This is a genomic window from Paractinoplanes abujensis (genome assembly GCF_014204895.1).
Taxonomy (GTDB): domain Bacteria; phylum Actinomycetota; class Actinomycetes; order Mycobacteriales; family Micromonosporaceae; genus Actinoplanes; species Actinoplanes abujensis.
Genome location: NZ_JACHMF010000001.1, coordinates 6,647,370 through 6,704,747, shown reverse-complemented (window position 1 = coordinate 6,704,747; position 57,378 = coordinate 6,647,370). Strand labels below are relative to the sequence as shown.

Below are 57,378 nucleotides of genomic sequence, written 5' to 3'. Positions count from 1 at the left end.
AGCAGCAGCCAGAGCAGCAACCCGAGCAGCAGTCCGCCGAGCAGCAGCACGGTAGGGAGCGGCACCACGCCGACCTTCGGATCGTCCAACTCGGGCAGTCCGAGCGCCCGCAGCACGTAGCCGAAGATCAGCCAGCCCAGCCCGAACACGGCGGCGGCCAGGAAGAGCCAGTGCAGCGCCCCCACGACCCGCCACCACAGCGGCGCCTTGGCCACGCCCAGGTCGGTCGTGCCGATCGCCCGGTCGAGCGCGTCGGACAGGTCGGCCGCCCGCGAGCGGGCCGCGTTGGTCAGCGCGGGCTTCCAGACCTCGGGCAGTGGCGCCGCGGCCCGGTCGGAGACCGCGCGGACGGCCAGGCTGACCGCGGACCGCTGGGCCGCGTCGGCCTCGGGCAGCGAGGTGCGCGGCACGAGCTCGGTGGAGGTGACACGCGGCTCCGCGTCGGCCGGCGTCTCGGCGGGCCGGTCGGCCAGGTGCAGCCGGCGCAGCGGGTCGGGGCGCAGCCGGCGCAGGCCCCGGGTCAGGGGCCAGCCGGTGGCGGCGGCCGCCCGATGCCGGTAGGCGGCCGCGGTGGCGTCGGCCACCGCGCCCACCCCGGCCGAGACGGCGAGCGCGTCGGTCAGCTGGCGGACGGTGGCCCGGTCGACCTCGTCCTCGGCCGCGGGCGGGCCGATCATGGCGGTCAGCGGCTCGCTCACCGTCTCGAGGTCGCCCGCGACCCGGCGCAGCGCGGCCTGCCGTTCGGCCACCGTGGTCTCGAGCGAGCCGCGCAATTCGCCCAGCATGCCCGGCTGCTTGGCCGAGGTGGCCAGCACCGGGGCCTCGCCCAGACCGTCGTCGGTGAGCAGGCGCTTGAGGTCGGTCAGCACCAGCTCGGTGTCCGGTGCGGACAGCCGGTCGGCCTGGTTGAGCACGACGACGGTGACCGCGGCGTGCGACCGGAACTGGGAAAGGTAGGCCTGGTGCAGGATGCGGTCGCCGTACTTCTGCGGGTCGACCACCCAGACGATCAGGTCGACCAGGCCCAGCAGGCGGTCGACCTCGAGGCGGTGGCCGCGCTCGACCGAGTCGAAGTCGGGCAGATCGAGCAGCACGAGCCCGCGCAGGGCGGCCTCGTCCTCACCGTCGAGGGCGCTTTCGCGGATGAACCGGTGCCGCGGCAGCACACCCACCCAGTCGAGCAGCTGGTTGGCCGGCTCGAGCGGGCCCCAGACGCACGCGTGCGCGACGCCGGTGGTCGGCCGGCGCACGCCGACCGGCGACAGTTTGAGCCGGGCCAACGCGTTGAACAGGCTCGACTTGCCGCTGCCGGTGCTGCCGGCGAGCGCGACGACGGTGTGGTCGCGCGACAGCGCCAGCCGGTTGCCGGCCCGCTCGACCAGCGTGTGTGCGGCCACCAGGTCGCTGTCCGGGAGGTGCGGGTCGACCAGGCGCAGGAATCGGCTCAGGGCTTCGAGCCGCTGCACCAACCGCTCGGAGTCGATCCGATCGTCCCGCACTTTTTCCACCAGGCTCATGCCCCCGCCTTCGCTTCGCTGCGGCAGAGGCGTGAGCCGGGCACTGAGCTTGATGATTCGCTCGCAAGCTCGCTCATGCGCTCCCCGTCAACGCCAGTTCTCCCCGGGCAGTCTCCACGTCGGCCGCGGCCTGGCGCAGCCGGGCCCCTGGTTCCGCGTCGAGGCCGACCGCGGCCAGCCGGTCGGTGAACCGCGCGGCCTCCTCGTCGAAGAGTTTGCCCGCGCGCAGCAGCAGGTCCTCGCGGGCCTGGGTGGCGAGCGTACGGATGGCCTGGTCGCCGAAGATCGCCTCGAGCACCTTCTGCGCCGCGACCGCGCTGCCCGCGCCCGCTGCGACCTCGAGCCCGGTCGGGATGAAGGCGGTCGAGGTGAACACGGCGATCATCACGGCCAGCCCGGCCCCGTTGACCGCGTATGCCGCCCCGCGCGCGACGACCCGCTTCTCGGCGCCTTCGGCCCGCACCAGGCCGAGCACCCACTGCTGCCAGTCGCGCACCAGCCGGTCGGCCCGTTCGGGCAGGTCGGCCGCGGGCCGCTGCAGCCCCGGGTCGAGCAGGGCGGCGCCGGCCGGGTGGGCCTGCCACCCCGAGTAGGCCTGCTCGGCCGCGTCCGCCGCGATGCCCCGCAGCAGCGTGACCAGCTGGGACTCCAGCGCCATCTGCAGGTTGCGCCCGGGGGCTGGACGCCCGGTGAGCGCGGCCACGAATCGGTCGCGGAGCTGGCCGACCTTGCTCTCCAGGGTCTTGAGGAACTCGCCGGTGCCGACGAACTCCTGCCACCGGGCCAGCACCTCGCCGCGCAGCAGCCGGCCGTCCTGCAGGCCGTTGCCCAGGGTTTGCCGGCCGGTGCGATAGGCCGCCGTGACCCGGTCGCCGAGCGCCTTGGCCGCCCGGGCCTGCTCGTCGGCCGCGTCGGCCAGGCCCGCGACGGCCGGGCCGAGCGAGATGAGCGCGCCGTCCAGTGTCTGGCGCACCACTGCCGAGCGGGCGGTGGCGTCGGCCGCGAGCCGGCCGAACCAGTCGTGCAGCGGGCGGATCACGTCCTCGCCGATCAGGCCCTGACCGTCGAGCCGGGTCTCGGGCAGCACGAACAGCGGCGCGGCGCCCAGCTCGCGGACGTTGAGCATGTCTTGCAGATGGGTGGCGATCTCGGGGGCGGCCTCGGCCGGCACCCGGTCGAGCACCAGGGCGATCACCGTGCCGCGCAGACGGGCGGTGGTCAGCAGCTCCCACGGCACGGCGTCGGCGTAGCGGGCGGCGGTCGTGACGAACAGCCACAGGTCGGCCGCCGCGAGCAGCTGCGCGGCCAGCTTGCGGTTGCGGTCGACCACCGAGTCGATGTCGGGCGCGTCGAGGAACGCCAGCCCGGCGCCGAGCGCCGGGGCCGAGACGAGCTGCAGCGCGTTGGCGTCGTTGCTGGGTTCGCGGGTGCGCACCAGCCCGGGCAGCAGCCGGCCCTGCTGGAACCAGGGCAGATCGGCCGGGTTGCTGACCAGCACCGGCGAGCGGGTCGTGGGGCGCAGCACGCCGGCACTGCTGACGGGAGCCCGCACCAGGCTGTTGACCAGCGTCGACTTGCCGGCGCCGGTGGAACCGCCGATCACGACCAGCAGCGGCGCGTCGAGCCGGGCCAGGCGGGGCAGCAGGTAGTCGTCGAGCTGGGTGGTCAGTGCCGTGCCGATCCGCTGGGCCTCCTCGGCCGAGGGCATGACCAGCGGATACGCCGTGCCGGCGATCGCCGCGCGCAGGGCGCTGAGGGCGTCGGCGAGCCGGGTGATCGCGGGCGGCGCCTCGGCGATGCGCGCGTCGGCCTCGCCGAGGTCAGTGGGCCGCTGCTCCTCGGGTTTCTCATGTGGCTGACGGGGCACAGTGGCTTCAGTACCCTCAGAGGGGCTCGCCGAATCGGCGGACACGACGCTGACCTGCGCTTTTTCCGGCGCGGAGGTGGCCTCGGCGGCCGTGGCGGGGTCTTGCGTGGCAGCGGGTGCGGCGGACAGGGCCGACGGACCGACCGCGTCACCGTGCGTCGTCACGGGTAAAGAGTGCCCGATCTATGCATGCGGGACAACAGCGGCCGGTATGCCGTGACCGGACAGGTATCTACCGAACTGCTGGTGCGCTGTGAGATGCCTGGCAGTTGCGTCAGGGAGACTCAACTTCGACTTGACGACGAGCATGCCCGTGGCATCATTGAGTCCGTTGCACTCAACCTTGTCTGAGCAACCCGGAATTGAGGAACCACCATGGCACGTGCGGTCGGCATCGACCTCGGCACCACGAACTCCTGCGTCAGCGTTCTGGAAGGAGGCGAGCCCACCGTTATCGCCAATGCGGAGGGCTCCCGGACGACCCCGTCCATCGTCGCCTTCGCCCGCAACGGCGAGGTGCTCGTCGGCGAGGTCGCGAAGCGCCAGGCGGTGACCAACCCGGACCGGACGATCCGCTCGGTCAAGCGGGAGGTCGGCACCAACTGGTCGATCGACATCGACAGCAAGAAGTACACCCCGCAGGAGATCTCGGCGCGGGTCCTGATGAAGCTGAAGCGCGACTCCGAGGCCTACCTCGGTGAGACGGTCACGGACGCGGTCATCACCGTCCCGGCCTACTTCAACGACGCCCAGCGCCAGGCCACCAAGGAGGCGGGCGAGATCGCCGGCCTCAACGTCCTGCGGATCGTCAACGAGCCCACCGCCGCCGCCCTGGCGTACGGGCTCGACAAGGGCTCCAAGGAGCAGACCGTCCTGGTCTTCGACCTCGGCGGCGGCACCTTCGACGTCTCGCTGCTCGAGCTGGGCGACGGCGTCATCGAGGTCAAGTCGACCTCGGGTGACAACCACCTCGGTGGCGACGACTGGGACCAGCGGATCATCGACCACCTGATCAAGACCTTCCGCGGCGAGCACGGCATCGACCTCGGGGCCGACAAGATGGCCCTGCAGCGTCTGCGTGAGGCCGCCGAGAAGGCGAAGATCGAGCTCTCCGCGGCCACCACCACCAGCATCAACCTGCCGTACATCACGGCCGGCCCGGACGGCCCGCTGCACCTCGACATGTCGCTCAGCCGCGCCGAGTTCCAGCGCATGACGCAGGATCTGCTCGACCGCTGCAAGGGCCCGTTCGAGTCCGCGATCAAGGACGCCGACGTCAAGCTGTCCGACGTCGACCACGTCATCCTGGTCGGTGGCTCGACCCGTATGCCGGCCGTGGCCGACCTGGTCAAGAGCATGATCGGCCGCGAGCCCAACAAGGGCGTCAACCCGGACGAGGTCGTCGCCGTCGGCGCCGCCCTGCAGGCCGGTGTGCTCAAGGGTGAGGTCAAGGACGTCCTGCTGCTCGATGTCACCCCGCTCTCGCTGGGCATCGAGACCAAGGGCGGCATCATGCACAAGCTGGTGGAGCGCAACACCACCATCCCGGCGCACCGCTCCGAGGTCTACACGACCGCCGAGGACAACCAGCCCTCCGTGCTGATCCAGGTCTTCCAGGGCGAGCGCGAGATGGCCGCGTACAACAAGAAGCTCGGCACCTTCGAGCTCAGCGGCATCGCGCCGGCGCCCCGCGGCGTCCCGCAGATCGAGGTCTCCTTCGACATCGACGCGAACGGCATCGTGCACGTGTCCGCCAAGGACCTGGGCACGGGCAAGGAGCAGAAGATGACGATCACCGGCGGCTCCGCGCTGCCGAAGGAAGACATCGAGCGCATGATGCGCGACGCGCAGGACCACGCGGACGACGACAAGAAGCGCAAGGACGACGCCGAGGCCCGCAACCTGGCCGAGCAGCTGCAGTGGCAGACCGAGAAGTTCCTGGCCGAGAGCGGCGACAAGCTGCCCGAGGAGAGCAAGACCAAGATCGGCGAGGCCCTGGGTGAGCTGCGGGGCGCGCTCGGTGGCACCGACATCGAGAAGATCAAGTCGGCCCACGAGCGGCTGTCGCAGGTTTCGCAGGAGGCCGGTTCCCTGCTGTACTCGCAGGGTGACGCTCCGCAGGCAGGCCCCGGCGCCGACGGCCCGCAGGGTGCGCCCGGCGGTGCCACCACCGGTGGCCCGAGCGCCGCGGGTGCCCCCGGTGCCGCCAACGCCGGCCCGTCCGCGGGCGGCGCCGACGACGTCGTCGACGCCGAGATCGTGGAGGACGACAAGAAGTGACCGCCACGGACGACGAGAACGACGGTCAGGCGACCGAGCGGGTCGTCATCCGGGACCGTCGCAAGATCGATGCGAAGGCCGAGCCCGAGGCCCCCGCGGCCAAGGGCAAGGCCACGGTCGGTGCACACCGCGCCGCCGAGCCCGAGGACGAGGCACCCGTGACCGCTGAAGAAGCTGAGCCCGAGGAGGCCAAGCCGGCCCTCGGCGCCGAACTCGAGGCGCTGCGGACCGAGCTCGAGGAGCGCACCCACGACCTGCAACGGGTCACCGCCGAGTACGCCAACTACCGCAAGCGGGTCGACCGCGACCGGGGCGCGGCGGCCGAGCAGACCACCGGTGCGGTGCTGACCTCGCTGCTGCCGGTGCTGGACGACATCGACCGGGCGCGCGAGCACGGCGACCTGGTCGGCCCGTTCGCCTCGGTGGCCGAGTCGCTGACCACGGTCACCGGCAAGCTCGGCCTGGTGGCCTTCGGCGAGAAGGGCGACCCGTTCGACCCCAACCGCCACGAGGCGGTCGCTCACCAGACGTCTGCGGACGTCACCGAGCCGACCTGCGTCGAGGTCATGCGGCGCGGTTACAACCTGGGCGAGCGGCTGCTGCGACCCGCGCTGGTCGCGGTGGCCGACCCCGAGTGATCTCACATGTTCGTCCCGCCTGCCGCGCCGCGGCAGGCGGGACCTGCCGCAGGAGGGGGGAGGCGGGATGAGCTCGAAGGACTGGCTCGAAAAGGACTTCTATGCCGTTCTCGGCGTGCCCAAGTCCGCTCCGACCGACGAGATCAAGAAGGCGTACCGGAAGCTCGCCCGCGATCTGCACCCGGACCGCAACCCGGGCAACAAGGAGGCGGAGGAGAAGTTCAAGGCCGCCTCCGAGGCGTACGACGTGCTCTCGGACGACAAGAAGCGCAAAGAGTACGACGAGATGCGCTCGCTGTTCGGCTCGGGCGCATTCCGCCGCGGCGCCCGGTCCGGCGCCGGCGGGGCCCAGTTCGACCCGTCCGACCTGTTCGGCGGGTTCAGCGGCGCGGGCGCGCAGGGTGGCGCGGCCGGTGACCGGCGCTTCGGCGGCGCGGGCTTCTCGGACATATTCTCCTCGATATTTTCGGGCGGCGGTCCTGGAGGCGGCGCCGCACGCCGTGGCGGTCCCCGCCGCGGCCGGGATGTCGAGACCGAGGTGACGCTGGACTTCGCGCAGGCCGTGCGGGGCACCACCCTGCCGCTCACGCTGCGCTCGGCCGGCGAGTGCGAGACCTGCCACGGCAACGGGGCCAAGCCCGGCACCTCGCCGCGCACCTGTCCGCAGTGCGCCGGCAGTGGCCTGATCTCCCGTAATCAGGGGTCGTTCAGCTTCTCCGAGCCGTGCCGGGACTGCCAGGGCGCGGGCACGATCGTCGACCAGAAGTGCCCGGAGTGCCGGGGCACGGGCGGGGTCACCAAGAACCGCACGATCAACGTCCGGTTCCCGGCCGGCGTCGCCGACGGTCAGCGCATCCGGCTCAGCGGCCGGGGTGAGCCGGGCGACCGGGGCGGTCCCGCGGGCGACCTCTACGTGCAGGTGGGCGTGCGACCGGACGAATTGTTCGGCCGGACGGGCGACGATCTGACCCTGGTCGTGCCGATCACCATCGCCGAGGCGGTGCTCGGCGCTGATCTGCGAGTGCCGACGTTGGACGGCCCGGTCACCCTGCGGGTGCCGCCGGGCACGCCGAGCGGCCGCAAACTGCGGGCGCGCGGCAAGGGAATCACGCGCAAGGACGGACCACCCGGAGACCTGATCGTCACGGTCGACGTGCAGGTGCCGGGAGGAGTCACGGGGGAGGCCCGGGACGCGCTGGAGCGGTTCGCCAAGCTGACCCCACCCGCCGGGCGGGAGCGGCTCGAGGCTCGGGTGCGCCGGAACAGTTAGGTCGGCGACTAGGAGGTGGATTATGCATGAGGAGATCAGCATCTCGGTCGAGCAGACCTCCGACGCGAAGGTCCTGATCATCTCGGTCGCGGCTCGCCTGGCCGGGATGCACCCGCAAACCCTCCGGCAGTACGACCGGCTCGGGCTGGTGCAGCCGGGCCGGGCCGGTGGCGGTGGACGCCGGTACAGCGAGCGCGACGTCGCGCTGCTGCGTGAGGTGCAGAAGCTCAGCCAGGAAGAAGGCGTCAACCTGGCCGGGATCAAGCGCATCATCGGCCTCGAGCAGCTGGTGGGCGACCTCCAGCAGCGGCTGGCCGAGCTCGAGCAGGAGTTGTCCGAGGCGTACACCCGGATCGCCCAGCTCGAGAGCCCGTACGCCGGGCGCGACCTGGTGCGTCAGGAACGTCCCTCGACCGCCCTGGTCGTGTGGCGTCCCCGACGAGCTGCTGACAGGTGAACGAAAAACGGCCCCGCTCAGCGGGGCCGTTTTCGTCTAGCGCCGGTTGAACAAACCCAGCCGGCGTTGATGCCGCACCAGACCGCCCTCGATCCAGTCGGAGTAGTCGAAGATCTCGGGGCGGCTCATCAGGACGCGGCAGTTGTGCGCCCAGATCGACATCGGCTCGTCGCCGACCTCCTCGGCCCGCTCGACGAACTTCTTCAGCCGCCGTTTGCGCTGGCCGGAGGCATTCTGCCGGACCCCGTCGGCGGCGTAGATATACATGCAGTGCTGCGCGAAGCGGCGGGCCGGGCACTGCCTGTCCATGGCCAGCTCGAACAGTGTCGGCGCGAGGACGTCACCGGAGATCAGCAGGTCCCAGTCCGGAGGCATGCTGCTTAAGGGCACGGCTTCCGGGTGGTAGGCCCACGCCTGCAGCTCCTCCGGCCGGGGATCGACCGGATTCGCGAAACCAAAGAAAGTCGACTCACGCACTGCCACGTCGCCGCCCGAGAAAAATCTGATGACTGTCAGTTGTCGGGAGGGAACGGTAGCGCGAAGTTGATGTCTTGCGAAAGTGTCAAGGGCTCACAATTAGATACTTGCTAGTAACTTAATGCAGCCTGAGCGTCAATCCTCCGCCGTACGGGGTTGCACCGCAGGCCGCGACGGCTGCCGCCACCTGCGGATGAAGGTCTTGAACCACTCGTAATCGGGCAGCCGGGCCAGCATCGGACCGGACACCACAGTGATCAACACGTACGCCGTCGCCAGCGGGGCGAGCCCAGGTTCGACCCCCGAGGCGACGGCCAGTCCGGCGATGACGATCGAGAACTCGCCGCGCGGCATGAGGGACAACCCGGCGCGCAACCGGCCCGGCAGGGCGATGCCCACCCGCTTGGCGGCCAGGTAACCGGTCAGCACCTTGGTCAGCATCGTGATCGCGGCCAGACCCAGCGCCGGCAGCAGCACCGGAGGCATGGCGGCGGGATCCGTGGACAGGCCGAAGAAGACGAAGAAGACCGCGGCGAACAGGTCGCGCAGCGGCGACAGCATCTCGGTCGCGTGGTGGGCCACCGGACCCGAGATCGCGATGCCGACCAGGAACGCGCCGACGGCCGCGGAGACGTTCAGCTCTTCGGCCACCCCGGCCACGAACAGGGTCAGGCCGAACACTCCGAGCAGCAGCGCCTCGGCGTCGCGGGCCGAGATCAGGGCGCTGATCTGGCGGCCGTACCGGATCGCGACGACCAGCACGGCGAGCACGGTGACGACCGCGACGCCCAGCGACTTGAGACCGCCGATCAGCCCCACGCCGGCCAGCACGGCGGTGACCAGGGGCAGGTAGAACGCCATGGCCAGGTCCTCGATGACCAGCACCGAGAGGATCACCGGCGTCTCCCGGTTGCCGAGCCGGCCCAGGTCGCCCAGCACCTTGGCGATCACGCCCGAGGAGGACACCCAGGTGATGCCGGCCAGCACCAGCGCGGCCCGCCAGTCCCAGCCCATCAGGAACGCGAACGCGGCGCCGGGCAGCGCGTTGAAGACGGCGTCGATCACTCCGGCCGGGGCCGCGGCGCGCAGGTTGCCGACAAGCTCGCCGGCCGAGTATTCCAGGCCGAGCATGACCAGCAGCAGGATGACGCCGATGGAGGCGCCGATCTCGATGAACTCCTCGCTGGCCGACAGCGGCACCAGGCCGCCGTGGCCGAACGCCAGCCCGGCCAGCAGATAGAGCGGGATGGGGGAGAGCCCGAAGCGGCGGCCCAGACGCCCGAGCATGCCGAGCGCGAAGAGCAGCGCGCCGACCTCGATGAGGAGGATCGTCGTCCCGTGCACCGGAGGTGACCGCGGCCTAGTCGTCGGTGTCGCCGGCCAGGATGGCAGAGACGCCGTCCAGGCCCGACCGGGTGCCGACCGCGACCACGACGTCGTTCGCCTCGAAGACGAAGTCGGGGCCGGGTGAAGCGACCACCTCACGGTCGCGCATCACGGCCACGATCGAGGCGCCGGTGCGCGTACGGGTGCGGGTGTCGCCCAGTTTGCGGCCCACGAACGGCGAGCCCGCGGGCAACGCGATCTGCTCGGTGAGCAGCCCGGACGCCTGCTGCCGGAGCCCGGCCAGCTGCCCCAGCATGAGCGAGGCGCCGAGCACGTCGGCCAGGGCCTCGGCCTCGTCGTCGGTCAGCGGGATCGAGGCCAGGCACGAGTCGGGGTCGTCCACGTCGTAGAGGACCAGGTCGCGACGGCCGTTGCGGTGCGAGACGACGCCGACCGTACGCCCCGACGAGGTCACCAGGTCGTGGCGAACGCCGATTCCCGGCAGCGGAGTCTGTTCCACCCGTACACGCACGATCACCACGGTAGCCCAGTGAGCTAACCCCTTCCGGGCACTAAGGCATCCTGTGGCACTCCGGGAACGTTCCGGCGGTCGCGGGTGGCCAGGATGAGCAGCAGGCCGAGCACGCACAGGGCGAGATTGATGCCGTACGCGAGCCGGAAGCCGAACTGCTGGGCCAGCCCGAACGCGGGCGCGGCGATGATCTGGCCGAGCGGAAAGGTGTTGGCGATCATCGTGGTGGCCCGTCCCGGATGGGCCGGCATCAGGTCCTGCATGTACGAGATGGGCAGCCCGCTGACCGCCGCGATGAAGGCCGCGTTGAGCAGCTGGGCCGCCGCCAGCACCCAGACCGAGCCGGCCGCGGTCGCGATGGCCTGATACGCGATGCCGAACGCCACACCGAGCAGGATCAGCCGGCGCAGCGGCACCCGGGTCGAGAGCCAGCCGAACCCGAGCATCAGCGGGATCTCGAGCGCGGCGCACAGCCCCAGGATCAGGCCGGCGTCGCGCACCGAGCCGTGCAGGTCCTCGCCGGCGAACAGGGGCATCGCCTGGACACCCAGCGTCATCGCGGTCTGCGTAACGGTGACCCCCGCGACCAGCAGAAAGATCGTCCAGCGTCCGGCCTCGGGTCCGGCCGGTGCGGCGTCCTCGCGGCGCTCGGCCGGGCGGCCCACCTCGGGCAGGTAACGCCAGACGATCAGCGCGGTGACCAGATACATCAGCGCGGCCAGCCCGTACGTGTAGACGAAGCCGCGCTCGGCCAGCAGCAGGGCGGCCAGCGGCGGGCCGGCGACCCAGGCGACCGAGAACAGGGTGCGCAGCGCGCTGATCCCCATGGCCGCGCGCTTGGGGTCGCCCTGCTCGAGCACCTGCCGGGCGTACGCGAAGCTCTGCGGGAAGAGGGTGCCGGCCAGCGCGGTCAGCGTGACCGTGACCGCGAGCAGCAGCCAGTAGTCGCGGACGAACGCGGTGGCCGCGGCACCGGCCAGCCCGGCCACGGCGGCGATGATGAGCAGCGGGCGCCGGATCGGGCGGCGATCGGACAGCCGGCCCACCAGCCACGCCACGACAACCCCGGAAAGTGGCGCGACCAGCAGAAACACCGTGGTCTGAACGGGGCCGGCGTGGATCTCGTCGCTGAGGAAGAGCGCGAGGTAGGGCCCGACGAACGAGACCGAGATGCCGACCGCCGCGAAGACGAGCGCGAGCGGCATCAGGCGCCGCGACATGCTGCCGTGCGCCGCGGGTGGAACGGCCATGATTCGCTACGTTACGGCGTTTTCCATGGTCATCGTGGCCGTGCGTGGCGACCGTCACGGCCGGTTCCCACCCATGCGTTGTCGCTGTGGCGCCGCGGGCATAGAGTTGAGTTGAGTACGCTCAAGTCTTCCGACCAGGGGAGCAGATGAACGCCGAACGCTTGACCACCAAGAGCCGCGACGTGATCACGGGGGCGGTCGCCGACGCCGGTCGGCGCGGTCACGCCACCGTCGAGCCGTGGCACATGTTGCTGTCGTTGCTGGACACGGGCGGCTCCACGGCGCCGGCCCTGCTGCGGGCGGTGGGGGCCAACCCCGCCGACGTACGGCGGGTCGCGCTGCGCGCCGTCGAGCAGATCCCGTCCGCGCGGGGTTCCAGCACGGCGGAGCCCAGCCTGTCCCGCGAATTCGTGAACGCCATCGGTGAGGCCGAGCTGATCGCCCAGCCGCTGCGCGACGAATACATCTCGACCGAGCACCTGCTGGCCGGCCTGGCCCGCGTGGGCGGCGCCGTCGGTCAGGCGCTCAAAGACGTCGGCGCCACCGAGGAAGCCCTGGTCGCCGCATTCCCGCAGGTGCGTGGGGGTGAGCGGCGGGTGACCAACGCCGACCCCGAGCAGACCTACAAGGCGCTCGAGAAATACAGCGTCGACCTCACGGCCCTGGCCCGCGAGGGCAAGATCGACCCGGTCATCGGCCGCGACGCCGAGATCCGCCGCGTCGTGCAGGTGCTCTCCCGCCGTACGAAGAACAACCCCGTGCTGATCGGTGAGCCCGGTGTCGGCAAGACCGCCATCGTCGAGGGCCTGGCCCAGCGCATCGTGGCCGGCGACGTGCCCGAGACCCTGCGCGACAAGAAGCTGGTCTCGCTCGACCTGGGCGCGATGGTGGCCGGCGCGCAGTATCGCGGCCAGTTCGAGGAGCGGCTCAAGAGCGTTTTGGAGGAGATCCGCAACTCCAACGGCCAGGTCGTCACCTTCCTCGACGAACTGCACACGGTCGTCGGCGCGGGCAAGGGCGAAGGCTCGATGGATGCGGGCAACATGCTCAAGCCGATGCTGGCCCGCGGTGAGCTGCGCATGGTCGGCGCGACCACCCTCGACGAATACCGCGAGCACATCGAGAAGGACCCCGCGCTCGAGCGGCGTTTCCAGCCCGTGGTGGTCGGCGAGCCGACGGTGGAGGACACCATCGGCATCCTGCGCGGGCTCAAGGGCCGTTACGAGGCCCACCACCGGGTGCAGATCACCGACGCCGCCCTGGTTGCGGCGGCCTCGCTGTCCGACCGCTACATCAGCGACCGGTTCCTGCCCGACAAGGCGATCGACCTGATCGACGAGGCCGCGTCCCGTCTCCGCATGGAGATCGACTCCCGGCCGGTCGAGCTCGACCAGCTGCAGCGCCAGGTCGACCGGATGCGCGTCGAGAAGCTGGCGCTGGAGAAGGAGACCGATCCGGCCTCCCGCGACCGGCTCGCCCGCATCGAGTTCGACCTGGCCAACCGTGAGGAGGAGCTGACCGCGCTGAACGCCCGGTGGGAGCGCGAGCGCGGCGGCCTCAACCGGGTCGGCGAGCTCAAGAAGCAGCTCGACGAGACCCGCGCCGAGCTCGATCGGGCCCAGCGCGACACCGAGTGGGAAAAGGCCTCCCGCCTGCAGTATCAGGTCATCCCGGCGCTCGAACGCGAGATCGAGAGCGCGGCCGCGGCCGACGAGGAGGCCTCGCAGGAGCCGCCGATGGTCAAGGAGGAGGTCGGCGCGGACGACATCGCTGAGGTGATCTCGTCGTGGACCGGCATCCCGGCCGGCCGGATGATGGAGGGCGAGACCGCCAAGCTGCTGCGCATGGAGGAATCGCTGCGCGAGAAGGTCGTCGGCCAGGCCGAGGCGGTGGCCGCGGTGGCCGGCGCGGTGCGGCGGGCCCGGGCCGGCATCGCCGACCCCGACCGCCCGACCGGCAGCTTCCTGTTCCTCGGCCCCACCGGTGTCGGCAAGACCGAGCTGGCCAAGGCGCTGGCCGGGTTCCTCTTCGACGACGAACGGGCCATGGTCCGCATCGACATGAGCGAGTACGGCGAGAAGCACTCGGTGGCCCGGCTCGTGGGCGCCCCGCCCGGATACGTCGGCTACGAGGAAGGCGGGCAGCTGACCGAGGCGGTGCGGCGGCGGCCGTACAGCGTGGTGCTGCTCGACGAGGTGGAGAAGGCCCACCCCGACGTCTTCGACGTGCTGCTGCAGGTGCTCGACGACGGGCGGCTGACCGACGGGCAGGGCCGCACGGTCGACTTCCGTAACGCGATCCTGGTGCTGACGTCGAACCTGGGCTCGCAGACGGCCGACATCACGATGGGCGAGGAGGAGCGCCGGGACGAGGTGCTTGCCGTCGTACGGGGGCATTTCAAGCCCGAGTTCCTCAACCGGCTCGACGACATCGTGGTGTTCCACGCGCTCACCCGCGGTGACCTCGCCGCGATCGTCGACATTCAGCTCGGGCGGCTGCGGACCAGACTGGCCGACCGCCGGCTGACCCTCGACGTGAGCTCGGCCGCGATCGACTGGCTGGGCGAGCACGGGTACGACCCGATCTACGGCGCCCGGCCGCTGCGCCGGCTCGTGCAGTCGACGATCGGGGACGCGCTGGCCAAGGCGCTGCTGGCGGGCGAGATCAGGGACGGCGACACCGTGGTGGTCGACCTGGGCGACACCAAGGACGGGCTGCGCGTCTCGCGCGGCTGAGCTCACCCCGTACGGGAAAAGGCCCCGGGGTTTGATCTTTCGATCAGCCCCGGGGCCCCTCGCGTCTTCAGTTGTGTGGATTAATTTGTGGCCGGCCTCTGCCGGTAGGCCTGCGTCATCAGGACGTCGGTGACGACCTGCTCTCCCTCGTCGGACCAGATGCGGATGCCGTCGCGGTGGAGCTGATATCGGACGTCTGTGAATCGGGTCCTCGTGTCGTCATGGTGAACGACGGTCAGAGTGTCGGCGTGGGGCATGGGACTCACCGGTCCTTAACAGGTCTGGGGCCGCCGCGGAGTGGTCACGCGGCCGGCGTAACGGAACTTTCGCCCGGCTCGAACGGTCTGCCTCGGCCCTCACAGTGGGCGGGCGACTCGTGAATCGGACAGGTGGCATCGCGGAAGAGCTTCGCTGCCGCGTCGGTGCCACGGATGGAAGTGTAGGGACCATCTTCGACCCGTGTCGCCCCCTGAACGAGCGACCTATTTACGGATATATCGGGCATCGTCGTCCGATGCTGCCACAGACCGCCCGGATTCGCGGCCCGGTCGCACGATTGGCGGCCGCCCGATACCGTGAATGGATCAACATTTGGGGGCCATTGTGAACCCGAGCTACCCACCGGCGGGGCCGCGGACGCGCCCCACGGTCGTGACCGTGGCGACCTACCTGCTGTACCTGGTGGCCGCGATCCAAGTGATCAACGCGATATTGACCTTCGCCATCTCGAGCAGCATCTCCGACGCCGTCCGTGACGTCTACGCGGGCACGGAGGCCGAGGGCTTCGAGGGGTTCGTGAGCGGCGTCTTCATCGGCGGCGCGGTGATCAACCTCCTGCTCGGCGCCGGGTTCGCCGTGCTCGGCTTCTTCGACTCCCGCGGCAAGAACGCGTCGCGCATCGTCACCTGGGTGATCGGCGGCATCTCACTCTGCTGCCTGGGAGCCAACCTGGGCGGCACCGCGCTGGTGGGCGGCATGGACGCCGGCACCACAACCGGCGGGCCCTCCCAGGACGAGGTGCAGCGGCGGCTCGACGAGGCCATGCCGTCCTGGTACACGCCGAGCACGACGACGCTGGCGGCCATCGGGCTGCTGGCCATCCTGGCCGTCGTGATCCTGCTGGCGTTGCCCGCGTCCAACGACTTCTTCCGCAAGCCCGCGGCCGCGGCCGGGTGGGACCCGTCGGTGCCCTATCCGTCGTATCCGGGACCCGGTTATCCGCAGGGGCAGCCCGGCTATCCCGCCGCCCCGCAACAGCCGGGGCAGCCTGGTCCCGGCTACGGCGCCCCCGGCTACGGCGCTCCTGGCCATGGGGCCCCTGGTCCGGGTTACGGCGCTCCTGGTCCGGGTTACGGCGCTTCCGGTCCGGGTTACGGCGCCGGGACGCAGGGGCAGCCCGGACAGCCCGCGCCGGGTCTACCGCCCTACCCGGGGTCACCAGCGTCGCCGCCCCCGCCCGCGTCCGACCCCTTCGCGCCGCCGTCCTCACCCGACGAGAAGCCTCCGCCGAAGCCGCCCACCGACCCGGCCTGACCGGGTTCACACCCCGTCATCCGTTGCGCCCAGGTAGGTTCGGGCGCAACGGATCACCGCGGGGAGTCGTCGATGTCATACCCAGCTGTCCAGCCGCCGCCGATCGCGGCCACGCCGCCGCCCGCACCGTCGGGCCGGCCGCCGACGGTGACCTTCGCGGCCGCCCTGCTCTGGCTCATGGCCGGTGTCGGGTTGATCTACGCCATCGCCACGCTGGCCATCGTGCCCGGCACGATCGACCGTTTCCGTGACGTCACGGGCAACGGCCAAGGCTTCCAGCGTTTCGGTGGCGACAACGACCCGGAGTATTACGTCGCCGTGGTCTGGCTCGGCGCCGCGATCGCGCTGGCCCTGGCCGTGATCGCCTTCGCGCTGTTCGTGGTGGTCGGCCTCTCCCTGCGCCGCGGCAGCAACGTGGCCCGCATCACGACGCTGGTCGTCTGCGTGCTCGGCATCCTGGGCGGCGGGGCCGCCGTGCTGACACTCGCCGCCCAGCGCAGCGGCGACTCGGCCCCCTGGTCACTGGGCGCTCAGCTCACGGACGCCTACCCGGGCGGCTGGATCGGCGCCAACGCCGCCCTCTCGGTGGCTCAGATCCTCGGCTACGCCCTGGTCGGCATCCTGATCCTGACGGCGCCGCGGTCCTTCTTCCGCCGCTCGCCGGCCTCCGCCTTCGGCGGTCCCCTGCCCGGCTTCGGCGGCCATCCTTCGGCCGCGGGCCATCCGCCGGTCGCCGGCCACCCGTCGACCGGCGGCACCCCTGGTCTGCCCGGCGCTGCCGGCTGGGATCCGGCCGGGGCTCCTCAACCGGCCTCGAGTGGGCCGGGCGGCGCTGGTTGGGATCCTGCGGCCGGTGCTTCCGCCTCGGGTGTGCCCGGCGGCTCTGGTTGGGATCCGGCCGGCGGCGCGCAGCCTGCCTCGGGTAGGCCCGGCGGTGCCGTCTGGGATCCCGCGGGTGGTCCCCAGCCGGCACCCGGCTTCCCGGCTGCGGGTTATCCGGGCGCGGCCCATCCGGGCGCGGGCTATCCGGGCGCGGCCCATCCGGGCGCGGGCTATCCGGGTACGGCCTATCCGGCTGGTGCGGCCTATCCGGCACCAGGCGGATACGGCCCCAACGGCTACCCGCCCCACCCGGGATATCCGGCCCACCCGGGATATCCGCCTCCGGGCCACGCCCAGCCCGCTCAGGAAGTGTCGCCTTACGCGCGTCCCGCGGGCCACGCACCCGACGCCGGCTTCGCCGCCCAACCTGCGCCGGTTCCCCCGGTGACGGCCGCGTCCCCGCCGGACCCCGATTCCCCGTACGCCCGGCCGCCGCAGACGCACCCCGACACCACCACGCCGGGGCCGCACACGGCCTTCAACCCGACATCGCAGCACCCGCCGGCCGACCCCAACTCCCCGTACGCCCGCCCTTCCCCACAGCCCGCGGGCGATGGCGCTGCCCAGCCCGCCCCGACCGTGGCTACCCAGGACGCTGCGGAAACTGCTCCGACGACGGTCGTCGCCCAGCCCGCTGGGGAGACTGCCCCGACCGTGGCCACCCAGGCCGCTGGAACCGCTTCGACTGTCGCCGCCCAGCCAACTGGGGAGACCGCTCCGACCGCGGCCGCTCAGGCTGCTGGGGGGACCGCGCCGACCGTGGCCGCTCAGGCTGCTGGGGGGACCGCGCCGACCGTGGCCGCTCAGCCTGCTGGGGAGACCGCCCCGACCGTGGCCACCCACGCCACCGCTGGGACCGCTCGGACCGTGGCCGCTCAGGCTGCTGAGGGGACCGCTCCGTCCGTCGCCCAGCCTGCGCCGGCTGCCGGTCAGCCCACCGTCCAGGCCGCTGGGGGAACTGCTCCGGCCCTCGTGGAGCAGGTTGAGCAGTCTGCCTCGCCGTCGAACACCGCCGCGGGGCAGGCCCACTTGTCGGGCGAATCCGGCAGCTCCGAGGCGAGGGCCACTGTCGAACCGCTCTCGGTGGACGGTTACCCGGAGAGCGCCACCGCTGAGGGCAGCACCACACCACCACCGCCCCCGTCCTGAGTGCGGCCCAGCTAGCCACCTGCCCGGCCCGGCACGTCGCCGAAGGCCCTTTGCCCGGACCAGCACTGCTCGGGCGCCGCGGATCCGACAGTGTCGGGGTCGTGGAGCCCGACCTGCGCGGATACGGAGCGGCAGGCACTGGCGCCAGACCCGGTTGCCGCCTGAAGTCCTGGGCGGTGGCGGGCGGGGCGGCGCCGACCCGAGATCCGGGGCTGCCACCAGCATCAGGTGGGTCCGCTGCGGACAGGTGCCGCGGAGGTAGGTAGTGAGCCTGGTGCACGTCGGGCCGCGGGCAGTGTGGGTCCAACGCGGGACGTAGGTTGCGGGCGCTGCCGAACGGGTTACGGATCTGCTGGGGCAAGAGCCCGGGAGGTAGGCCTGCCGCGGGCGGGTCGTACCTCTGCCGTGGCGGGGCCCGCGGCCGGGTGGTGGTGAGGCGTGTGGCAGGCTGCCGGGGCCTCGACGGGGCCGATGATGAGTTCCGGTCACGTCGGACTCCGGTTGTTACCGGCCAGTTACCCCCTCAATGTGATGGAGTGACCCCTCATATTGATGGGTATGGGTCACCCGAACGGGTAAGTTTCTTCTCCGGAGACGTCCCTCAATCGGCTGTCCGGATAGCGCGCCGGGGCCAGTTGGAGGGGGTTTTTCGCTGACTGGGTAAAGGTCGCCTCCCACGATTCACAGGAGCTTCCCAGCGCCCCGAGCGGGTGATCTGTCGGGGATCGGGCATGTGACGCGGGACATAGGAGCTTTGAGCTGCATCGATGTTCACGGCAACGGGCGAAAGGGACTTCGCAATCTGTAAGGTTTCTTTTTAGATCGACCCAATGCTGTGCGTCAATAGTTACGTTCCGCACCGCCGGGGCGAAAGGTTCCAGTTTCGTTCCAGCCAGTACGCTCGATACATGCAAGCACGCCACGACCTGCGTAAATTCATCACTGAATTGTCCGTCGCGCAGCGTGGCGCCGTGCTTTCATCGGGTCGTGAACTTCCGGTGCCGGGCCGCCTGGGCCGGGGGATCGCGCAGGGTCGTTCGAGGACGTCGTCAGGGCTGGTGCGGGCTCCGGGCGAAACGGATCAGCGATCCGAAAAGGATCGAGGAATTGACAATGTGGGGCGTCTCACTCCCGGGGCGGGGAGGGAGACCTCGACACGGAAGGGCAGCGACCAGACGGCGGCTGAGGCGTTGCAGGAGGCAGAGACCGAAGTCGGTACGGCGGTATCGGTGGGATCGGGGGCTCGGGTTGCCGGCCACTCCGGACCGACCGACCCGGTGATCGACGTCGGCCTTACGGCCTGAAAGTTAGCCGGTTCGTTCCTGCGCACATGCAGGAGAATCGATGCAGTTGGTGGAAGGATGGAGATCGTGGGAACTGCGTTGGCGGAAATGACAATGCCTCAGATCTCGCCGCTTGCCGGCGAGCCAATTGAACGTGCTGACGCTGAGCGTCTGGCGGGTGTGCTCAAGGCCCTCGCCGACCCGGCGCGGCTTCGGCTGCTCAGCCTCATTCAGTCCGCAACGGACGGCGAGGCGTGCGTTTGCGACCTGACGGCTCCCCTGGGGCTGTCGCAGCCCACGGTGAGCCACCACCTGCGGATCCTGACCGAGGCGGGGCTGCTCGAGCGGGAGAAGAGGGGCGTCTGGGCGTACTACCGCCTGGTGCCCACCGCAATCGCGACCATCGCGGACCTGTTGACCCCGCCTCGTAAGCGGGCCACCAAGAAGGCGCGCTGACCGCTTCGCAGGGGTATCGCCTGGCGTCACCGGCATCACGTGGGGCGTGACGCCAGGCAGCAGACCTCTCCGCCTCCAGCAGTCCACCCCCAGGGACCTTCAGGAGTAACGGGTGAACTACGTTCACGGCGATCTGCGCGACCAGCTCGCGTTCGTGGGTTTCGATGTGGTCCAGGCCGGCCTGGTCGCCGGATCGGGTGGAAACCTTTCCGCTCGCATCCCCGACGAGGACGCGATCTGGGTCACCGGCAGCGGTTCGTGGCTCGGCCGGTTGAGCCGGACCACCTTCGCCGCCGTGCGGATCTCGGACGGCTCGCCCGCGACGGTGGGCAGTGTGCCGCCGCCCGCGATCGAGCCGACCAGCGAACTCGCGCTGCACCTGGCGTTGTATCGGGCCCGCCCCGACGTCAACGCCGTCATCCACCTGCATCCGCAGACCGCACTTCTGCTCGATGCACTGGGTGAGCACATTCGGATCGTCACCACCGACCATGCGTACTACCTGCGCCGGGTCTCGACAGTTCCGTTCCGGTTGCCCGGGACGACCGAACTGGCGGCGCTGACCGCCGCGATGGCCGCCGACGGCACCGATTGTCTCGTGCTGAGCCAGCACGGATGCGTGGTGCTGGGCGACTCGATCGAGATCGCGCACAAGCGCGCAAGCAACCTCGAGGAAGCCGCGGAGCTCACATATCGTGCGCTTGCGGCGGGCCGTCTGGAAAACCTCCGTGACTGCCCCGAGGAGTTCCTCGACCGTCTGCACGGCTCTACCGCCGTCACCGTCTGATCAACTCCGGCCGCTCGCTGCCCCGCCCCCGACGGGCACGAGCCGCCCGGAACCGGTCCGGGCCCGCCCCCGGACCGCCGAGCCCATCCCCACCAACGGCCACCAGGCCCACAAAACACGAACGCCCGGCCACCCTCATGGGTTGGCCGGGCGTTGTGCGTGGGTGGGGTGGTGGCCGGCCCGGTGTGGGTGGCCGCGCGTTGTGCGTGGGTGGGGTGGTGGCCGGCCCGGTGAGGGTGGCCGCGCGTTGTGCGGGTGGGAGGCTGCCGAGGTCAGTGGCGGCGGTGGGAGCGGGGGGTGTGGTCGTCGTCCTCGTCTTCGTGGCGGGCTGCTTCGACCAGGCCGGCGATGCTGGCGGCGGCGACGACGCCGATCGCGGCGGACGGCTCGGGCTCCGCGGTGGGGCCGGCCTTCTTCTTGTGCCGGCGTTCACGCAGGATCTCGATGATGATCGGGAGCAGGGAGATCAGCACGATCAGCGCGACCACGGGCAGGATGTAGCGGTCGATGTGGTCGCCGATGGCGTCGTAGATCTGCTGGGCCAGCACGCGCCCGACAATGATGATGCCGTCGGTCCAGAGGATCGCGCCGACGATGTTCCACAGGAGGAACGTCTTGGCCGGCATGCCGAGCGTGCCCGCCACCGGGTTGAGGAACGTGCGCACGATCGGGATGAAGCGGGCCAGCACCACGGCCTTGGCCGGGCCGAACTTCTCGAAGTAGTACTCCGCCTTCTCGACGTACTCCTTCTTGAAGAGCTTCGACTCCGGTTTGTCGAACATCCGCGTGCCGTAGCGCGCGCCCAGCCAGTGGCCGAGCTGGGCGCCCACGATCGCGCAGATCGGGGCGCCGATCAGCAGGCCCACGAACGAGAGCTGCGTGCCCTCGCCGAAGATCGAATCGGCCACCGGGGAGGCGGCGACGCCGGCCAGGAACAGCAGCGAGTCGCCCGGGAAGAAGAACCCGACCAGCAGGCCCGTCTCCGCAAACATGATCACCCAGACCCCGATGAGGCCGAAGGTGTGCAGCAGATCCTTCGGATCCATGGGGTTGAAGGCGAGGTTGTCGCCAAGAGCGCGCAGGGTCACGAGGAGTCAGGGTACCGCCAGATTCCTACGCCTTTCGTGTCTGATTCTTGTGAGAACCGTTTGTGAGCGAAGACCCGACCGAAAGGATCACAGCCGGGGGTCCACCGGCTCCGATTCGGTGGCCAGGATCGCGAAGACCACCTCGTGGATGCGCCACAGCGGCGCCCCCTCGGCCAGCCGGTCGAGCGCGGCCAGACCCATCCCGTGTTCACGCAGTGCCATGTTGCGCTTACGCCCGAGGTTGCGCCGGCGCAGCCGTTCGAGCTGCTCGGGCCGGGTGTATTCGGGGCCGTAGATGATCCGCAGATATTCGCGACCGCGGCACTTCACGCCGGGCTGGACGAGCCGGCCGCGATGGTCTGCAGCGGAGAGCCCGGCCCACGGCTTGACCACCATGCCTTCCCCGCCGGTCGCGGTCAGCTCCAGCCACCACTGCGTCGCGGCCGCCTCCGAGGCCGGGTCGGCCAGGTCGACGATCATGCGCCGGGTCGGGGTGAAGAGTCCCGGGTCGGCCGCCACCAGCTTGTCGGCCTGGGCCAGGTGCCACCCGTGGTCGCGGTCCGCGTACGAGATCCCGTCCCCGGCCAGCACCGCGAACGGGGCCAGCGTGACCCCGTCCAGCCCGTCGGTGGGCCGCACGTACGACCGGTACGCCGCCGAGTAGCCGTCGATCTCGTCCACCCGCAGCGACAGCCGGTCGCGCAGCCCGGCCACGTCGAGCCCCCGCGCGGCGACCTGCTCGACCACGTCGAGGGCGGCCGGCAGCGCGGCTCGTCCGGCCGCGCCCACCCCGGCGTACCGGTCGCGGATCAGCCCGGCCGCCTTGGCCGACCAGGGCAGCAGTTCGGCGTCGATGAGCAGCCAGTCGGTGCCGAGCTCGTCGAAGAGGCCGGCGCAGGCGGCGCGCACGCGGGCCAGCAGCGGCTCGTCGAGCTCGGGTCCGAAGAACGGCCTTCCCGTACGGGTCCAGATCGCGTCCTGGGGCGAACCGGAGCGCGACACCCGGACGACCGCCCGTGACCCCATGTGCTTCTCCTCGCACACGACCGTGGCCACGCCCGCTGTACGCATGTCGTCGAACGCCGTCGCCGGGTGCTCGAGGTAGCCGTCGAGCGTCGACGTCGAGCACGGCGCCATGGTCGGCGGCAGCCAGACCAGGGTGGCCGGGTCGAGGGCGAACCGGCTCATCACTTCGAGGGCGGCGGCCGAGTTCTCGGCGGGCACGGTGACCCGGCCGTACTTGTAGTCGAGGTGCCGGCGCCCCGTGACGTCGGTGATGTCCAGTTCGGAGTCCGGCCGTGCGGGTGCGAAAAGCGGCCGCACGGGCGCGTAGTACTCGCGCGCCGCCGGCACGGACACCAGCTCGCGCGTCGGCCAGCGCAGGGCCGTCAGTGAGCCGCCGAACACGCATCCGGTGTCGAGGCAGATCGTGTTGTTGATCCATTCCGGCTTCGGGGTCGGGGTGTGCCCGTAGACCACGGCGGCGGAACCGCGGTAGTCGCGGGCCCACGGGTAGCGCACCGGCAGCCCGTACTCGTCGGTCTCGCCGGTCGTCTCGCCGTAGAGCGCGAAGCTGCGCACCCGCCCCGAGGCCCGCCCGTGATACGCCTCCTTGAGCCCGGCGTGGGCCACCACGAGGTTGCCCCGGTCGAGCACGTAGTGGCTGACCAGTCCCTCGATGAACGTCTTGACCGACTCGACGAAGGAAGGATCTTCGGCCGCCAGCTGCTCGAGGGTTTCCGGCAGCCCGTGGGTGAGCTGCACGTTGCGCCCGTTGAGCTTGCGGGCCAGCTTCTGCTCGTGGTTGCCGGGCACGCACAGCGCGTTCCCACTGGCCACCATGCCCATCACCAGCCGCAGCACCCCCGGCGAGTCGGGCCCGCGGTCGACCAGGTCGCCCACGAACACCGCCGTCCGGGAGTCGTGCGCGGCGTCGATCGGCCGCCCCGAGCCGTCCCGGGTCAGCACGTAGCCCAGCCGTTCGAGCAACGTCTCCAGCTCGGCCCGGCAGCCGTGCACGTCGCCGATGATGTCGAACGGCCCGGTCACGTCACGCTTGTCGTTGAACAGCCGCTCGTAGCGGATCTCGGCCGCCGCGATCGCCTCCGGCCCGCGCAGCACGTGCACCTTGCGGAAGCCTTCGCGGGCCAGCGAGCCCACCGATCGTCGCAGGTCACGGTGCATGCGGGCGAGCACCGGGCGACCGAAGTCGCGGTCGGCCCGGGCCTCGGTGCGCTCCCAGGCCAGCGCCTCGGGCACGTCGAGGACGATCGCCACCGGCAGCACGTCGTGCTCGCGGGCCACCCGCACCAGCTCGGCGCGGCCGTGCTTCTGCAGGTTGGTCGCGTCGACCACGGTCAGGCGGCCGGCCGCGAGGCGCTTGCCCGCGACGTAGTGCAGCGCGTCGAAGGCGTCGGCCGACGCGGACTGGTCGTTCTCGTCGTCGGCGATCAGCCCTCGGAAGTAGTCGGACGACAACACCTGGGTCGGCCGGAAGTGCGTACGGGCGAAGGTGGATTTGCCCGAGCCGGAGATGCCGACCAGGGCCACGAGCGCGAGCTCCGGAATGTCGATCATGCGGCGGACACCTCCGTCGTGAAGAGGGCGAGCTGGGTGGGGGAGCCGGTGGCGGGGTCGAGTTCACCGACGGGACGCAGCGAGACCGTATAGCCGTACGTCGAAGCGACGCGGGACGCCCAGGCGGCGAACTCGGCCCGGGTCCACTCGAAGCGGTGGTCGGAGTGCCGCATGCCGGTCAGCCCCTCGTAGTTGACGTTGTATTCGACGTTCGGCGTGGTCACCACGACCGTGCCGGGGTGCGCGTGCCCGAACACGCTCGACTCCAGCGCGGGCAGCCGCGGCGGGTCGATGTGCTCGATGACCTCCATCAGCACAGCCGCGTCGTAGCCCCGCAGCCGGTCGTCGCGGTAGGTCAGCGCGGACTGCCACAGCTTGATCCGGTCGCGCTGCCGCTCGGGCAGGCGGTCGAGGCGCAGCTTGCGGGCCGCGATCTCGAGCGAGCGGGACGACACGTCGGTGCCGACGATCTCGGTGAGGCGCCGGTCCTTGAGCAGGGCCGTGAGCAGCGCGCCGCCACCGCAGCCGAGGTCGAGCACGCGGGTGGCGCCGACCTCGGTCAGGGCGGCCAGCACTGCCTCACGCCGCTGCTCGGCGAGCGACTGCCGGCGTACGACGGGAAGTTCCGCATCTTCCTCGGCGGGCGGCTCCTCGGCCTCCTCGCCCTCCAGCTGCTGCAGGGCCGTCGTGGTCAGAGCCCGCTTGTGGGCCAGGTAGCGGCGGGCGATCAGCACCTTCTCGGGGTGGCCGGCGAGCCAGCCCGCACCCGAGCGCAGCAGCTTCTCGATCTCGTCGGGGGCCACCCAGTAGTGCTTGGCGTCGTCGAGGACGGGCAGCAGCACGTACAGGTGGTTGAGGGCCGCGGTGACCGTGACCTCACCGCTCAGCTCGAGATCGACGTAGCGGCTGTCCCCGCCCAGGGCGGGCTCGAGCGGGATCGGCGTGGCCGTGACGGTCCACCCGAGCGGCTCGAACAGCTTCGCCGCCAGCTCGGCCGAACCGCGCAGCACCGGCACCCGGATCCGCAGCGGCAGGGGAGTGCCGACCAGCTCGGGGCGGTCCTTGGAGGCGCCGCGCAGCGCGCTGCGGAACACCTTGGCCAGCGCGCTCGCGAGCAGGCTGGAGGCGGCGTACGGCCGGTCGTTGACGAACTGGGAAAGCTCGAAGGCATCCTGGCGGCCCCGCAATCGCTGCGGGTCGACGTCGAGCAGCAGCGCCGCCGTGCAGCGCTCCTCGGTCGCCTCGGGGTACATCACGTACGCCGTACCGGTCGGCACGTCGAACGAGTGCACCCGGTCAGGATGCTTGACCAGCAGGTAACCGAGGTCGGTGGCCGGCCGGCGCGTGGTCGTCAGGGTGAGCAGCACGCCCTTGATGATGGGCGTTCACCCCGATCTTGGGCGAGCAAATATCAGCGATACTCGTCGTCGTCGCGGACGATCTCGCTCTGCTCCTGGGCGTCCCACTCGGGTGTCTCGACGCTTGTTTCACCCCGGCTGGGTGCGCGGTCGTCGTCGTCGGGGATGACGTCGGCCCACTGCTCGGCGGCGTCCGCCTCGGGCGTTTCCAGGCCGACGTTACGTGGTTGCGTCATGAGGCGTCCTTCCGATCGCGGTCCGGGCCACTTGCCCCACCAGCATGCTCGCAAAACGGCCGCCGCACCCCCAGTACGGTCAGCACTGTTCCCGCCACGAGCAGCAACAGACCCGTCAGCGCCGTCCACCCCACGGGCGGCCCGGTGATCGGCAGCGCCACGCACGGCGCGCCGGCGACGTCGACCGTCAGCGTGGCGATGCTGCGCGCCGGCGGGACGTTGCCGTCGGCGTCGGCCAGCCGTACGGGAATCTCGATCTGCCCGGGGTCGCCGCACTGCGCCGTGACCTCCATGCCGATCGGGAAGGTTGTCCGCTGCCCGGCCCCGACATCGTCGCGGAGCAGGCAGAGCAGCACCTCCGGGGCTTCGTCGGGAAAGCACAGCTCGGGGGCGGAGTTCCGCGTGACGTTGCTGGGCAGCCGCATGGTGACGACGAGGCGATTGTTCGGGAACAGCGACGGGCGCAGCGTTCCCGGCCCGAAGTTTGTGAAGCCTGGTGAGAGGGTCAGCCGGTCACCGACCGCGGCCGTGCGCCGAAGCCCGGCCGCGGCGATGGCGGGCCGCCGCTTCCCGGTCACGGTGAACGTCAGGAAGCTGTGGCTGTTGTCGGGGCGTACGTCGGCTTGGGGTTGATCGTCCTGGGCGGCGGCCAGCGCTTGCAGGGTGAGCGGGGCGCCCGTGCCGGGAGTGCCGTAACCGTCAAGGGGTGACTCGTCGAACTCCGTCCTGGTGATCCACGCGTACGTGATCTGGGTCAGGCTGCCTGGAACGGTGTCGGCCGGCGAGCTCAGCGTGAGGGACTTGGCGGGGGCGTAGCTGGTGTTCGCGGCCAGCGCCGTGTCGAACGTGCAGATCAGGCCAGTGCCGTAGCGGCAGTTGCGGTAGGACGTCTTGCCGAGCAGCCGGGGGTCGGCGTCGACCACGAGGGCGACGCCGGTGACCACAGCCGATCCCTGGTTGTGAACCGTCGGCGCGAACATGACCGCCCGGCCCGGTGCCGCTTTCAGCTGCCGATCCTCGCCCGCCACCAGGTCGACGCCCTGGCCCACGCGAAACTCCGACGTCGAGGTGCCGACCGGCCCGTCACCGAGTTTCGCGGTCACCGTGACGGCCGCGCTGTCACCCTCCTTCGCGGTCTTCTTGGGCGTCACCGAGAGCACGACGGGGACGTCGAGCATCCCGGCCGACGTGAACGTCGCGTTCCAGGAGCAGAAAACCTTCCCACCCGTACGCCGGCAGGGCTCCTCCTCGTCCGAGTCGAGCACCGCGGGGGGTTCGCCGCCGGTCACCAAGATCCCCGTCAGCGCGACGTCGGCGAACGCCGTGGCCGCGTCCAGGTCGACGGTCATCTCCAGCCGCTCCAGCTGGCCGGCCACTACGTTGCTCGCGCGCACCCGGAGCAGCGTGTCCTTCTCCGGGCCGGCCGGGGCCAGAGTGACCCGGCCCAGGTAGGGCTCCGCCGTGGGCGCGGGATCGGGCGCGGCCGTGGCCGGCGCCGACGGCAGCAGGAGCAGGAAGAGGATGGCCGCGAACGTCCGACCGAACGATTGCATGCACGGAGCGTAAATCGCCCTCTATGTCCTGTGCGCCGGATTCCCGGGAAGGTTGCGGGGTCATTTCCCATCGTCGGAACGCCTACGGAATACTTGCGTGCTGGAGGACAGCGCGGTCCTGCCCTCTGTCTCCGGCAGTCGAAAGCTAAGCAAAGAGCAAGGAGCGCACCGATGCCCATCGCTTCTCCCGAGGTCTACGCCGAGATGCTGGACCGCGCCAAGGCGGGCGCGTTCGCCTACCCGGCGATCAACGTGACGTCCTCGCAGACGCTCAACGCGGCCCTGCAGGGCTTCGCCGAGGCCGGCAGCGACGGCATCGTGCAGATCTCCACCGGTGGCGCGGAGTACGCGTCCGGCCCCACCGTCAAAAACATGATCACCGGTGCGGTCGCGCTCGCCGAGTACGCCACCGAGGTCGCCAAGAACTACCCGATCAACATCGCGCTGCACACCGACCACTGCCCGAAGAACAAGCTCGACGGGTACGTCCGGCCCCTGCTCGCGCTGAGCAAGGAGCGCGTGGCCAACGGCAAGGCGCCGCTGTTCCAGTCGCACATGTGGGACGGCTCGGCCGTGCCGGTCGACGAGAACCTGCAGATCGCCGAGGAGCTCCTCAAGGACGCCGCGGCCGCGCACATCATCCTCGAGATCGAGGTCGGCGTGGTCGGTGGCGAGGAGGACGGCGTCTCGGCCGCGATCGACGACAAGCTCTACTCCACCGTCGAGGACGGCCTGGCCACCGCGGCCGCGCTCGGCCTGGGCGAGAAGGGCCGCTACATGACGGCCCTGACCTTCGGCAACGTGCACGGCGTCTACAAGCCGGGCAACGTCAAGCTGCGCCCCGAGATCCTCAAGGAGATCCAGGACGCGGTCGGCGCCAAGTACGGCAAGGAAAAGCCGTTCGACCTGGTCTTCCACGGTGGTTCGGGTTCGCTGCTGTCCGAGATCCACGGCGCCCTGGACTTCGGCGTGGTCAAGATGAACATCGACACCGACACGCAGTACGCGTTCACCCGCCCGGTGGTCGACCACATCATGAAGAACTACGACGGCGTCCTGAAGATCGACGGCGAGGTCGGCAACAAGAAGGCGTACGACCCCCGCGCCTGGGGCAAGCTGGCCGAGGCGGGCCTGGCCCAGCGTGTCGTCGAGGCCTGCGAGCACCTGCGTTCCTCGGGCACCACCCTCTCGAAGTAATCGAGAAGTAGTCGATCGGTTACGGCCGGTCCCCATCCTGGGGGACCGGCCGTCTTCGTGTTGCCGGGTTACTCAGAGGTATGTATACGATCGATCCTTCCCTGGTGAGGAGGATCAAGATCGTGCTCGGCATCGAGGGTTACGAACCCGAGTGGCACCATGATGCCGACGCGCTCGCGGCCGTCCACCGCACGAGGTTTGTGCGGCTCATCGGGCGGAAGCTGCGATCCAGCTGGCTGATGTGGGACATGGCCGAGCGCGGCTGGTTCGCCGACGGCCCGGTGATCCTCGACTTTGGAACCACGCACGTCGAGATTACCCATCGTAAGTTCGACGAGTGCGCCATCACCTGGGACAAGATCGACCTGAACGTCCCGATCGACTGGTACGAGCACTTCGACTGGCGCCCCGACCCACACGCCGCCCTGCGGCACGCCCGCGGGTGCGTCCTGCGCGCGGTCAACATCATCGAACTGGTCACCGCGGCCGAGTGGCGGCCCCGGATCCTGCACGCCGTCGAGTTCCTCTTCGACGGCGCGCGGCTGGCCATTTACAACGCGATGGACGAGAACGGCATCAACGACGTGCCCGAGACCGACCTACCCGTGACCAACTGGCGCCGGGTCCACGTCGCCTGAGCCGGACAACGCGGCCATCGCCTCGTCGAGCGAGTCGGTGACCACGACCAGGTCCGACTGATCCCCGTGCGGGCTGCGGGCCAGCAGCGGCCGCAGCAGCTCCTCCACCGGCAGCTGCCGCCAGTGGTCGACGCCCAGGAACACGAACGCGCCGGACGGCCCGTCGGTCCGGTAGAACGTCTTCGTCGCCGCCTGGAAGATCTCCTGCACCGTGCCGGCCCACCCGGGCGCGAAGACGATGCCGCCCCGCGAGAGGCGGAGGATCGAATCCTCCCGTACGGCGTTGGAGAAATACTTGCCGATCTGACCGGCGAACAGGTTGGCCGGCTCGTGACCGTAGAGCCAGGTCGGCAGGGCCAGCCCGCCGTGACGCAGATCGGACGGCGCGGGGAATTGCGCCCGTACGGCCAGAGCGGCCGCGGTGTAGGGATCGTGATCGGCGAAGTGGGGCGCGGCCGACAGCTCGCCGATCGCCGTGTCGAGCTCCTCCGCCGTACGGGCCGAGAAATACGACCCCAGGTTGGCCGCCTCCATCACGCCCGGGCCGCCACCGGTCACCACCAGCCGCCCGGCCGCGGCCAGCCGCCACGACAGGGTCGCCGCCATCCGGTACGCCGCCGAGCCGCGCGGCGCCGCGTGCCCGCCCATGATGCCGACGGCCCCGGCCCGGCCGCGCGCGGCGACCCAGGCCGCCAAGGCCTTGCCCAGCGCGTTGTCGATGCCGGCATCGTGCAGCCGCTGGGCGAGGGCCTCGCGGATGTCCGGCGTCGCCCCACCGTGCCGCACGAAGTGGTCGTAGACGATCGTGTCGAACATGCCGGCGAACCGTTCGGTCGCGAACCCGGACGCCAGGTCGTCCGGCGTGTAGAGGGTCGCCGGATGGGTCGGATAGGGCCGCGCGTCGAACGGCGGGATCACGTGCGCGCCCCGCCGGATCAGGTCGATCTCGACGTCGTCGTCGGCCAGCCGGCAGCCCACGAACAGCGTGCCCGTCACGTCGACGTCGTCCAGCGCGGGCGGGTCGAGGTCGAGCCGCAACCCGAGGACCACCAGGTCTTTGAGGGACTTGGCGGCCAGGTGGACGTCGAGTTCGGCCCGCGACTCGATCTCGGAGGCGGTGGCGTCGAACGGGACAGGGCCGCCGAGCACGGGCTGTAAGGGGTCGCCGGACATGACCGTAGGGTAGCCACCGTGCAAAACGTCGCGGGATCGCTCTACGGACTGGCCTACGGGGACGCGCTCGGCAAACCCACCGAGTTCCAGGACTACGCCACCATCGTCGCCCGCTACGGCCCCGGCGGCCCGCGCGAACTGATCGGCCGGCCCGCGCTCGTCACCGACGACACCCAGATGGCGCTCGCGGTCGGCGAGGCGATGCTGGCCGCCCCCGAGATCACGCCCGCCGCGCTGGAACCGCTGCTGCGCCAGGCCTTCCTCGACTGGGCCGTCAGCCCCGACAACAACCGCGCGCCCGGCCACACCTGCCTGCAGGCCTGCGCGGCCCTCAGCGACGGGCGGCCGTGGCAGCAGGCGACGGTGGCCGGCTCCAAAGGCTGCGGCGCCAACATGCGGGTCACCCCGGTCGGCCTGCACCCCGGCCTCGACGAGGACCAGCGGGCCGGCCTGGCCCAGCTGCAGGCCGGGCTCACCCACGGACACCCCACCGGGCTGGCCGCGAGCGAACTGACCGCGTACGCGTGCTGGTGGCTCGCCAGTGGGCTGGCCCCCGGCGACCTGCTCGCGGCGCTGCGCGAACGGGCCGACAGCCAGCGCAAGACCTATCGCGAGGAGTGGCTCGGCGCCCTGTGGCAGCAGCCCGGGGTCAGCACGCCCGAGCAGTTCATCGCACGCGGCTGGGACGAGACGGCCACCGCTCTCGACCGGGTCCGCGACGCGCTCGCGGCCGGCAACTACGCCGGCGACCCGTGCCTGGCCACCGGCGCGGGCTGGATCGCCGAGGAGGCGCTGGCCACCGCGCTGTACTGCTACCTGATCTCACCCGACGAGCCGGTGGCCGTGCTGGGCCGGGGCGCGGCCTCCTCCGGCGACTCCGACTCGATCGCGTGCCTGGCCGGAGCGTTCGCCGGCGCCTCGCTGGGCCTGGACGCGTGGCCCGCGGCGTGGCGATTCCAGATCGAATACACCGATCGGCTCACCCACATCGCCGAGGCCTGGGACCACGGCGCTGAACTCTCGGCGAATCGTGGGTGATCTCCAGCGCCCCGGCGGAATGCATCGCGGCCCGACCGGTTGAATAGGGTCATGCAGAACCTGCTTCCCGAGCCCCCGGCCACCAAGCTGCCCGCCGACACCGAGGCCGACAAGGCCCTCGCTGAGGCCACCGCGACCGGCACCACCGTCGCCCTCAAGACCGTCGCGGCGGCGCACCCGGCCTACAGCGGTGGCTGGGCCGCCCTCGCGGCCGACGCGCTGGCGGCCGACGAGCCGGTGACCGCGTACGCGTACGCCCGCACCGGCTACCACCGCGGCCTCGACGCGCTGCGCCGCAACGGGTGGAAGGGGCACGGGCCCATCCCCTGGGCGCACGCACCCAACCAGGGGTTCCTGCGCTGCCTGCACTCGCTGTCCCAGGCCGCGGCCGAGATCGGCGAGGCCGACGAGGCGGCGCGCTGCGCTCAGTTCCTGCGCGACAGCGACCCGGCGGCGGCCGACGCCCTGACCTGACCTACAGGCCCTCCGCTACGGCTGCGGCGATCTTGAGCCAGGCGTCCTTGGTGTTGGCGCTCAGGTGGCCGTAGCGGATGGGCTCACCCGAGTCGATGAGCTTCTCGTACGGGGCCAGCAGGACCGCACGGGTGCGGGCGGCGAAGTGGCGCTGGATGGCCGGCAGGTCGATGTCCTTGCGGGTGGGGGGCATCGAGACGACGCTGACGGCCTGACGCACCAGACGCTGGCGGCCACTCTGCTCCAAGTGGTCGAGCATGCGGGCGGCAGTCTCGGCCGAGTCGTTACGGGCCGACATCGTGATCACCAGCTGGTCGGTGGCGTCCATGGCCGCCTGCCAGTTCTGGGCCCGCACGTTGTTGCCGGTGTCCACGAAGATCAATTTGTAGAACCGGCTCACGATCTCCCGGATCTCGCCGAACGCGTCGGCCGTGAGCATCTCGCCCGCCGTGGCCGACTCGTCCGAGGCGAGCACGTCGAACATGCCCTCGCCCTGCGCCCGAACGTATTGCGAAAGATCACCGACCCGGCCGTGCGAGCCACGGAACAGGTGCAGGTCGCGCATCATGTCGCGCACCGTACGGGCGTGGAAGTCCTGCTGGGCGCGCATGCCGAGCGTGCCCTGGGTCTCGTTGTTGTCCCAGGCCAGCACATAGCCGCCGCGCTTCTGCCCGAACGTCATGGCCAGCAACAACACGGCCACGGTCTTGCCGGCGCCGCCCTTGGGGTTGACGACGGTGACCTGGCGCAGCCCGCCGAAATTGCGGCGGACCATCTCGACGTCCTGCTTGAACTCCTGCTCACGCTTGCCCGGGGCCAGCTTGACCAGGCCCATCGTGCCCTTACGGAGGATCGCCCGGGCACCCTGGGTGGCCACCGGGTCGGCCGGCTTGGCCATCCGGCGGCGCGCGAACTCCTCGGCCGTCGGCGTGCCGTCGGAAACCCACGGCAGATCCTGGAACGGATCGGTCGACGGCTGCGGGGCGGGGGTCGGCGCGGGCGGATGGGCCATCGCGCGCGGATCCATGGTCGGTGGGTAGGGGCCTTGCCGCGGCGGCATGGGCTGCTGAGGGTAGGGCTGCCCGTAGTGGTGCGGCGGATACGACTGCGGGCCGTGCTGCGGCCCCTGTTGCGGCGCGCCCGACTGCGGATGCGGGCCTTGCTGTGGCGCGCCCGATTGCGGGTACGGGCCTTGCTGTGGCGCGCCCGATTGCGGGTACGGCCCATGCTGCGGTGCGCCCGACTGCGGGTGCGGACCTTGCTGTGGCGCGCCCGACTGCGGGTGCGGCCCATGCTGTGGCACGCCCAATTGCGGGTGCGGGCCATTCTGCGGCGCGCCCGGTTGCGGGTGCGGACTCTGCTGCGCACGCCCGTCCTGGCGGGGCACACCTGGCTGCGGGTGCGGACCCTCAGGTGGCGCGCCTGGCAGCGGGTGCGGCCCTTGATGCGGCGCGCCCGGTTGCGGGTGGGGGCCGGGCTGCTGCGGTACGCCGGCCGCGCCGCGCGTGGGCGGCGGAGTGGCCGGACGGTAGACCGGGCCGTTCGACGGCTCCTCGGCGGTTGTCCACCCCTCGTCGTCGGTGGACGGCTGCTGCAACTCGGATCGGGTGCCCGGTGTCGAGGCAGCGCCGGGTTGGGCTCGGTCGATCGGTGTCGTGGCCGTGCGGGGCTGGGGCCGCTCGATCGGTGCCGAGGTCGTGCCCGGCTGGGCCGGCTCGATCGGCGTCGAGGCTGTGCCCGGGGGACGCTCGACCGGCATGGGGGCGGCGCCCCGACCGGCTCCGGCCGCCTCCGCGCCGGGCCGATGCGGCGGCTGCGACCAGGGCGAATCCGGCGAACTGTGCACACCGGACTCCGGACCGTCGGTCGACGCCGGTGCGGCCGAGGTGGGGCCGGCCGCGGGCCCCGGATCCGGGCGCGCCTGTGGCTCCAGGTTGGGCCAGGCCTGCGTCGGCGGCGGGGTCGGGTGGTTGGCGGGCCGCGGCGCCGGGACCTGGATGTGGGCGGCCGGCGGCAGCGGCACGGACGGCGGAGGCGGCACCGGAATGCGCTCACCCGGCCGATACATCCCCGAGGCGCCGTTCTGCGGCAGTGGCACCGGGGGCGGGGCCTCGTGGGGCACGGGCCGGCCGTGCACCGGGGCTTCCAGCTCCTCCTCCGCCCAGAACGGTTCCACGTCCCGGTCGGGCGGCGCGGGGTTGTTGGACGTGCCCGGGACGTAGACGCGGTCAGCGTCCTCGTCCTCCACCGGTGCCACTGATGCAACCCTCCCCAGGATGCTCGTACCTGCGTACTACACAGTAGGTCAGCTCGCGTAGACCGCCCAGGCCCCGGCCTCGGTCCACCACGAGCGCTTGCGGCTCATCGCGCCGCCCACGCCGTCGTCGAGGAAGTGGATCTCGCCGTCGCGGGGGAGCACCGACACCGCCCGGCCGCGGGCCCGGCGCACCTCCACGCGCATCTTCGAGCCGCGGAAGCGTTGTTTGATCACCGTGGGCACGGCCACCGCGACCTCGACCTGGCCGTCCACCGCGTCGCCGTCGGCCAGCAGCCGCATGCCGGCGAACTCCGCGTAGCCCGCGCTGTTGCCGATCGCGCAGGCCAGGATGGGGTCGTCGCCGTTGGTGAGCACGGCGTCGTCGACTTCGACCCGGCCCCGCCACGGCACCGCGTGCCCGTCGTCGTCCATGCCGCCGACCAGTGCGCCGTCCACGGTGACCGAGCCGCCGTCGTTGCGCAGCAGGTCGAGCCGCCGGGCCGAGCCGTTGAGCACCGCGGCCGCAACTGCTTCCGGCGTACGGGGGAGGTTGAGCTGGGCGGCCAGATCCGTGGTGCTGCTCGGGTCGAGCGGCAGGATCGCCAGCGGCGGCAGGTCGGGCACCGTGCGGCCGGCGGGCAGGTCGGCGGGCCGTTTGCTGGGTGGCGGGGCGTAGCGGCGGACCAGCCGGCGCACGACCGCGCGCAGCTGCCCGTCGGTCGACGAGGCCACCACCAGTCGCCGGGTGCTTTGGGCGTCGGGCCAGGTCAGCCCGTCGGGCCGGGGCGGCGCGTCGAACCGCGCGATGACCTCGTCGATCTCCTGATCGGAGGCCGCCGTGATCGTCTCGACCCGGGCGCCGGCCGCGGTGAGCGCGTCGGCGCACTTGAGCACCGGCACCCGTGGGGCGCAGGCCGTGGCCGGGGCGCAACCGCCGCACCCGTCACCGCACGCGCCCCCGGAGCCCTGACCCTCGGCCAGGCTGAGCAGTACCACGTCGTACATGTCAGGCCTCGCTCAGAACCGAGTGCCGCTCGATGACCTGGTCGCGCGCGGGGCCGACCCCGACCACCGAGATGCGGGCCCGGATCCGTTCCTCCACGAAGACCACGAAGTCCTGCGCCTCCTTGGGCAGGTCGTCGAAGGACCGCGCGCCGGAGATGTTCTGCTTCCAGCCGGGCATCGTCTCGAAGATCGGGATCGCGTGGTGGAAGTCGGACTGGCTGATCGGCATCTCGTCGTGCCGGACACCGTTCACTTCGTACGCGATGCAGACCGGGATCTCGTCGAGGTCGTCGTAGTTGTCCAGCTTGGTCAGCACGAAGTCGGTGACGCCGTTGACCCGCTGCGCGTACCGGGCCATGACCAGGTCGAGCCAGCCGATCCGGCGGGGGCGGCCGGTGGTGGTGCCGTATTCCTGGCCGACCTCGCGCAGGTGGTCGCCGAACTTGTCGTGCAGCTCGGTCGGGAACGGACCCTCGCCGACGCGCGACGTGAACGCCTTGAGCACCGCGACGACCCGGTCGATGCGGGTGGGCGGGATGCCGGAACCCGTGCAGGCGCCCCCGGCGGTCGCGTTCGAGCTGGTCACGAACGGGTAGGTGCCGTGGTCGACGTCGAGCAGGGTGGCTTGGCCGGCCTCGCACAGCACGACCTTGCCGGCGTCGATCGCGTCGGAGAGCTCGAGTGCGGTGTCACCCACGTACGGGCGGAGTCTTTCGACATAAGACAGCAGCTCGGTGACGACGTCGTCGACCTTGACGGCCTGCCGGTTGTAGATCTTCGAGAGCACCTGGTTCTTGAAGGACAGGGCCGCCTCGACCTTCTGCCGCAGGATCGACTCGTCGAAGAGGTCCTGGATGCGCACGCCGACACGGTTCATCTTGTCGGCGTAGGTCGGGCCGATGCCGCGGCCGGTCGTGCCGATCCGCCGGGCGCCCAGGTAACGCTCGCTGACCTTGTCCAGCGTGCGGTTGTAGGACGCGATGACGTGCGCGTTGGCGCTGATCCGCAGGCGCGACGTGTCGATGCCGCGCGACTCGAGCCCGTCGATCTCCTGGAACAGCACGTTGAGATCGATCACCACGCCGTTGCCGATCACCGGGACCACGCCCGGGGACAGGATGCCGCTCGGCAACAGGTGCAGCGCGTATTTCTCGCCCTCGATCACGACGGTGTGACCGGCGTTGTTGCCGCCGTTGAACTTCACCACGTAGTCGAGCCGGTCCCCCAGCAGGTCAGTGGCCTTGCCCTTGCCCTCGTCGCCCCACTGGGCGCCGACCAACACGATCACCGGCACTTGCTTGACGCCTTCCGTCGAACAGGTCGTACTCGGCAGAGGTCCGGGTACTGCCGAAGTTTACGCGACTGCCCTGCTGTGCGACGTGGGGAAGCGGAGCGCCGGTAGGATCGCCCGTCGTGCGCGTACTTCTGATCGGTTCCGGCGGCCGCGAACACGCCCTCGCCGTCGGCCTCGCCGCCGACCCCTCCGTCAGCTATCTGGCCGCCGCCCCCGGCAACCCGGGCATCGCCCAGGTCGCCGAGCTGCACCCGGTCACGGCCACCGACCCGGCCGCCGTGGCCGCGCTGGCCGTCGAGCTCGCGGCCGACCTGGTCGTGGTCGGTCCGGAGGCGCCGCTGGTGGCCGGGGTGGCCGACGCCGTACGGGCCAAGGGCATCGCCTGTTTCGGCCCGAGCGCCGCGGCGGCCCAGCTCGAGGGGTCGAAGGCGTTCGCCAAGGACGTGATGGCGGCGGCCGGGGTGCCGACCGCCCGCTCGTACGCCTGCACCGACGCGGCCGCGGTGGGCCGCGCCCTCGACGACCTCGGCGCCCCGTACGTGGTCAAGAACGACGGTCTGGCCGCCGGCAAGGGTGTGGTCGTGACCGACGACCGCGACGCGGCCGAGCGGCACGCGGCCGACTGCGGCGCGGTCGTGATCGAGGAATACCTGTCCGGTCCCGAGGTCTCCCTGTTCGTGATCACCGACGGCACGACCGCCGTCCCGCTGATGCCGGCGCAGGACTTCAAGCGGCTGGGCGACGGCGACGCCGGTCCCAACACCGGCGGCATGGGCGCCTACGCCCCGCTGACCTGGGCGCCCAAGGATCTCGTGCCCCGCGTGCTGCTGGAGACGGTGGAGCCGACACTGGCCGAGATGCGCCGCCGCGGCACCCCGTTCGCCGGTCTGCTCTACGTCGGACTCGCGCTGACCCCCGACGGCCCCAAGGTCATCGAGTTCAACGCGCGCTTCGGCGACCCCGAGACGCAGGTGGTGCTGGCCCTGCTCGAGACGCCGCTGGGTGGGCTGCTCAACGCGGCCGCCACCGGCACGCTGGCCCAGCAGCCGCGGCTGACCTGGCGGGACGGCGCCGCGATCACGGTCGTGGTGGCCAGTGCGAACTATCCGGCCACCCCGCGTACGGGCGACGTGATCGAGGGCGCCGAGGTGCCCGGTGTGATCCACGCGGGGACGGCCCGGCGTACGGACGGCGCTCTCGTCTCCGCCGGTGGCCGCGTGTTGAGCGTGACCGCGACCGGAACCGACCTGGCGTCCGCCCGCGACGCCGCGTACGCGCTGGTCGACGGCGTACGCCTGGACGGCGCTCAGTTCCGGCGGGACATCGCGCTGGCCGCCGTCGAGGGCCGCATCACGCTGTGACGTCGTGCAGGGGCGCCCGGTGGGCGCTCCCTGCACGTAATGAGCGTCAGGCCTTGGGGATGTCGAAGAGCTTGGCCACGTTGGCCGCCAGGCCCAGGTCACCCTTCGCCTTGATCTTGCCGGTCATGAACAGCATCATCGGGTTGCCGTCGCCCGAGACGACCTTGAGGAACGTCACTGCGTCCATCGTCATGGCCAGCTTCGGGTCGCGCACGGGCTGGTTGGTGACCGTGCAGGCGCCGTTCTCGATCACCGTCTCGTAGGTGTCGCTCGCGCCGCCGGCGCCGCCCGTGATGATCCAGTGGATCACCGCGGTGGTGTTTCCGGCCTTCTCGGGGCGGAACAGGGTGGGCATCCGGTTGAAGACCTCGTCGAGGATCTTGGCGCGTGAGTCACCGGCCATCACCTCGGCCAGCTTGGCGTCCGGCGTCGCCTTGACGAGCTGCGCGAACTCCTTGGGCCCGATGGAGGCGAGCGAGTCCGGGTTGAAATCAGTCATCGGTGGTGACCTTTCAGGCTGAGTCTACCTACTCGTCGGTAACTTTAGCGGCTTCGCCGCTCGCACGTGCAGTGTGCCACCCCCAAACAACCGTTGGACAGTCGCCCGGTCGTGTCCTAAACTCCCCAACATGTCTTTGGGAGAGGGGAGCGCCGCGCTCCGCGCGATGGCTCATCCCGTACGGCTGCGGATCATGGCGCTGCTCACCGGTGCGCCCATGACCGCGGCCGAGGTGGCCCGCGAGCTGGGGCTCACGCACGCCAACGCCAGCTATCACCTGCGCAACCTGCACTCGGCAGGCATGATCGTCGCCGCCGGCGAGGAGAAGATCCGGGGCGGAGTGGCCAAGCGGTACCGCTACGACGCCGCCCGCGACGTCGCGCCCAACACTCCCGAGGAGCGGCAGGCGCTCTATCGCTCGGTCGGCAACGAGCTGATCCGGCGCACCGCCGAGGGTCGCTTCGACGGGAAGGGACGTCCGCTCGTCGGGCTGATCGGCGACGGCGAGTTCTGGATCGAGACCGAGAAGTGGCAGGAGATCCGGGACCGGATCGCCGCCGCCGTCCACGAACTGCACGAGGCGGCCCGGCCGGCGCACACCCCCGGCGCCATCCGCACCAGCACCACCGTGGCGATGTTCGAGATGGAGTCCCCCGATGAGCGATAACTTCGCACCGTTGCGCCACGTCGCGTTCCGCTTCCTCATCGCCGGGCGCACCATCAACGCGCTGGGCAACTCGTTCGCGCCGATCGCGCTGGCCTTCGCCGTGCTCGACCTGACCGGCTCGGCCACCGACCTCGGGCTGGTGGTCGGCGCCCGCACCGTGGTCAACGTGGTCTTCCTGCTCTTCGGCGGCGTGCTGGCCGACCGCATGCCCAAGCACCTGCTGATGGTCGGGGCCAGTGCGGCCGCGGCCGTGACCCAGGCGGCGGTGGCGGCCCTCGTGCTCACCGGCACGGCCACCGTCCCGATCCTGATGGCGCTGGGCGCGATCAACGGCATGGTCGGGGCGCTCGCGCTGCCGGCGAGCTCGTCGATCCTGCCGTTGACCGTGCCGGCCGAGATCCGTCAGCAGGCCAACGCGTTCAACCGGCTGTCGCTCAACGCTGCGGCCATCCTCGGCGCGCCGCTGGCCGGGATCGTCGTCGCGGCGACCAACCCGGGCTGGGGGATCGCGTTCGACGCGGCCACCTTCGGCCTGTCCGCCCTGCTGTTCCTGCCGCTGCGCCGGGTCACCGGCAGGTCCCGGCCGTCCGAGCCGGCCGAGGGGGTCATCGGCGACGAGAAGACGCCCGGCGCGGCCGCTGTCGAGCCGTCCCGGCCGAATATCTTCGCCGACCTGCGCACCGGCTGGTCCGAGTTCCGCGCCCGCACCTGGCTCTGGGCCGTGGTGGCCGCCTTCGCCGTGATCAACGCGGCCTGGGCCGGCAGCCTGTTCGTGCTGGGCCCGGTCGTCGCCGACGACACCATCGGCCGCCGGGCCTGGGGGCTGGTGCTCGCCGCGCAGACCGGCGGCATGATCCTGGGCGCGCTGATCGCGATGCGTCTGCGGCTTCGGCGGTTCCTGCTGTTCGGCGCGGTCAGCACGTTCGGCATGGCGATCCCGGTCTTCCTGCTCGGGGCCTATCCGCACATCTGGGCGCTGATGGCCGGAGCCCTGGTCTCGGGTCTGATGCTCGAGCAATTCGGAGTGGCGTGGGAGACGACGATGCAGGAGCACATCCCGGCCGACAAACTGGCCCGGGTCTATTCGTACGACATGGTCGGGTCGTTCGTGGCCCTGCCGATCGGCGAGATGGCGATCGGCCCCATCTCCCACGTGGCCGGGGTCCGGGCCACCCTGATCGGTGCGGCCGTGCTGATCACCCTCGCGGTCGCCGGCATGTTGATCAGCCGGGGTGTCCGTACCCTGCCGCACAAGCTGCCCGAACCGTCGTCGGGCACCGTGAAAGAATCAGTCGCGTGACCATCCCGAACGTCCTAGCCGCCCGTTACGCCTCCGCCGACCTCGTCGCCCTGTGGTCCCCGGAGGAGAAGATCCGGATGGAGCGCCGCCTCTGGCTGGCCGTCCTCCGGGCCCAGCGCGATCTCGGCGTGGCCGTGCCGTCCGGCGCCGTGGAGGCGTACGAGTCGGTGCTCGACCAGGTCGACCTGGAGTCGATCGCGGCCCGCGAGCGCGTCACCCGGCACGACGTCAAGGCGCGCATCGAGGAGTTCAGTGCCCTAGCCGGCTTCGAGCAGATCCACAAGGGAATGACCTCGCGCGACCTCACCGAGAACGTCGAGCAGCTGCAGGTCAAGGCCTCGCTCGAGCTGATCCGGGGGCGCGTGATCGCCACGCTGGCCCGGCTCACCGAGCGCGCGGTCGAATACTCCGACCTGGTCCTGACCGGCCGCTCGCACAATGTCGCAGCCCAGGCCACCACGCTGGGCAAGCGGTTCGCCTCGGCCGCCGAGGAACTACTGATCGCGTACGAGCGACTCGACGACCTGATCGCGCGCTACCCGCTGCGGGGCATCAAGGGCCCGGTCGGCACCGCCGCCGACCAGCTCGACCTGCTCGACGGTGACTTCGAGGCGCTGGCCGCGCTGGAGCATCGGGTCGCCGGCCACCTCGGCTTCGAGCGGGTGCTGAGCAGCGTCGGCCAGGTCTATCCGCGCTCGCTCGACTTCGACGTCGTGTCGGCGCTGGCCCAGATCGTCGCGGGGCCGTCGTCGCTGGCCACCACGATCCGCCTGATGGTCGGCCAGGAACTGGTGACCGAGGGCTTCAAGTCGGGCCAGGTCGGCTCGTCGGCGATGCCGCACAAGATGAACACGCGCTCGTCGGAGCGGGTCAACGGCCTGGCTGTGATCGTCCGCGGCTACCTGTCGATGGTCGGCGAGCTGGCCGGTGACCAGTGGAACGAGGGTGACGTCTCGTGCTCGGTGGTGCGGCGGGTCGCGCTGCCCGACGCGTTCTTCGCCACCGACGGACTGTTCCAGACGTTCCTCACGGTGCTCGACGAGTTCGGCGCCTACCCCGCGGTGATCGCGCGTGAGCTCGACCGGTTCCTGCCGTTCCTCGCCACGACCAAGATCCTGGTGGCCGCCGTCCGTAAGGGGGTCGGTCGCGAGGTCGCCCACGAGGTGATCAAGGAGCACGCCGTCGCCGTAGCGCTCGCCATGCGGGAGAAGGGCGCCGCCGTGAACGACCTCTTCGACCGGCTCGCCACCGACGGCCGGCTCAAGCTGACCCGGGCCGAGATCGACACCCTGGTGGCCGACCGGGCCGCTTTCGTGGGCGCCGCGCCGACGCAGGTCCGCTCGGTGGCCGACCGGGTCGCGACGATCGTGGCCGCGCACCCCGAGGCCGCGAAGTACGCTCCCGCTCCCATTCTCTGAGCTTTGCCGCTGGGGCACGGCGGAGATCATCATCACGCCGCGCCCCGGCGGAGCTCGTGCCGTGCGGCGGCGGGGCGGCCACCGCACGGCCTCGATGGAGATCGATGAGCTGACCGTATGTGCCCGCCTGGGGGCCGCCTAGAACCCAGTTCACTCCTATTACGATGTGATGACCCGGGGTTGATTGAAGTTTTGATCGACCCGGTGTTCCAGATCACCAGGGAGTTGGCTGCTCAGCGCCCCCGGCGTCGCGTGCGCGACACCGGCCGAGAATCCCGTAGCGTGGCTCGCAAGGTAGGCTCGCCGTGCTTACACCTATCAGTCAGGAGTGCCCGTGGCTCGCGTCGTGGTCGACGTCATGCTGAAGCCGGAGATCCTTGATCCGCAGGGCCAGGCGGTCGCGAATGCGCTGCCCAGGCTCGGCGTCACCGATGTCTCGTCCGTCCGCATCGGCCGGCGCATCGAGATCGAGTTCGACGGCACGCCCGATCTGGACCGGGCTCGTGAGATCGCCGACAAACTGCTCGCCAACCCGGTGATCGAAGACTTCACCATCCACGTCCACGAGGACGCTACGGCGGAGGTCGCCTGACCATGCGCATCGGTGTGGTCACCTTCCCGGGTTCGCTGGACGACGGGGACGCGGCCCGCGCCGCGCGCATCGCCGGCGCCGACGTCGTCCGCCTCTGGCACGGCGACCCCGACCTGCACGGCGTCGACGCCGTGGTGCTGCCCGGCGGCTTCTCCTACGGCGACGCCCTGCGCTGTGGCGCCATCGCCCGGTTCGCCCCGGTCATGGAAACGATCATCGACGCGGCCCGCGGCGGGCTGCCGGTGCTCGGCATCTGCAACGGTTTCCAGATCCTCTGCGAGGCGCACCTGCTTCCCGGCGCGCTCACCCGCAACCAGCACCTGCACTTCCGCAACCGCGACCAGTTCCTCCGGGTCGAGTCCACCGACACCGCGTGGACCAACGGCTTCACGGCCGGTCAGGAGATCCTGATCCCGGTGAAGAACGGTGAGGGCTGCTTCGTCGCCGAGGAGCGCACGCTCGACCAGCTCGAGGCCGAAGGCCGCGTGGTCGCGCGCTACCTGCGCGGAAACCCGAACGGTTCGCAGCGCGACATCGCCGCGATCACCAACGAGGCCGGCAACGTCGTCGGCATCATGCCGCATCCGGAACACGCGGTGGAGGCGCTGACCGGTCCGTCGCTCGACGGCCTCGGCTTCTTCACGTCCGTCCTGCGGGCCCTGGCCGGGGCGCCCGCGGGTGCACAAGCAGGGGGACATCAGTAATGACGACGCAGCCGGACACGGCCGTCGCGCCGAAGCAGACGGGCTTCGCCGCGACCGATGTGCTGGTCAACGAGTTCGACGGCGGCCCCGACACCGTGCAGCGCGCCGTCGGCACCCCCGACGAGCTGCAGCCGCACACCGAGCTCGGCCTCAAGGACGACGAGTACGACCGGATCCGCCAGATCCTCGGTCGCCGCCCGACCGCCTCCGAGCTGGCGATGTATTCGATCATGTGGAGCGAGCACTGCTCCTACAAGTCGAGCAAGGTGCACCTGCGGCAGTTCGGTGACAAGGCGCCCCAGGGCACCCGCATGCTGGCCGGCATCGGGGAGAACGCCGGTGTCGTGCAGATCTCCGACGAGCTGGCGGTCACCTTCAAGGTCGAGTCGCACAACCACCCGAGCTTCGTCGAGCCCTACCAGGGCGCGGCCACCGGCGTCGGCGGCATCGTGCGCGACATCCTGGCCATGGGCGCCCGCCCGATCGCGGTGATGGACCCGCTGCGCTTCGGCGCGGCCGACCACCCCGACACCGCCCGGGTGCTGCCCGGCGTGGTGGCCGGCATCGGTGGTTACGGCAATTGCCTGGGCCTGCCCAACATCGGCGGCGAGATCGTCTTCGACCCCACCTACCAGGGCAACCCGCTGGTCAACGCGCTGAGCATCGGCGTGCTGCCGGTCGAGCGTCTTCAGCACAAGGAGGCCGCGGGCGTCGGCAACGTCGTCGTGCTGCTCGGCGCGCGCACCGGCCGCGACGGCATCGGCGGCGTCTCCGTGCTGGCCTCGGCCACCTTCGACGAGGAGGCCGAGCAGCGCCGCCCGTCGGTGCAGGTCGGCGACCCGTTCATGGAGAAGCTGCTGATCGAGAGCTGCCTCGAGCTCTACGACGCCGGTCTCGTCGCCGGCATTCAGGACCTCGGCGGCGCCGGCCTGACCTGCGCGCTCACCGAGACCGCGGCCGCGGCCGGCACCGGCATGCGGGTGTGGCTGGAGCGGGTGCCGCTGCGCGAGGCGTCCATGTCGCCCACCGAGATCCTGGCCAGCGAGTCGCAGGAGCGCATGCTCCTGATCGTCACGCCCGGCAACCTGGAGCGGGTGCTCTCGGTCGCCGAGAAGTGGGGCGTCTGGGCCACCGCGATCGGTGAGGTCACCCCGGCCGGTGACGACGGTTCGCCGGGCCGCCTCGTGATCACCTGGAACGACCACGTCGTGGTGGACGTGCCCCCGGGCTCGCTCGCCGACGACGGCCCGGTCTACGCCCGGCCGATCCGCGAGCCGGCCGACTTGATACTGCTTCAGGCCGACAAGGCCGAGACGCTGCCCCGCCCGTCGACCGGCGACGAGCTGCGCGAGACGGTGCTGCGCATGATCGCTTCGCCGAATCTGTGCGACAAGTCGTGGGTGACCGAGCAGTACGACCGGTACGTGCTCGGCAACACCGTGCTGGCCCAGCCGGAAGACTCGGGTGTGCTGCGCATCGACGAGAAAACCGGCCTGGGCGTGGCCCTGTCGGTCGACGGCAACGGCCGGTTCGCCCGCCTCGACCCGTACGAGGGGGCCAAGCTCGCGCTGGCCGAGGCGTATCGCAACGTGGGCGTCACCGGGGCTGAGCCGGTCGCCGTGACCGACTGCCTCAACTTCGGTTCCCCCGAGGACCCGGCCGTAATGTGGCAGTTCGCCGAGGCCGTGCGCGGCCTGGCCGACGGCTGCCAACAGCTCGGCACCCCGGTCACCGGCGGCAACGTCAGCTTCTACAACCAGACCGGCGCCGCCGCGATTCACCCCACCCCGGTGGTCGGCGTGCTGGGCGTCTTCGACGACGTTGCCCGGCGCATCCCGATGGGCTTCCCGGCCACCACCGGTGACGGTGACCTGATCTTCCTGCTCGGCGAGACCTCCTGCGAGCTCTCCGGCTCCGAGTGGGCCTGGGTCACCCACGGCCACCTCGGCGGCCGCCCGCCCAAGGTCGACCTCGAGGCCGAGCGCCGGCTGGCCATGCTGATGGCTCGCGCCTCCCAGGCCGGTCACGTCGGCGCCGCGCACGACCTCTCCGACGGTGGCCTCGCGCAGGCCCTGGTCGAGAGCTGTCTGCGGCGCAACGTGGGGGCCCAGGTGACGCTGCCCGAGGACGGGCAGTCCGCGTTCGTGCACCTGTTCAGCGAGTCGGCCGGCCGCGCGCTGGTCGCGGTGCCGCGCGGGCACGACAAGGCGTTCGTGGCCCTCGCGGCGGAGTTCGGCGTGCCCTGCACTCCGCTCGGCGCCACCTCGGCCGAGCCGGTGCTCGACGTGCGCGACCAGTTCACCCTGCCGCTCGACGAGGCCCGCGCGGCCCACGAGGCGACCCTGCCGGCGCTGTTCGGTGGCGTGGCCGAACTGGCCAACCGGCACGGCGACCCGGAGCACGCGGCCGACCCGACGGCGTCCGCGAGCCGCGGTGACGAGGAGTCCGGCGCTCCCACCGCCTGACCCCGGCAAGCAAAAGAGCCGGCCAGCGTTTCCGCTGGCCGGCTCTTTTATGTCTGCTCAGTAGTCGTGACCGCCACGTCGAGGACCGGGAGTGTCCTGACGCTGCTGGCCACCGTACGTGCCACCGCCGCGCTGGGTGCCGTACTGCTGCTGATTCTGCTGGTCCTCGTAGCCACCCTGGTAGCCGCCGCGCTGGTCGTAACCGTCGTCGTAGCCACCGCGCTGGTCACCCTGGTAGCCCTGGCCGTCGTCGTAGCCGCCGCCGTACTGCTGGGTGCCCCCGCCGTACTGGCCGCCGCCACCGTACTGCTGGCCGCCCTGCGGGCCGTAACCGTTGTTGTCGAGGCCGTCGCCGGGGGCGCCCCACTGTCCGTAGCCGCCCTGGTCGGCCTGCTCCTGTCCGTAGCCGCCGGACTGGTAGCCGCCGCCCTGGTCGTAGCCGCCCTGGTCGCCGCCGTAATGCTGGTTGCCGTACTGCTGGCCCTGGTCGTAACCGCCGCCGTAGCCGCCGTCGTCGGCGCCGCCGTCGGGGCGGTACATGCCGGTGGCCTCGCTGTACGCGCCGTAGCCGCCGCCCGGGTTGCCGCCCTGCGGAGCGTAGCCGTCGTCCTGCGGGCGTCCGTACTGAGTGGACTCGCCGTACTGTTGCCGGCCACCGCCGTACTGCTGCGTGCCCCCGCCGTACTGCTGGCTGTTGCCCTGGTCCCACCCACCGGCCGCGGCACCGGTGAAACCGCCCGGCTGCGGCATCGGAGCGCCGTACGGGTCGGGGAACTCGTCCTCGGCGGGCACCGGGCGCTGCAGCACCGTCGGCGCGTCGGCCATCGACGGCGCGCCCGACAGCGGGGCAATCATGGTCGCGTCGTTGGCCCGGCCGCCACCGACCGGCGCCGCGACCCGGGTGGCGTCGCTGAAACCGCCCCGGCTCGGTGGCACACCGACGGCGCCGGCGCCGCCCAGACCGCTCGGGTCGTCGTCGTCACCATCGTTGTTGCTGCGGCGGCGCAGGACCACGAGCACGATCGCGCCGATGCCGGCCGCGACGAGCAGGATGCCGATGATGATGAAGAGCATCGAGCCGCCCTCATCCTCACCGGCGGCGTTGTTGGCCGCGGGGTCGGTGGTCGCCACCGTGTCGGCGGGGGCCGTCTCGACGCTGGGGTCGCTGGTCGGCACGGAGCTGGTGGCCGCCGCGGGCGCGGTAGTGGGCGGCGTGGTCGCCACGACCTTCGACTTCAGCGTCAGCGCGATGACTGCGCTCTGACCGGCCTGGACCTGCCGCTGCACCCCGGCGTTCTCGAAGCCGTCCTTGCCGGCGCCGATGGAGATCGTGCCGGGCGCGATCGGGTTGTTGTCACTGGAGCGGAACGAATACTGACCGGAGCCGTCCGACGTGGTCTGGAACTGGCGGCCGGTGCTGTCCTTCATGCCGACGAGGGCACCCGCGACGGCCTTGCCGTCCTGGTCCTTGATGCGGCCGGAGATCTGCTGGACGGCCTCGGGGCGATCCGGGCCGATGATCGTGATCTGCTGGCTGGCCTGATTCGTCTCGCCGTTGATCGTGGCGATGATGGTCACCGAGGCCTGCCGGTTCTGCCCGGCGTTGACGTTGGGCGCGGTGAGCTGGACGGAGAAGTCACGTCCACCGCCGTCGACCTGGGTGAAGCGCCGGCAGTCCTGGCCGTCGCAGTCCATGCCACCGCCGTTCACGACGATGTTCACCCCGGTGCGTCCACCGTTCTCATTGGTGTCGGCGACGCGGAACTTCATCTCGACGCTGGCCCCGGACCGGACCTCGGTCTGCAGGTCGGTGATCTGCACGTCCGGCGGGCTGGCGAGCGCCATCGCGGGCGCGACGAAGAGTCCGCCCAAGGCCACCGCCAGTAACGCACCGGCCTGGGCCGCCCGGGTCCGTAGGTGCGTTCTCACCTTCCACCGCCTTCCGGTCGCACGGTTGTCGGCTCCTCTTCGGTGCCGCTTACATCCCGCGACTAAAACACCGTCGGCCACTATGCCTTGTCACACGTCCATCGCGCGACCCAGGGCCGCGTACCAATCTCGCTGAAGCGAGTCGTATCGTCCCGACGTGTCCCCTGCGCACAATAAATCCGAGTCCGTCAAGCAAGCGTTGGACGCGCTGGACCGAGGCGTCGAACCCGAGAGATCAGTGCTGCGTGACGCTGTGCGAGCACTGCTGGCCGAGTTGTCCCGCAAGGCGCCCGGCCGATCGGTGGAGGTCCGGATTCCGCCTTTCGGTGCGATTCAGTGTGTTCCTGGTCCTAGACACACCCGCGGCACCCCGCCCAATGTGGTCGAAGCCGATCCCGTCACGTGGCTGCTCGTCGCCACGGAGCGTGTGACCTGGGCCGATGCGCTGGGTGACGGCCGTCTGCGGGCGAGCGGCATTCGCACCGACCTGACCGAATACCTTCCGCTCACCGGCGAGAACGGTGCGTAGTAGGAGGTACGGCACCGGTCACTGAACCCGGCCCGGGCGCGGCGGCTCGCGTACACTGGTCGGTCGGAGCGGTCCAGCACGTTTCACAGCAGATCAGCATGAGGGAGCAACAGTGCCCCGAGGCGACGGCCGGTTGACCGACGATCTCGACCCCCAGGAGCGTGGCCCCCAGGATGCCTGCGGCGTCTTCGGCGTCTGGGCCCCCGAGGAAGAGGTCGCCAAACTCACCTACTTCGGGCTATTCGCTCTGCAGCACCGTGGCCAGGAGGCCGCCGGTATTGCGGTGAGTGACGGTTCGGGTGTGGTGGTGTACAAGGACCTCGGCCTCGTGTCGCAGGTCTTCGACGAGCCGACCCTGGCCAGCCTGCGCGGCCACCTCGCGATCGGCCACACGCGCTACTCCACCACCGGCGGCTCGAACTGGGAGAACGCCCAGCCGACGATCCGGGCCACCACTGCCGGCACGACGATCGCGCTGGCCCACAACGGCAACCTGGTCAACACCGCCGAGCTGGCCCGTGAGGTCGCCGAGCGGGGCCTGGAGGCCGACAGCGCCACCTCCGACACCGCGCTGGTCACCACGCTGCTGGCCAGCCGGCCCGACCTGTCGGTGGAGGCCGCCGCGCTCGAGGTGCTGCCCGGCCTCAAGGGCGCCTTCAGCTTCGTCTTCATGGACGAGAGCACCCTCTACGCGGCCCGCGACCCCCAGGGCGTCCGTCCGCTGGTGCTCGGCCGCATGGACCGGGGCTGGGTGGTCGCCAGCGAGACCGCCGCCCTCGACATCGTCGGCGCGAGCTTCGTGCGCGAGGTCGAGCCGGGCGAGATGCTCGCGGTCGACGAGCACGGCCTGCGGTCCACCCGGTTCGCCGCGCCCGAGCCCAAGGGCTGCCTCTTCGAGTACGTCTACCTGGCCCGCCCCGACACGACGATCGCCGGCCGCAACATGTATTCGGCCCGCGTCGAGATCGGCCGCGTGCTGGCCCGCGAGCACCCCGTCGAGGCCGACCTGGTCATCCCGGTCCCCGAGTCGGGCACCCCGGCTGCGATCGGTTATGCCGAGGAATCCGGCATCACCTTCAGCGCCGGCCTGACCAAGAACGCGTACGTGGGCCGCACCTTCATCCAGCCGTCGCAGACGATCCGGCAGCTCGGCATCCGGCTCAAGCTCAACCCGCTGCGCGAGGTCGTGCGGGGCAAGCGCCTGGTCGTGGTGGACGACTCGATCGTCCGCGGCAACACCCAGCGCGCCCTGGTGCGCATGCTGCGCGAGGCCGGCGCGCTGGAGGTGCACGTGCGCATCTCGTCACCGCCGGTCAAGTGGCCCTGCTTCTACGGCATCGACTTCGCCACCCGGGCCGAGCTCCTGGCCAACGGGCTCGACAACGAGGGCATCCGCCGCTCGATCGGGGCCGACTCCTTGGGTTATGTTTCCCTGGACGGTCTGGTGTCGGCCACCGAGCAGCCGAAGACCCGCCTGTGCATGGCGTGCTTCGACGGGCACTACCCGATCGAGCTGCCGGCCGGCAACCTGATCGGCAAGCACCTGCTCGAGGGGGTCGGCAAGCGCGCCTCCATGCCGTCGGCGTCCGACGAGGCCGCGACCGCCGCGGTGGCCGAGCTCGAAACCGAGTACGACGTGCGCGAGCTGGCCGGTCAGGGCGGCGGCGCGTGACTTTGACGAACGAAACACCTCTAAGGGGAGAAGCGTGACGCACGTGTCCGAGCGCAACGGTGCCGGGTCCAACGGCGCTGAGGGCGCCGACCGCCAGCCCTGGACGGCCGGCGCCGGCCGCGGGATGCGTAAGCGCACGGCGACGTACGCGGACGCGGGCGTCTCGATCGAGGCCGGTGACCGCGCCGTCGAGCTGCTCAAGTCGAAGGTCAAGCGGACCACCCGCCCCGAGGTCATGGGCGACCTGGGCGGCTTCTCGGGCCTGTTCAAGCTGAACACGGCGAAATACAAGAGCCCGATCCTGGCCTCGTCGACCGACGGTGTCGGCACCAAGCTGGTGATCGCCCAGCAGCTCGACATCCACGACACGATCGGCATCGACCTGGTCGCCATGGTCGTCGACGACCTGGTCGCGTGTGGCGCCGAGCCGCTCTTCCTGCTCGACTACATCGCCTGCGGCGAGGTCGTGCCGGACAAGGTGGCCGAGATCGGCGCCGGCATCGCCGACGGCTGCCGCTACGCGGGCTGCGCCCTGCTGGGCGGCGAGACCGCCGAGCACCCCGGCGTGCTGCGCCCCGACGAGTACGACGTGTCGGCCACGGGCGTCGGTGTCGTCGAGGAGAGCGAGATCCTCAGCAGCGAGCGGGTCGAGGTGGGCGACGCGGTGATCGCCATGCGCTCCTCGGGTCTGCACTCCAACGGCTACTCGCTCGTGCGGCACGTGCTGCTCGGCGCGGGCCGCATGCGCCTCGACTCGGTGGTCGACGACTTCGGCAGCCAGCGCACCCTGGGCGAGGAACTGCTCACGCCGACCAAGATCTACGCGAAGGACTGCCTGGGCCTGATCGAGGAGACCGACGTCCGCGCCTTCTCGCACGTGACCGGCGGCGGCATCCCGGGCAACCTCAACCGCATCCTGCCCGCCAACGCCGACGCGGTGGTCGACCGCTCGACCTGGCGCCCGCAGCCCATCTTCGACCTCATCCAGGCCAAGGGCCGGATCGAGGACAACGAGATGGAGGCCACCTTCAACATGGGCGTCGGCATGTTCGCGATCGTCTCGTCGGACGACGCCGACCGCGCGATGGCCTACCTGACCGGCCGCGGCGTCGAGGCCTGGCAGGTCGGCGAGGTCATCGACGGCACGGGTGAAGTGCAGATGATGGGGCAATACACCCGAGGCTGAGCACTGGTTCCAAATGATCCGCGTGTGTCGATATCTGGCACATGCGGATCTTTCGTTTACTCGGCTGGACCACAGAGCCTAGCCTCTGACGTGAGTTCTTCACGCTTTTCGGCCGGGGACGGGGGTACAGCGGTGGCGCACGCCTGGAGCGGGATGCGAGGCATCGCGCCGGTCCCGACCTACGTCGTCATGCAGCCCACCACGCTCTGCAATCTCGACTGCGCCTACTGCTATCTGCCGTTCCGGGCCGCCGACAAGCGCATGCCGGTCGAGGTGGCCCGGGCCGTGGCCGCCTCGGTCGAGGGGTGGGCCCGCGAAAGCCGCTTCTCGGTGGTCTGGCACGGGGGCGAGCCGCTGGCGGCCGGTCGGGAGCATCTGGCGGCCCTTCTGGCGCCGTTCGGGCCGGGCGTCGAGCATCACGTGCAGACCAACGCCACGCTGATCGACGACGCCTGGTGCGAGTTCTTCCGAGCCCACGACATGCGGGTCAGTGTCAGCGTCGACGGTCCCGAGGCACGCAACGGTGACCGGGTGACCCGGGGCGGCCGACCGGCGTACGACCGGATCGTGCGCGGCATCGAGGCGCTGCGCCGGCACGACATCCCGTTCTCCGCGCTGTGCGTGGTGAGCGACCCGCGACCCGGCGCCGCCACTGAGCTCTACGACTACTTCCTCGGCCTGGGCTGCGACGTGCTGGGCATCAACGTCGAGGAGCAGGAAGGCGTGAACACCCGGGCCAACAGCCACGCCGCGGCCGACGTGCGCGCGTTCTGGGCCGAACTGGTCACCGCCTGGCGGGCCGACCCCCGCATCCACCTGCGCGAGATCGAGTGGACCCTGCGCTACGTGGCGGCGGTGCTCGACGACACGGCCGACGCGCTGCTGCCGCGGCAACTCGACCCTATCCCCACCGTCGCGTACGACGGCTCGGTGGTGCTGCTCTCGCCCGAGTTGGCCGGCTTCTCCAATCCCCGCTACGGCGACTTCACCAGCGGCAACGTGCTGAACCGGCCGCTCGCCGACATTTTGGCCGGTGCCGCCGTCACGCCGTGGATCGGCGAGTTCCTGCGCGGCGTGGAGTCGTGCCGCGCGACATGCCCGTACTTCGGTTTCTGCGGGGGCGCCCACGCGGCCAACCGCTACTTCGAGCACGGCCGGTTCGACACCACCGAGACCGACCACTGCCGGAACAGCAAGATTCGCCTACTGGAGGGAGTGCTGGACCATGCCCGAGATCACGAGCCCTCGGCCGTCTGAAGACCTGGGGACCGATCCGGTGACGGCGCGGGTGCACGACACCCGGGACGGGCTGGCCGCGCTCATCGAGGAGGCGGAACTGGCCCGGCGAGCACGTGCGGAGAGCACAGCGGAGGAGGGTTCGGCGGTGTGCGCCTGGAACCACTTCGAGAACATCCCCACGTTCTACAACTGGAACAACCGGCCGCGCTGATGGCTCCGCTGCGCTCCGCAGGCGATCGCCCTTGGGAGGTCGATGAGCAGTCAGCCGATTTCCGGCACCGCAAACCCCGCGGCGACGAAAATCGACTGCCTGCTCATCGACGGGGCGATCGCGGGCTGTGCACGATTTTCGAGGTCCACGCAGTGTTCGAAGCCCACGCGAGGGTTAGCCCGCGTGGGCTTCAGTTGAACCGTAGGGATTTCTGATCCGACACACACGCAAGCACGCGGAGAGCCGCGTGCTCTGTGCGATGCGGGTCAGCGCCTTGTCGGCGACCAGGAATCCTGGTCGTCGTCAGCATCATCCTCGTCATCGTCGACGAACTCATCGTTGTCGTCGTCGAAGTGACGGTCGGACTGGCGTGTTCCCGCCAGTTCGCGCTGCAAGGCGGTGAGGTCGGTGTTCGGGGAGTGATACTTCAACTCCCGGGCCACCTTCGTCTGCTTGGCCTTAGCACGGCCGCGCCCCATGGCTCGACCCCCTCGCACAGAATTCGGGGCAGCCCGAAGGCGGGCCCCGATGACGTCAGGCATCTCTCGTGGGTCTTACGGTACATGGACGATGCCGTCTTCGGCACCTCGGGTTGCGTGTGACACTGCCGCGCGTCGCGGTTTTCCGTCCCGGAACGCGCGGCAGGCACTAAACCGCTCTCTTTTCCTGCCTCCGGGCCCACCGTTCGGGTCGGCGAAGGAGACCGTTCATACGAGGTTCAGTCAGCTCACATAGATCGTGCGCAGCCGGCCGACCTCGGTCATGCGCTGCTCGGCGAGCCGGTCGGCGGCCACGGCCGGCGCCACTCCCTCACTGTCCGCCATCTGCAGGATCCGGCGGGTCGTGTCGAAGATGCCGGTGGCCCGCAGCTTGGCCCGCTCGAAGTTGAAGCCCTCGATCTCGTCGGCCACCTGGATCACGCCGCCCGCGTTGACCAGATAGTCGGGCGTGTAGAGGATGCCCCGCTCGGCCAGCGTCTTCTCGATGCCGGGGTGCGCCAGTTGATTGTTGGCACCCCCGGTGACGACCTTGGCCCGCAGCACCGGCACGGTGTCGTCGTCCAGCGCGCCGCCCAGGGCGCAGGGGGCGTAGACGTCGAGATCGGAGGTGATCAGCGCCTGCGTGTCGGCGACCAGTTCGATCTGCGGGTAGGTGGTGCGGGCCCAGCTCAGGGCGGCTTCGTTGACGTCGGTGGCGATCACCGCGGCGCCGTCCTCGATCAGGTGGCCGGCCAGATATTTGCCGACCTTGCCGAGCCCGGCGATGCCGACCGTGCGACCGGCCAGCGTGGGGCGGCCCCAGGTGTGTTCGGCGGCGGCCCGCATGCCCTGGAAGACACCCCAGGCGGTGAGGATCGAGGAGTCGCCGGCGCCGCCGTGCTCGACGCTGCGGCCGGTGGCGTAGCGGGTCTCGCGGGCGATCACGTCCATGTCGGGGACGTAGGTGCCGACGTCGCACGCGGTGTAGTAGCGCCCGTGCAGCGACTCGACGAAGCGCCCGTACGCCCGGAGCAGCCCCTCGGACTTCGCGCGGGCCGGGTCGCCCCAGATCACTGCTTTGCCGCCGCCGAGGTCGAGACCGGCCAGGGCATTCTTGTACGCCATGCCGCGGGAGAGCTTCAACACGTCGGCCAGGGCCGCGGCCTCACTCTCGTACGGGTAGAAACGGGTGCCGCCGAGTGCGGGCCCGAGGGCCGTGGAGTAGATCCCGATGATCGCCTTGAGGCCGGTCTGCCTGTCCTGGCAGAAGACGACCTGTTCGTGACCGCTGGCGTCGGTGCCGTCGGTGTCGAACACGCCCATGGCTGTTCTCCTGATCCTGTGTCGAGGCCCTCGTGGGGCGGGGAGTGCCGGCGGGGGTGGGCCGGACGAATCCGAGCCTAGTCGGGCGTCCGGTGGCGGGAATCCGTCCGCGCGGGAAGTTCAATGCGGGCGAATTCGTGAAAGGATCGCGCCGTGCCGTCACTGTTCGCGTCGTACCTGAGGGTTTACGAACCACTGACCGCCTTCGACCGCGACCGTCAGGTTTTCTGGCGTAAGTACGCTCGCGAGGGCCGCGCCCTGGGCCCCGTCGAGGGTCCGGTCCGGCAGCGCTCGGCCGTGCTCGAGGCGCTGGGTGCCGGCTGGACCCGGCTGCCCGACCTGCCCGACGAGGCGTACGTGCTGCAGTGGGCCGACTCGCTGCTGATCTGCCCGTGGAACCTGCGTCTGCGCGTCGCCGAGGCGGCCCTCAACGCCCGCGACGGCGTGCCCAGCGTGCTGGCCGACGCCTTCGTGCCGCCCGTGCTGGCGGGCCAGGCCAAGGCGGTCGTGGAGGACTGGCGCAGCGGGGCCAAGGTGCTCGAGCACGGGGTGCCCCGGGTGCACGAGCAGATCGCCACGTGGGGCGTGCCGCTGCGCTGGTTCGTCTTCGTCGACCTGGAGGAACGTGAGATCGACCTGTCCGCGGGCCGGCGCACGCTGCGTTACCGTACGGAGATCTCCAAGGCCCGGCGCCGGGCTCACCGCGGGGTGGCCGTGCTGCGTAAGTCGCTGGGCGACGCGCCGATCACCGAGGCGGTCGAGGAGGGCACGCGGTGGCTCGAGGAGTTCCATCCGCGCTCGATCGTCGAGCTTGACTACGGCGGCCTCGTCAACCTCCTCCCGGATGACGTTCTCGCTGGTGACGATTCACCCGGACTGGTGGCGGCCGGACTGTCGGCACTGTCCCGCGGGGACGCCGACGACGCCTCCTCCGTCTACGAGAAGCTCGTCGATCGCTGGCGGGCTGTCCAGTTGCTGGAGAGGTGCAACTGAGCTGCGGCGATGCGGACAGAAGGGCGGTTTTCACCACTCTTGGGAGCGCTCCCGAGGCGAATACTCTTCGTAATGACCGATCCCCGAAGCGTGATAATCGGACTAAACGAGACACTATCTGGCGTAGAAAACACGCAAAAATCGGGCATGCTTCATCCGTCTATCTGGGGACCTTCGTCCGTTCGGCCCATGTCGGACATCGGGGACTAGCCGGACCATGAGAGACGCACCGGCCGGCGGGACCCCGGCCGTTGTCTATAGGTACCTGTGGAGGAGTGACCGATGGCATCGCGTACGCACGATCCTGAGCCGCTACTAACGCCGGCCGAGGTGGCGTCGATGTTCCGTGTCGACCCGAAGACCGTCACCCGGTGGGCGAAGGCAGGCAAGCTGAGTGCTATCCGCACTCTGGGCGGCCACCGTCGTTACCGGGAGTCGGAGGTTCGCGCCCTGCTGCAGGGACAGATTCCCACGCAGCGTCAGGGCGACTGACCTCAGTCGATTCGCGAGATCGTTGCTAAGGGGCGAGCGTCGGGGAAGGCGATCGCCCCTTCTTCGTGTCCGGACCAGTTCCCGGCCCGGCCTCAGACCGGGTCGATGATGATCACGGTGATCCGGTCGCGCTGGCCCAGCAGCTTGTAGCGCAGCGTGCCGAAGAGGCCGAGCATGCGGTATTTCCGGCCCAGCACCCCGGCGAAGTGGTCGCGCTCGGCCGCGTCGCCGATGCGGGCCCGGCCCTCGACAGCCTCGCCCCGCACGTTGCCGCGCACGTCGCAGGCCGCCACCGTGACTTTCGGGTTGTTGCGGACGCGCTTCACCTTCCAGGTGCCGGTGACCGTCCAGATCGCCACCCCGGCGCCGGCCGGCAACACCCAGACCGCCGTGGGCACCGGCGTTCCGTCCTTGCGATAGGTCGTCAGAGAGACGTACTTCTCCGAACCGAGTTGCTCCAGCGTCGGCATGAGCCAAGGGTAGTGGTCATGACGGAACCACTCATCGGCGACGTGTTCGGCGAGATGATCAGAGACGCGTACGCCGTACGCACCGGTGTCGGACCACGGCCGCTGGCCGGTGGGCGGGTGCCGCGCCCGGTGATCGAGGTGATCGAGCGCGACGACGGCCTGATCAACGGGGCCCCGGCCGATCACTACCTGGGCGGCCCGGACGAGTGGCAGCCGCACGACCACCGCGCGTTGCGGCTCTGCCGCGGGCACGTGCTCGACATCGGGGCCGGCGCGGGCCGTACGGCGGTCGAACTGCAACGCCGCGGCATGGCGGTCACTGGGCTCGACACCTCGCGCGGGGCCATCGAGATCGCCCGCAAGCGCGGCCTGCGCGACACCGTGATCACCACCGTCGACGCGTACGCGGCCGGGGCGAGCGCCCGCTACGACACGTTCCTGCTGCTCGGCAACAACCTCGGCCTGCTCGAGGGCCCGGAACGCGCGCCGGTTCTGCTGGCCGCGCTGGCCCGGCTGGCCAACCCGGGCGCGCGCATCATCGCCCAGGGCACCGACCCGTACGGCACCACCGACACCGTGCACGTCGGCTATCACCGGCTCAACCGCGAGCGCGGGCGGCTGGGTGGTCAGCTGCGGCTGCGCCTGCGGTACCGGCTGCTCGCCACCGAGTGGTTCGACTACCTCAACTGCTCGCCCGCCGAACTGGAGGAGCTGGTCGGGGGCACCGCGTGGCGGCTCAAGACGATCGACGACGAGGACCGGCCCTACTACCTCGCGGTGATGGAGCTGGCGGGGTGAGCGGGCTCAGCCGGGATCAGGTGCGGACGAGCCGCCGCATCGCTCTGGTGCTGCGGCACCGGCCCGAGTCGGCCGGGCTGACCCTGGACGCGAACGGCTGGGTGCCGGTCGCGGAGCTGCTCGCCGCGCTCGGCCTCAGCCGGGCCGAGCTCGACCACATCGTCGAGCACAACGACAAGTCCCGCTTCGCGATCGCCCGCCGCGACGACGGGGCCGACTGGATCCGGGCCAGTCAGGGGCACTCCGCGCGGGTGGAGGTGGACCTCGGCCTGCCACCCGCCGAGCCGCCGGCCGTGCTGTTCCACGGCACACCCGCGGGCAACCTCGACGCGATCCTGCGCGAGGGCCTGCGGCCGCGGAGCCGGCACCACGTGCACCTCTCGCGTGACGTGCCGACCGCTCTGGTGGTGGGGCGCCGCCGGTCGGGCGATGTCGTGGTGCTGCGAGTCGCCGCGGCCGGGATGGCCGCGGACGGGCACGTCTTCCACCGCAGCGCCAACGGGGTGTGGCTGACAACGGGCGTTCCCTCTCGCTATCTCACGCTAGAACCGACAAATCCGTAATTCCGCAGGTTGATCAGCACTCCACAGTGGCCGAACGTCACAGTCGGGCGCACCCGCCGTTAGCGTGGGTAAGCATGGGGCGGCTGACGAACCTGCTGGGTGCGCTCGGCGTGGCCGCCACACTCGCTGGTCTGGCCCTCGGGCTGCCGGCGATCGACCGG

51 protein-coding genes (2 of these 51 running past the window's edge) are annotated in these 57,378 nt (G+C 70.8%); 31 read left to right on the top strand and 20 right to left on the bottom strand.

From position 1 onward, the window contains the following. Together BKA14_RS30695 and BKA14_RS30690 are read right to left on the bottom strand one after the other, a co-directional pair. Positions 1–1,517 carry the 5' portion of a GTPase gene (locus BKA14_RS30695; RefSeq protein WP_184954275.1) on the bottom strand. Its footprint begins 166 nt before the window's first position, so 1,517 of the gene's 1,683 nt are visible here — the first part of the coding sequence; its start codon is at positions 1,515–1,517; its stop codon lies off the left edge, out of view. A gap of 73 nt (positions 1,518–1,590) precedes the next feature. Continuing rightward, positions 1,591–3,225: a GTPase domain-containing protein gene (locus tag BKA14_RS30690; RefSeq protein ID WP_239093132.1), complete on the bottom strand. Its 1,635-nt coding sequence runs from the start codon at positions 3,223–3,225 to the stop codon at positions 1,591–1,593. A gap of 534 nt (positions 3,226–3,759) precedes the next feature. Here BKA14_RS30690 and dnaK point away from each other — a divergent pair. The 4 genes from dnaK to BKA14_RS30670 all read left to right on the top strand — a co-directional run bounded on the left by dnaK (position 3,760) and on the right by BKA14_RS30670 (position 8,029). Next, positions 3,760–5,664, top strand: coding sequence for a molecular chaperone DnaK (gene dnaK / locus BKA14_RS30685; RefSeq protein WP_184954274.1), 1,905 nt, complete (start codon positions 3,760–3,762; stop codon positions 5,662–5,664). Next, complete coding sequence (gene grpE / locus BKA14_RS30680; RefSeq protein WP_184954273.1) at positions 5,661–6,302, top strand: nucleotide exchange factor GrpE; 642 nt, start codon at positions 5,661–5,663, stop codon at positions 6,300–6,302. Before dnaK ends, grpE begins: the two co-directional genes overlap by 4 nt. Before the next feature lie 67 nt (positions 6,303–6,369). Further along, positions 6,370–7,572 (top strand): molecular chaperone DnaJ, encoded by a 1,203-nt coding sequence (dnaJ, locus tag BKA14_RS30675; RefSeq protein WP_184954272.1) that lies wholly within the window; start codon positions 6,370–6,372, stop codon positions 7,570–7,572. Between the two features lie 22 nt (positions 7,573–7,594). Next, positions 7,595–8,029 (top strand): heat shock protein transcriptional repressor HspR, encoded by a 435-nt coding sequence (locus BKA14_RS30670; protein WP_184954271.1) that lies wholly within the window; start codon positions 7,595–7,597, stop codon positions 8,027–8,029. Between the two features lie 36 nt (positions 8,030–8,065). On the opposite strand, the gene BKA14_RS30665 is transcribed toward BKA14_RS30670, so the two are convergent. The 4 genes from BKA14_RS30665 to BKA14_RS30650 all read right to left on the bottom strand — a co-directional run bounded on the left by BKA14_RS30665 (position 8,066) and on the right by BKA14_RS30650 (position 11,614). After that, complete coding sequence (locus BKA14_RS30665; protein WP_184954270.1) at positions 8,066–8,512, bottom strand: hypothetical protein; 447 nt, start codon at positions 8,510–8,512, stop codon at positions 8,066–8,068. Between the two features lie 129 nt (positions 8,513–8,641). Then, positions 8,642–9,850, bottom strand: a complete 1,209-nt coding sequence (locus BKA14_RS30660; RefSeq protein ID WP_184954269.1) for a cation:proton antiporter — start codon at positions 9,848–9,850, stop codon at positions 8,642–8,644. A gap of 16 nt (positions 9,851–9,866) precedes the next feature. Continuing rightward, the gene (locus tag BKA14_RS30655; protein ID WP_184954268.1) at positions 9,867–10,364 is read right to left on the bottom strand and encodes a cation:proton antiporter regulatory subunit; all 498 of its coding nucleotides are present in this window, start codon (positions 10,362–10,364) and stop codon (positions 9,867–9,869) included. Between the two features lie 23 nt (positions 10,365–10,387). After that, positions 10,388–11,614: a sugar efflux transporter gene (locus BKA14_RS30650; protein ID WP_184954267.1), complete on the bottom strand. Its 1,227-nt coding sequence runs from the start codon at positions 11,612–11,614 to the stop codon at positions 10,388–10,390. Positions 11,615–11,760: 146 nt separating this feature from the next. Between BKA14_RS30650 and clpB the strand changes: the two genes are divergently transcribed. From clpB to BKA14_RS30620, 6 genes are all read left to right on the top strand, one after another. Further along, positions 11,761–14,349, top strand: coding sequence for an ATP-dependent chaperone ClpB (gene clpB / locus BKA14_RS30645; RefSeq protein WP_184954266.1), 2,589 nt, complete (start codon positions 11,761–11,763; stop codon positions 14,347–14,349). Between the two features lie 657 nt (positions 14,350–15,006). Beyond that, positions 15,007–15,882 (top strand): hypothetical protein, encoded by an 876-nt coding sequence (locus BKA14_RS30640; RefSeq protein ID WP_184954265.1) that lies wholly within the window; start codon positions 15,007–15,009, stop codon positions 15,880–15,882. Positions 15,883–15,954: 72 nt separating this feature from the next. Beyond that, positions 15,955–17,913: a hypothetical protein gene (locus BKA14_RS30635; RefSeq protein WP_184954264.1), complete on the top strand. Its 1,959-nt coding sequence runs from the start codon at positions 15,955–15,957 to the stop codon at positions 17,911–17,913. A gap of 908 nt (positions 17,914–18,821) precedes the next feature. Further along, entirely contained in the window at positions 18,822–19,217 is a 396-nt protein-coding gene (locus BKA14_RS30630; RefSeq protein WP_184954263.1) for a hypothetical protein, read from the top strand. 57 nt (positions 19,218–19,274) lie between these two features. Next, positions 19,275–19,652 (top strand): ArsR/SmtB family transcription factor, encoded by a 378-nt coding sequence (locus tag BKA14_RS30625; protein WP_014440216.1) that lies wholly within the window; start codon positions 19,275–19,277, stop codon positions 19,650–19,652. A 112-nt stretch (positions 19,653–19,764) separates the two neighbouring features. Further along, the gene (locus BKA14_RS30620) at positions 19,765–20,439 is read left to right on the top strand and encodes a class II aldolase/adducin family protein (RefSeq protein ID WP_184954262.1); all 675 of its coding nucleotides are present in this window, start codon (positions 19,765–19,767) and stop codon (positions 20,437–20,439) included. 272 nt (positions 20,440–20,711) lie between these two features. Here BKA14_RS30620 and BKA14_RS30615 read toward each other — a convergent pair whose 3' ends face one another. The 5 genes from BKA14_RS30615 to BKA14_RS30595 all read right to left on the bottom strand — a co-directional run bounded on the left by BKA14_RS30615 (position 20,712) and on the right by BKA14_RS30595 (position 27,251). Beyond that, entirely contained in the window at positions 20,712–21,485 is a 774-nt protein-coding gene (locus BKA14_RS30615) for a DedA family protein (protein WP_184957050.1), read from the bottom strand. A gap of 129 nt (positions 21,486–21,614) precedes the next feature. Then, complete coding sequence (locus BKA14_RS30610; RefSeq protein ID WP_184954261.1) at positions 21,615–24,104, bottom strand: polynucleotide kinase-phosphatase; 2,490 nt, start codon at positions 24,102–24,104, stop codon at positions 21,615–21,617. Beyond that, complete coding sequence (locus BKA14_RS30605; RefSeq protein WP_184954260.1) at positions 24,101–25,471, bottom strand: 3' terminal RNA ribose 2'-O-methyltransferase Hen1; 1,371 nt, start codon at positions 25,469–25,471, stop codon at positions 24,101–24,103. The genes BKA14_RS30610 and BKA14_RS30605 overlap by 4 nt, the downstream gene beginning before the upstream one ends. A gap of 44 nt (positions 25,472–25,515) precedes the next feature. Then, on the bottom strand, positions 25,516–25,698 hold the full coding sequence (locus BKA14_RS30600; RefSeq protein ID WP_184954259.1) for a hypothetical protein: 183 nt from the start codon (positions 25,696–25,698) through the stop codon (positions 25,516–25,518). Further along, on the bottom strand, positions 25,695–27,251 hold the full coding sequence (locus BKA14_RS30595; protein ID WP_184954258.1) for a hypothetical protein: 1,557 nt from the start codon (positions 27,249–27,251) through the stop codon (positions 25,695–25,697). The genes BKA14_RS30600 and BKA14_RS30595 overlap by 4 nt, the downstream gene beginning before the upstream one ends. A gap of 171 nt (positions 27,252–27,422) precedes the next feature. Between BKA14_RS30595 and fbaA the strand changes: the two genes are divergently transcribed. Beyond that, positions 27,423–28,448, top strand: a complete 1,026-nt coding sequence (gene fbaA / locus BKA14_RS30590; protein WP_184954257.1) for a class II fructose-bisphosphate aldolase — start codon at positions 27,423–27,425, stop codon at positions 28,446–28,448. Positions 28,449–28,552: 104 nt separating this feature from the next. Continuing rightward, the gene (locus tag BKA14_RS30585) at positions 28,553–29,086 is read left to right on the top strand and encodes a hypothetical protein (RefSeq protein WP_239093109.1); all 534 of its coding nucleotides are present in this window, start codon (positions 28,553–28,555) and stop codon (positions 29,084–29,086) included. On the opposite strand, the gene BKA14_RS30580 is transcribed toward BKA14_RS30585, so the two are convergent. Continuing rightward, the gene (locus tag BKA14_RS30580; RefSeq protein ID WP_184954256.1) at positions 29,048–30,259 is read right to left on the bottom strand and encodes an LOG family protein; all 1,212 of its coding nucleotides are present in this window, start codon (positions 30,257–30,259) and stop codon (positions 29,048–29,050) included. The genes BKA14_RS30585 and BKA14_RS30580 overlap by 39 nt on opposite strands. An 18-nt stretch (positions 30,260–30,277) precedes the next feature. Between BKA14_RS30580 and BKA14_RS30575 the strand changes: the two genes are divergently transcribed. Continuing rightward, positions 30,278–31,297 carry an ADP-ribosylglycohydrolase family protein gene (locus tag BKA14_RS30575; protein WP_184954255.1) on the top strand — a complete coding sequence of 340 codons (1,020 nt, stop codon included), beginning with the start codon at positions 30,278–30,280 and terminating at the stop codon, positions 31,295–31,297. A gap of 51 nt (positions 31,298–31,348) precedes the next feature. After that, positions 31,349–31,771, top strand: coding sequence for a DUF3151 domain-containing protein (locus tag BKA14_RS30570; protein ID WP_184954254.1), 423 nt, complete (start codon positions 31,349–31,351; stop codon positions 31,769–31,771). Position 31,772: 1 nt separating this feature from the next. Here the strand turns inward: BKA14_RS30570 and BKA14_RS44425 are convergent, their stop codons facing one another. From BKA14_RS44425 to BKA14_RS30555, 3 genes are read right to left on the bottom strand one after another with little or no spacing between them, the layout of a single operon-like run. After that, positions 31,773–34,019, bottom strand: a complete 2,247-nt coding sequence (locus tag BKA14_RS44425; protein ID WP_184957048.1) for a MinD/ParA family ATP-binding protein — start codon at positions 34,017–34,019, stop codon at positions 31,773–31,775. Between the two features lie 57 nt (positions 34,020–34,076). Continuing rightward, positions 34,077–35,033, bottom strand: a complete 957-nt coding sequence (locus tag BKA14_RS30560; protein WP_184954253.1) for a diacylglycerol kinase family protein — start codon at positions 35,031–35,033, stop codon at positions 34,077–34,079. A 1-nt stretch (position 35,034) separates the two neighbouring features. After that, positions 35,035–36,327, bottom strand: a complete 1,293-nt coding sequence (locus BKA14_RS30555) for an adenylosuccinate synthase (protein WP_184954252.1) — start codon at positions 36,325–36,327, stop codon at positions 35,035–35,037. A gap of 119 nt (positions 36,328–36,446) precedes the next feature. Between BKA14_RS30555 and purD the strand changes: the two genes are divergently transcribed. Next, positions 36,447–37,688 (top strand): phosphoribosylamine--glycine ligase, encoded by a 1,242-nt coding sequence (gene purD, locus BKA14_RS30550; RefSeq protein WP_184954251.1) that lies wholly within the window; start codon positions 36,447–36,449, stop codon positions 37,686–37,688. A gap of 46 nt (positions 37,689–37,734) precedes the next feature. Here the strand turns inward: purD and BKA14_RS30545 are convergent, their stop codons facing one another. Continuing rightward, positions 37,735–38,187: an SCP2 sterol-binding domain-containing protein gene (locus BKA14_RS30545; RefSeq protein WP_184954250.1), complete on the bottom strand. Its 453-nt coding sequence runs from the start codon at positions 38,185–38,187 to the stop codon at positions 37,735–37,737. Positions 38,188–38,317: 130 nt separating this feature from the next. Between BKA14_RS30545 and BKA14_RS30540 the strand changes: the two genes are divergently transcribed. The 6 genes from BKA14_RS30540 to purL all read left to right on the top strand — a co-directional run bounded on the left by BKA14_RS30540 (position 38,318) and on the right by purL (position 45,333). Then, a complete protein-coding gene (locus BKA14_RS30540) occupies positions 38,318–38,854 on the top strand; it encodes an ArsR/SmtB family transcription factor (RefSeq protein WP_239093107.1) in 537 nt (178 codons plus the stop codon). Beyond that, the gene (locus BKA14_RS30535) at positions 38,844–40,154 is read left to right on the top strand and encodes an MFS transporter (RefSeq protein WP_184954249.1); all 1,311 of its coding nucleotides are present in this window, start codon (positions 38,844–38,846) and stop codon (positions 40,152–40,154) included. Before BKA14_RS30540 ends, BKA14_RS30535 begins: the two co-directional genes overlap by 11 nt. After that, positions 40,151–41,572, top strand: coding sequence for an adenylosuccinate lyase (gene purB, locus BKA14_RS30530; RefSeq protein WP_184954248.1), 1,422 nt, complete (start codon positions 40,151–40,153; stop codon positions 41,570–41,572). The genes BKA14_RS30535 and purB overlap by 4 nt, the downstream gene beginning before the upstream one ends. Before the next feature lie 334 nt (positions 41,573–41,906). Further along, a complete protein-coding gene (gene purS / locus BKA14_RS30525; RefSeq protein ID WP_184954247.1) occupies positions 41,907–42,164 on the top strand; it encodes a phosphoribosylformylglycinamidine synthase subunit PurS in 258 nt (85 codons plus the stop codon). After that, positions 42,161–42,868 (top strand): phosphoribosylformylglycinamidine synthase subunit PurQ, encoded by a 708-nt coding sequence (gene purQ / locus BKA14_RS30520; protein ID WP_184957046.1) that lies wholly within the window; start codon positions 42,161–42,163, stop codon positions 42,866–42,868. Before purS ends, purQ begins: the two co-directional genes overlap by 4 nt. Further along, complete coding sequence (gene purL, locus BKA14_RS30515) at positions 42,868–45,333, top strand: phosphoribosylformylglycinamidine synthase subunit PurL (RefSeq protein WP_239093105.1); 2,466 nt, start codon at positions 42,868–42,870, stop codon at positions 45,331–45,333. Before purQ ends, purL begins: the two co-directional genes overlap by 1 nt. Positions 45,334–45,390: 57 nt before the next feature. Here the strand turns inward: purL and BKA14_RS30510 are convergent, their stop codons facing one another. Beyond that, entirely contained in the window at positions 45,391–47,262 is a 1,872-nt protein-coding gene (locus BKA14_RS30510; protein ID WP_184954246.1) for a carboxypeptidase-like regulatory domain-containing protein, read from the bottom strand. A 157-nt stretch (positions 47,263–47,419) separates the two neighbouring features. On the opposite strand from BKA14_RS30510, the gene BKA14_RS30505 reads away from it, so the two are divergent. From BKA14_RS30505 to amcA, 5 genes are all read left to right on the top strand, one after another. Next, on the top strand, positions 47,420–47,791 hold the full coding sequence (locus BKA14_RS30505; RefSeq protein ID WP_184954245.1) for a sterol carrier family protein: 372 nt from the start codon (positions 47,420–47,422) through the stop codon (positions 47,789–47,791). A gap of 112 nt (positions 47,792–47,903) precedes the next feature. Next, complete coding sequence (gene purF / locus BKA14_RS30500) at positions 47,904–49,463, top strand: amidophosphoribosyltransferase (protein WP_184954244.1); 1,560 nt, start codon at positions 47,904–47,906, stop codon at positions 49,461–49,463. 34 nt (positions 49,464–49,497) lie between these two features. Further along, a complete protein-coding gene (gene purM, locus BKA14_RS30495) occupies positions 49,498–50,649 on the top strand; it encodes a phosphoribosylformylglycinamidine cyclo-ligase (protein WP_184954243.1) in 1,152 nt (383 codons plus the stop codon). A 153-nt stretch (positions 50,650–50,802) separates the two neighbouring features. Then, the gene (gene amcB, locus BKA14_RS30490) at positions 50,803–51,906 is read left to right on the top strand and encodes a cyclophane-forming radical SAM peptide maturase AmcB (protein ID WP_184957045.1); all 1,104 of its coding nucleotides are present in this window, start codon (positions 50,803–50,805) and stop codon (positions 51,904–51,906) included. After that, entirely contained in the window at positions 51,875–52,099 is a 225-nt protein-coding gene (gene amcA / locus BKA14_RS30485; RefSeq protein WP_184954242.1) for a multiple cyclophane-containing RiPP AmcA, read from the top strand. The genes amcB and amcA overlap by 32 nt, the downstream gene beginning before the upstream one ends. A 266-nt stretch (positions 52,100–52,365) precedes the next feature. On the opposite strand, the gene BKA14_RS30480 is transcribed toward amcA, so the two are convergent. Beyond that, complete coding sequence (locus tag BKA14_RS30480; protein WP_133873684.1) at positions 52,366–52,578, bottom strand: DUF3073 domain-containing protein; 213 nt, start codon at positions 52,576–52,578, stop codon at positions 52,366–52,368. A gap of 243 nt (positions 52,579–52,821) precedes the next feature. After that, the gene (locus tag BKA14_RS30475) at positions 52,822–53,901 is read right to left on the bottom strand and encodes a Leu/Phe/Val dehydrogenase (protein ID WP_184954241.1); all 1,080 of its coding nucleotides are present in this window, start codon (positions 53,899–53,901) and stop codon (positions 52,822–52,824) included. 153 nt (positions 53,902–54,054) lie between these two features. Between BKA14_RS30475 and BKA14_RS30470 the strand changes: the two genes are divergently transcribed. Together BKA14_RS30470 and BKA14_RS30465 are read left to right on the top strand one after the other, a co-directional pair. Beyond that, a complete protein-coding gene (locus BKA14_RS30470; RefSeq protein WP_184954240.1) occupies positions 54,055–54,894 on the top strand; it encodes a DUF8083 family protein in 840 nt (279 codons plus the stop codon). Positions 54,895–55,176: 282 nt separating this feature from the next. Beyond that, positions 55,177–55,386, top strand: coding sequence for a BldC family transcriptional regulator (locus BKA14_RS30465; protein WP_014687221.1), 210 nt, complete (start codon positions 55,177–55,179; stop codon positions 55,384–55,386). 92 nt (positions 55,387–55,478) lie between these two features. Here BKA14_RS30465 and BKA14_RS30460 read toward each other — a convergent pair whose 3' ends face one another. Then, the gene (locus BKA14_RS30460) at positions 55,479–55,856 is read right to left on the bottom strand and encodes a PPOX class F420-dependent oxidoreductase (protein WP_184954239.1); all 378 of its coding nucleotides are present in this window, start codon (positions 55,854–55,856) and stop codon (positions 55,479–55,481) included. 18 nt (positions 55,857–55,874) lie between these two features. Between BKA14_RS30460 and BKA14_RS30455 the strand changes: the two genes are divergently transcribed. The 3 genes from BKA14_RS30455 to BKA14_RS30445 all read left to right on the top strand — a co-directional run. Then, positions 55,875–56,654, top strand: a complete 780-nt coding sequence (locus tag BKA14_RS30455) for a class I SAM-dependent methyltransferase (protein WP_184954238.1) — start codon at positions 55,875–55,877, stop codon at positions 56,652–56,654. Next, positions 56,651–57,217 carry an RNA 2'-phosphotransferase gene (locus tag BKA14_RS30450; protein WP_184954237.1) on the top strand — a complete coding sequence of 189 codons (567 nt, stop codon included), beginning with the start codon at positions 56,651–56,653 and terminating at the stop codon, positions 57,215–57,217. Before BKA14_RS30455 ends, BKA14_RS30450 begins: the two co-directional genes overlap by 4 nt. A 74-nt stretch (positions 57,218–57,291) precedes the next feature. After that, a protein-coding gene (locus tag BKA14_RS30445; RefSeq protein WP_184954236.1) for a hypothetical protein crosses the window boundary here: on the top strand, positions 57,292–57,378 show its 5' end (the start). The gene runs 465 nt beyond the window's last position; 87 of the gene's 552 nt are visible here — the first part of the coding sequence; it begins with the start codon at positions 57,292–57,294; its stop codon lies beyond the right edge, outside the window.

Excerpts from the sequence above, each read along its gene's own strand:
- BKA14_RS30690 (WP_239093132.1), bottom strand. The coding sequence starts at position 3,225 with ATGCCCTCGGCCGAGGAGGCCCAGCGGATCGGCACGGCACTGACCACC.
- dnaK (WP_184954274.1), top strand. The coding sequence starts at position 3,760 with ATGGCACGTGCGGTCGGCATCGACCTCGGCACCACGAACTCCTGCGTC.
- dnaJ (WP_184954272.1), top strand. The coding sequence starts at position 6,370 with ATGAGCTCGAAGGACTGGCTCGAAAAGGACTTCTATGCCGTTCTCGGC.
- BKA14_RS30670 (WP_184954271.1), top strand. The coding sequence starts at position 7,595 with ATGCATGAGGAGATCAGCATCTCGGTCGAGCAGACCTCCGACGCGAAG.
- BKA14_RS30650 (WP_184954267.1), bottom strand. The coding sequence starts at position 11,614 with ATGGCCGTTCCACCCGCGGCGCACGGCAGCATGTCGCGGCGCCTGATG.
- clpB (WP_184954266.1), top strand. The coding sequence starts at position 11,761 with ATGAACGCCGAACGCTTGACCACCAAGAGCCGCGACGTGATCACGGGG.
- BKA14_RS30635 (WP_184954264.1), top strand. The coding sequence starts at position 15,955 with ATGTCATACCCAGCTGTCCAGCCGCCGCCGATCGCGGCCACGCCGCCG.
- BKA14_RS30630 (WP_184954263.1), top strand. The coding sequence starts at position 18,822 with ATGCAAGCACGCCACGACCTGCGTAAATTCATCACTGAATTGTCCGTC.
- BKA14_RS30625 (WP_014440216.1), top strand. The coding sequence starts at position 19,275 with ATGGAGATCGTGGGAACTGCGTTGGCGGAAATGACAATGCCTCAGATC.
- BKA14_RS30615 (WP_184957050.1), bottom strand. The coding sequence starts at position 21,485 with ATGGATCCGAAGGATCTGCTGCACACCTTCGGCCTCATCGGGGTCTGG.
- BKA14_RS30610 (WP_184954261.1), bottom strand. The coding sequence starts at position 24,104 with ATGATCGACATTCCGGAGCTCGCGCTCGTGGCCCTGGTCGGCATCTCC.
- BKA14_RS30600 (WP_184954259.1), bottom strand. The coding sequence starts at position 25,698 with ATGACGCAACCACGTAACGTCGGCCTGGAAACGCCCGAGGCGGACGCC.
- BKA14_RS30595 (WP_184954258.1), bottom strand. The coding sequence starts at position 27,251 with ATGCAATCGTTCGGTCGGACGTTCGCGGCCATCCTCTTCCTGCTCCTG.
- fbaA (WP_184954257.1), top strand. The coding sequence starts at position 27,423 with ATGCCCATCGCTTCTCCCGAGGTCTACGCCGAGATGCTGGACCGCGCC.
- BKA14_RS30580 (WP_184954256.1), bottom strand. The coding sequence starts at position 30,259 with ATGTCCGGCGACCCCTTACAGCCCGTGCTCGGCGGCCCTGTCCCGTTC.
- BKA14_RS30570 (WP_184954254.1), top strand. The coding sequence starts at position 31,349 with ATGCAGAACCTGCTTCCCGAGCCCCCGGCCACCAAGCTGCCCGCCGAC.
- BKA14_RS30560 (WP_184954253.1), bottom strand. The coding sequence starts at position 35,033 with ATGTACGACGTGGTACTGCTCAGCCTGGCCGAGGGTCAGGGCTCCGGG.
- BKA14_RS30545 (WP_184954250.1), bottom strand. The coding sequence starts at position 38,187 with ATGACTGATTTCAACCCGGACTCGCTCGCCTCCATCGGGCCCAAGGAG.
- BKA14_RS30540 (WP_239093107.1), top strand. The coding sequence starts at position 38,318 with ATGTCTTTGGGAGAGGGGAGCGCCGCGCTCCGCGCGATGGCTCATCCC.
- BKA14_RS30535 (WP_184954249.1), top strand. The coding sequence starts at position 38,844 with ATGAGCGATAACTTCGCACCGTTGCGCCACGTCGCGTTCCGCTTCCTC.
- purL (WP_239093105.1), top strand. The coding sequence starts at position 42,868 with ATGACGACGCAGCCGGACACGGCCGTCGCGCCGAAGCAGACGGGCTTC.
- amcB (WP_184957045.1), top strand. The coding sequence starts at position 50,803 with ATGCGAGGCATCGCGCCGGTCCCGACCTACGTCGTCATGCAGCCCACC.
- amcA (WP_184954242.1), top strand. The coding sequence starts at position 51,875 with ATGCCCGAGATCACGAGCCCTCGGCCGTCTGAAGACCTGGGGACCGAT.
- BKA14_RS30480 (WP_133873684.1), bottom strand. The coding sequence starts at position 52,578 with ATGGGGCGCGGCCGTGCTAAGGCCAAGCAGACGAAGGTGGCCCGGGAG.
- BKA14_RS30475 (WP_184954241.1), bottom strand. The coding sequence starts at position 53,901 with ATGGGCGTGTTCGACACCGACGGCACCGACGCCAGCGGTCACGAACAG.
- BKA14_RS30465 (WP_014687221.1), top strand. The coding sequence starts at position 55,177 with ATGGCATCGCGTACGCACGATCCTGAGCCGCTACTAACGCCGGCCGAG.
- BKA14_RS30460 (WP_184954239.1), bottom strand. The coding sequence starts at position 55,856 with ATGCCGACGCTGGAGCAACTCGGTTCGGAGAAGTACGTCTCTCTGACG.
- BKA14_RS30455 (WP_184954238.1), top strand. The coding sequence starts at position 55,875 with ATGACGGAACCACTCATCGGCGACGTGTTCGGCGAGATGATCAGAGAC.